This window comes from Gammaproteobacteria bacterium (genome assembly GCA_017999615.1).
GTDB lineage: Bacteria > Pseudomonadota > Gammaproteobacteria > JAABTG01 > JAABTG01 > JAGNLM01.
Window position 1 is genome coordinate 54547 of record JAGNLM010000007.1, and the last position, 51338, is coordinate 105884.

General features: G+C 72.2%; 60 protein-coding genes and 1 tRNA gene (1 of these 61 running past the window's edge). 31 read left to right on the top strand and 30 right to left on the bottom strand.

Translation table 11 applies throughout. The features are described 5' to 3' along the window. From KA217_07740 to polA, 3 genes are all read right to left on the bottom strand, one after another. Positions 1-14 carry the 5' portion of an SUMF1/EgtB/PvdO family nonheme iron enzyme gene (locus KA217_07740; GenBank protein ID MBP7712338.1) on the bottom strand. The gene continues 1966 nt to the left of window position 1, outside the view, so only the first 14 of its 1980 coding nucleotides appear in the window; its start codon is at positions 12-14; its stop codon lies off the left edge, out of view. A gap of 157 nt (positions 15-171) precedes the next feature. Further along, entirely contained in the window at positions 172-924 is a 753-nt protein-coding gene (gene hisA / locus KA217_07745) for a 1-(5-phosphoribosyl)-5-[(5-phosphoribosylamino)methylideneamino]imidazole-4-carboxamide isomerase (GenBank protein MBP7712339.1), read from the bottom strand. Between the two features lie 85 nt (positions 925-1009). After that, a complete protein-coding gene (gene polA, locus KA217_07750; GenBank protein ID MBP7712340.1) occupies positions 1010-3715 on the bottom strand; it encodes a DNA polymerase I in 2706 nt (901 codons plus the stop codon). 66 nt (positions 3716-3781) lie between these two features. On the opposite strand from polA, the gene KA217_07755 reads away from it, so the two are divergent. Beyond that, on the top strand, positions 3782-4132 hold the full coding sequence (locus tag KA217_07755; protein MBP7712341.1) for a DUF2782 domain-containing protein: 351 nt from the start codon (positions 3782-3784) through the stop codon (positions 4130-4132). A gap of 81 nt (positions 4133-4213) precedes the next feature. Here KA217_07755 and ptsP read toward each other — a convergent pair whose 3' ends face one another. Genes ptsP through hemC form a run of 5 tightly spaced genes read right to left on the bottom strand, consistent with a single transcriptional unit; the run spans position 4214 to position 8431 of the window. Beyond that, complete coding sequence (ptsP, locus tag KA217_07760; GenBank protein ID MBP7712342.1) at positions 4214-5980, bottom strand: phosphoenolpyruvate--protein phosphotransferase; 1767 nt, start codon at positions 5978-5980, stop codon at positions 4214-4216. Further along, complete coding sequence (locus tag KA217_07765; protein ID MBP7712343.1) at positions 5977-6255, bottom strand: HPr family phosphocarrier protein; 279 nt, start codon at positions 6253-6255, stop codon at positions 5977-5979. Before KA217_07765 ends, ptsP begins: the two co-directional genes overlap by 4 nt. Then, positions 6248-6649: a PTS sugar transporter subunit IIA gene (locus tag KA217_07770; protein ID MBP7712344.1), complete on the bottom strand. Its 402-nt coding sequence runs from the start codon at positions 6647-6649 to the stop codon at positions 6248-6250. Before KA217_07770 ends, KA217_07765 begins: the two co-directional genes overlap by 8 nt. Before the next feature lie 35 nt (positions 6650-6684). After that, positions 6685-7512 carry a uroporphyrinogen-III synthase gene (locus tag KA217_07775; GenBank protein ID MBP7712345.1) on the bottom strand — a complete coding sequence of 276 codons (828 nt, stop codon included), beginning with the start codon at positions 7510-7512 and terminating at the stop codon, positions 6685-6687. After that, positions 7505-8431 carry a hydroxymethylbilane synthase gene (hemC, locus tag KA217_07780; GenBank protein MBP7712346.1) on the bottom strand — a complete coding sequence of 309 codons (927 nt, stop codon included), beginning with the start codon at positions 8429-8431 and terminating at the stop codon, positions 7505-7507. The genes KA217_07775 and hemC overlap by 8 nt, the downstream gene beginning before the upstream one ends. Before the next feature lie 65 nt (positions 8432-8496). Between hemC and KA217_07785 the strand changes: the two genes are divergently transcribed. The 7 genes from KA217_07785 to KA217_07815 are packed head-to-tail and all read left to right on the top strand — an operon-like array spanning position 8497 to position 14225. After that, positions 8497-9471, top strand: a complete 975-nt coding sequence (locus KA217_07785) for an energy transducer TonB (protein MBP7712347.1) — start codon at positions 8497-8499, stop codon at positions 9469-9471. A gap of 55 nt (positions 9472-9526) precedes the next feature. After that, positions 9527-10090 carry a YqgE/AlgH family protein gene (locus tag KA217_07790; GenBank protein MBP7712348.1) on the top strand — a complete coding sequence of 188 codons (564 nt, stop codon included), beginning with the start codon at positions 9527-9529 and terminating at the stop codon, positions 10088-10090. Next, positions 10087-10509, top strand: coding sequence for a Holliday junction resolvase RuvX (ruvX, locus tag KA217_07795; protein ID MBP7712349.1), 423 nt, complete (start codon positions 10087-10089; stop codon positions 10507-10509). Before KA217_07790 ends, ruvX begins: the two co-directional genes overlap by 4 nt. Further along, positions 10506-11009, top strand: a complete 504-nt coding sequence (pyrR, locus tag KA217_07800; protein ID MBP7712350.1) for a bifunctional pyr operon transcriptional regulator/uracil phosphoribosyltransferase PyrR — start codon at positions 10506-10508, stop codon at positions 11007-11009. Before ruvX ends, pyrR begins: the two co-directional genes overlap by 4 nt. A 28-nt stretch (positions 11010-11037) precedes the next feature. Next, a complete protein-coding gene (locus KA217_07805) occupies positions 11038-12018 on the top strand; it encodes an aspartate carbamoyltransferase catalytic subunit (protein MBP7712351.1) in 981 nt (326 codons plus the stop codon). Further along, complete coding sequence (locus KA217_07810) at positions 12018-13310, top strand: dihydroorotase (GenBank protein MBP7712352.1); 1293 nt, start codon at positions 12018-12020, stop codon at positions 13308-13310. Before KA217_07805 ends, KA217_07810 begins: the two co-directional genes overlap by 1 nt. Positions 13311-13352: 42 nt before the next feature. Then, positions 13353-14225, top strand: coding sequence for a dihydroorotate dehydrogenase electron transfer subunit (locus KA217_07815; GenBank protein MBP7712353.1), 873 nt, complete (start codon positions 13353-13355; stop codon positions 14223-14225). 62 nt (positions 14226-14287) lie between these two features. On the opposite strand, the gene KA217_07820 is transcribed toward KA217_07815, so the two are convergent. The 3 genes from KA217_07820 to KA217_07830 all read right to left on the bottom strand — a co-directional run bounded on the left by KA217_07820 (position 14288) and on the right by KA217_07830 (position 17667). After that, on the bottom strand, positions 14288-15346 hold the full coding sequence (locus KA217_07820) for a PilT/PilU family type 4a pilus ATPase (protein MBP7712354.1): 1059 nt from the start codon (positions 15344-15346) through the stop codon (positions 14288-14290). 76 nt (positions 15347-15422) lie between these two features. Continuing rightward, entirely contained in the window at positions 15423-16619 is a 1197-nt protein-coding gene (locus KA217_07825; protein MBP7712355.1) for a PilT/PilU family type 4a pilus ATPase, read from the bottom strand. Positions 16620-16632: 13 nt separating this feature from the next. Beyond that, complete coding sequence (locus KA217_07830; GenBank protein ID MBP7712356.1) at positions 16633-17667, bottom strand: type IV pilus twitching motility protein PilT; 1035 nt, start codon at positions 17665-17667, stop codon at positions 16633-16635. A gap of 164 nt (positions 17668-17831) precedes the next feature. Here KA217_07830 and KA217_07835 point away from each other — a divergent pair, with 164 nt between their 5' ends. The 4 genes from KA217_07835 to KA217_07850 are packed head-to-tail and all read left to right on the top strand — an operon-like array spanning position 17832 to position 20261. After that, the gene (locus KA217_07835) at positions 17832-18512 is read left to right on the top strand and encodes a YggS family pyridoxal phosphate-dependent enzyme (protein MBP7712357.1); all 681 of its coding nucleotides are present in this window, start codon (positions 17832-17834) and stop codon (positions 18510-18512) included. A 44-nt stretch (positions 18513-18556) separates the two neighbouring features. Then, positions 18557-19387 (top strand): pyrroline-5-carboxylate reductase, encoded by an 831-nt coding sequence (locus KA217_07840; protein ID MBP7712358.1) that lies wholly within the window; start codon positions 18557-18559, stop codon positions 19385-19387. After that, complete coding sequence (locus KA217_07845; protein MBP7712359.1) at positions 19384-19959, top strand: YggT family protein; 576 nt, start codon at positions 19384-19386, stop codon at positions 19957-19959. Before KA217_07840 ends, KA217_07845 begins: the two co-directional genes overlap by 4 nt. After that, the gene (locus KA217_07850) at positions 19956-20261 is read left to right on the top strand and encodes a YggU family protein (protein MBP7712360.1); all 306 of its coding nucleotides are present in this window, start codon (positions 19956-19958) and stop codon (positions 20259-20261) included. Before KA217_07845 ends, KA217_07850 begins: the two co-directional genes overlap by 4 nt. Before the next feature lie 32 nt (positions 20262-20293). Here KA217_07850 and pyrE read toward each other — a convergent pair whose 3' ends face one another. Next, on the bottom strand, positions 20294-20935 hold the full coding sequence (gene pyrE / locus KA217_07855; protein MBP7712361.1) for an orotate phosphoribosyltransferase: 642 nt from the start codon (positions 20933-20935) through the stop codon (positions 20294-20296). 215 nt (positions 20936-21150) lie between these two features. Between pyrE and KA217_07860 the strand changes: the two genes are divergently transcribed. Then, complete coding sequence (locus tag KA217_07860) at positions 21151-21843, top strand: sulfite exporter TauE/SafE family protein (protein ID MBP7712362.1); 693 nt, start codon at positions 21151-21153, stop codon at positions 21841-21843. 104 nt (positions 21844-21947) lie between these two features. Beyond that, complete coding sequence (locus KA217_07865; protein MBP7712363.1) at positions 21948-22610, top strand: hypothetical protein; 663 nt, start codon at positions 21948-21950, stop codon at positions 22608-22610. A gap of 17 nt (positions 22611-22627) precedes the next feature. On the opposite strand, the gene KA217_07870 is transcribed toward KA217_07865, so the two are convergent. The 6 genes from KA217_07870 to coaBC form a co-directional block, all read right to left on the bottom strand. Further along, the gene (locus tag KA217_07870) at positions 22628-23119 is read right to left on the bottom strand and encodes a M48 family metallopeptidase (protein MBP7712364.1); all 492 of its coding nucleotides are present in this window, start codon (positions 23117-23119) and stop codon (positions 22628-22630) included. Then, positions 23116-23718, bottom strand: a complete 603-nt coding sequence (gene slmA, locus KA217_07875; protein MBP7712365.1) for a nucleoid occlusion factor SlmA — start codon at positions 23716-23718, stop codon at positions 23116-23118. Before slmA ends, KA217_07870 begins: the two co-directional genes overlap by 4 nt. Continuing rightward, positions 23718-24629, bottom strand: coding sequence for an acetylglutamate kinase (argB, locus tag KA217_07880; GenBank protein MBP7712366.1), 912 nt, complete (start codon positions 24627-24629; stop codon positions 23718-23720). Before argB ends, slmA begins: the two co-directional genes overlap by 1 nt. Before the next feature lie 25 nt (positions 24630-24654). Continuing rightward, positions 24655-26028 (bottom strand): phosphomannomutase/phosphoglucomutase, encoded by a 1374-nt coding sequence (locus tag KA217_07885; protein ID MBP7712367.1) that lies wholly within the window; start codon positions 26026-26028, stop codon positions 24655-24657. Between the two features lie 1050 nt (positions 26029-27078). Then, a complete protein-coding gene (gene dut, locus KA217_07890; protein MBP7712368.1) occupies positions 27079-27534 on the bottom strand; it encodes a dUTP diphosphatase in 456 nt (151 codons plus the stop codon). Then, positions 27515-28723, bottom strand: coding sequence for a bifunctional phosphopantothenoylcysteine decarboxylase/phosphopantothenate--cysteine ligase CoaBC (coaBC, locus tag KA217_07895; GenBank protein ID MBP7712369.1), 1209 nt, complete (start codon positions 28721-28723; stop codon positions 27515-27517). The genes dut and coaBC overlap by 20 nt, the downstream gene beginning before the upstream one ends. Before the next feature lie 108 nt (positions 28724-28831). Here coaBC and radC point away from each other — a divergent pair, with 108 nt between their 5' ends. The 8 genes from radC (at position 28832) to KA217_07935 (ending at position 34806) form a co-directional block, all read left to right on the top strand. Beyond that, complete coding sequence (radC, locus tag KA217_07900) at positions 28832-29506, top strand: DNA repair protein RadC (GenBank protein ID MBP7712370.1); 675 nt, start codon at positions 28832-28834, stop codon at positions 29504-29506. 173 nt (positions 29507-29679) lie between these two features. Then, on the top strand, positions 29680-29916 hold the full coding sequence (gene rpmB / locus KA217_07905) for a 50S ribosomal protein L28 (protein MBP7712371.1): 237 nt from the start codon (positions 29680-29682) through the stop codon (positions 29914-29916). Positions 29917-29926: 10 nt separating this feature from the next. Beyond that, the gene (gene rpmG, locus KA217_07910; protein ID MBP7712372.1) at positions 29927-30082 is read left to right on the top strand and encodes a 50S ribosomal protein L33; all 156 of its coding nucleotides are present in this window, start codon (positions 29927-29929) and stop codon (positions 30080-30082) included. Positions 30083-30152: 70 nt separating this feature from the next. Continuing rightward, positions 30153-30635 carry an NUDIX hydrolase gene (locus KA217_07915; GenBank protein MBP7712373.1) on the top strand — a complete coding sequence of 161 codons (483 nt, stop codon included), beginning with the start codon at positions 30153-30155 and terminating at the stop codon, positions 30633-30635. Next, on the top strand, positions 30632-31633 hold the full coding sequence (locus KA217_07920; GenBank protein MBP7712374.1) for an ATP-binding cassette domain-containing protein: 1002 nt from the start codon (positions 30632-30634) through the stop codon (positions 31631-31633). Before KA217_07915 ends, KA217_07920 begins: the two co-directional genes overlap by 4 nt. After that, positions 31630-32385, top strand: a complete 756-nt coding sequence (locus KA217_07925) for an ABC transporter permease subunit (GenBank protein ID MBP7712375.1) — start codon at positions 31630-31632, stop codon at positions 32383-32385. The genes KA217_07920 and KA217_07925 overlap by 4 nt, the downstream gene beginning before the upstream one ends. A gap of 28 nt (positions 32386-32413) precedes the next feature. Then, positions 32414-33802 (top strand): Gldg family protein, encoded by a 1389-nt coding sequence (locus KA217_07930; GenBank protein ID MBP7712376.1) that lies wholly within the window; start codon positions 32414-32416, stop codon positions 33800-33802. Positions 33803-33804: 2 nt separating this feature from the next. Next, a complete protein-coding gene (locus KA217_07935) occupies positions 33805-34806 on the top strand; it encodes a hypothetical protein (GenBank protein MBP7712377.1) in 1002 nt (333 codons plus the stop codon). Between the two features lie 16 nt (positions 34807-34822). On the opposite strand, the gene tatC is transcribed toward KA217_07935, so the two are convergent. From tatC to hisI, 5 genes are read right to left on the bottom strand one after another with little or no spacing between them, the layout of a single operon-like run. Then, a complete protein-coding gene (tatC, locus tag KA217_07940) occupies positions 34823-35815 on the bottom strand; it encodes a twin-arginine translocase subunit TatC (protein MBP7712378.1) in 993 nt (330 codons plus the stop codon). Continuing rightward, positions 35787-36308: a twin-arginine translocase subunit TatB gene (gene tatB, locus KA217_07945; GenBank protein ID MBP7712379.1), complete on the bottom strand. Its 522-nt coding sequence runs from the start codon at positions 36306-36308 to the stop codon at positions 35787-35789. Before tatB ends, tatC begins: the two co-directional genes overlap by 29 nt. Positions 36309-36354: 46 nt before the next feature. Beyond that, positions 36355-36606 (bottom strand): twin-arginine translocase TatA/TatE family subunit, encoded by a 252-nt coding sequence (gene tatA, locus KA217_07950; GenBank protein MBP7712380.1) that lies wholly within the window; start codon positions 36604-36606, stop codon positions 36355-36357. A 6-nt stretch (positions 36607-36612) separates the two neighbouring features. Next, on the bottom strand, positions 36613-36981 hold the full coding sequence (locus KA217_07955; GenBank protein ID MBP7712381.1) for a phosphoribosyl-ATP diphosphatase: 369 nt from the start codon (positions 36979-36981) through the stop codon (positions 36613-36615). Further along, complete coding sequence (gene hisI / locus KA217_07960; GenBank protein MBP7712382.1) at positions 36978-37382, bottom strand: phosphoribosyl-AMP cyclohydrolase; 405 nt, start codon at positions 37380-37382, stop codon at positions 36978-36980. The genes KA217_07955 and hisI overlap by 4 nt, the downstream gene beginning before the upstream one ends. Positions 37383-37540: 158 nt before the next feature. On the opposite strand from hisI, the gene KA217_07965 reads away from it, so the two are divergent. After that, positions 37541-38755 (top strand): multifunctional CCA addition/repair protein, encoded by a 1215-nt coding sequence (locus KA217_07965; GenBank protein ID MBP7712383.1) that lies wholly within the window; start codon positions 37541-37543, stop codon positions 38753-38755. Between the two features lie 73 nt (positions 38756-38828). On the opposite strand, the gene KA217_07970 is transcribed toward KA217_07965, so the two are convergent. Next, entirely contained in the window at positions 38829-39239 is a 411-nt protein-coding gene (locus KA217_07970) for a hypothetical protein (protein MBP7712384.1), read from the bottom strand. A gap of 193 nt (positions 39240-39432) precedes the next feature. Further along, complete coding sequence (locus KA217_07975; protein ID MBP7712385.1) at positions 39433-40614, bottom strand: SAM-dependent methyltransferase; 1182 nt, start codon at positions 40612-40614, stop codon at positions 39433-39435. A gap of 121 nt (positions 40615-40735) precedes the next feature. Between KA217_07975 and KA217_07980 the strand changes: the two genes are divergently transcribed. After that, positions 40736-41485: a pteridine reductase gene (locus KA217_07980; protein ID MBP7712386.1), complete on the top strand. Its 750-nt coding sequence runs from the start codon at positions 40736-40738 to the stop codon at positions 41483-41485. Positions 41486-41507: 22 nt separating this feature from the next. Here the strand turns inward: KA217_07980 and KA217_07985 are convergent, their stop codons facing one another. From KA217_07985 to folB, 3 genes are read right to left on the bottom strand one after another with little or no spacing between them, the layout of a single operon-like run. Then, positions 41508-42062: an NUDIX hydrolase gene (locus KA217_07985; protein MBP7712387.1), complete on the bottom strand. Its 555-nt coding sequence runs from the start codon at positions 42060-42062 to the stop codon at positions 41508-41510. 8 nt (positions 42063-42070) lie between these two features. Beyond that, positions 42071-42571 (bottom strand): 2-amino-4-hydroxy-6-hydroxymethyldihydropteridine diphosphokinase, encoded by a 501-nt coding sequence (gene folK, locus KA217_07990; protein MBP7712388.1) that lies wholly within the window; start codon positions 42569-42571, stop codon positions 42071-42073. Position 42572: 1 nt separating this feature from the next. Next, positions 42573-42929, bottom strand: a complete 357-nt coding sequence (folB, locus tag KA217_07995; GenBank protein ID MBP7712389.1) for a dihydroneopterin aldolase — start codon at positions 42927-42929, stop codon at positions 42573-42575. A gap of 113 nt (positions 42930-43042) precedes the next feature. Between folB and plsY the strand changes: the two genes are divergently transcribed. After that, positions 43043-43642, top strand: coding sequence for a glycerol-3-phosphate 1-O-acyltransferase PlsY (gene plsY, locus KA217_08000; protein MBP7712390.1), 600 nt, complete (start codon positions 43043-43045; stop codon positions 43640-43642). Between the two features lie 87 nt (positions 43643-43729). Here plsY and tsaD read toward each other — a convergent pair whose 3' ends face one another. Further along, positions 43730-44773, bottom strand: a complete 1044-nt coding sequence (tsaD, locus tag KA217_08005; GenBank protein ID MBP7712391.1) for a tRNA (adenosine(37)-N6)-threonylcarbamoyltransferase complex transferase subunit TsaD — start codon at positions 44771-44773, stop codon at positions 43730-43732. Positions 44774-44872: 99 nt separating this feature from the next. Here tsaD and rpsU point away from each other — a divergent pair, with 99 nt between their 5' ends. The 6 genes from rpsU to KA217_08035 all read left to right on the top strand — a co-directional run bounded on the left by rpsU (position 44873) and on the right by KA217_08035 (position 50172). Beyond that, positions 44873-45097 carry a 30S ribosomal protein S21 gene (gene rpsU / locus KA217_08010; GenBank protein ID MBP7712392.1) on the top strand — a complete coding sequence of 75 codons (225 nt, stop codon included), beginning with the start codon at positions 44873-44875 and terminating at the stop codon, positions 45095-45097. Between the two features lie 22 nt (positions 45098-45119). Continuing rightward, positions 45120-45572 (top strand): GatB/YqeY domain-containing protein, encoded by a 453-nt coding sequence (locus KA217_08015; protein MBP7712393.1) that lies wholly within the window; start codon positions 45120-45122, stop codon positions 45570-45572. 34 nt (positions 45573-45606) lie between these two features. Beyond that, on the top strand, positions 45607-47379 hold the full coding sequence (locus KA217_08020; GenBank protein ID MBP7712394.1) for a DNA primase: 1773 nt from the start codon (positions 45607-45609) through the stop codon (positions 47377-47379). Positions 47380-47456: 77 nt separating this feature from the next. Then, positions 47457-49298, top strand: coding sequence for an RNA polymerase sigma factor RpoD (rpoD, locus tag KA217_08025; protein ID MBP7712395.1), 1842 nt, complete (start codon positions 47457-47459; stop codon positions 49296-49298). Beyond that, positions 49299-49372, top strand: a tRNA-Ile gene (locus tag KA217_08030). 56 nt (positions 49373-49428) lie between these two features. Then, complete coding sequence (locus tag KA217_08035; GenBank protein MBP7712396.1) at positions 49429-50172, top strand: MFS transporter; 744 nt, start codon at positions 49429-49431, stop codon at positions 50170-50172. Here the strand turns inward: KA217_08035 and KA217_08040 are convergent. Beyond that, the gene (locus KA217_08040; GenBank protein MBP7712397.1) at positions 50063-51184 is read right to left on the bottom strand and encodes an esterase-like activity of phytase family protein; all 1122 of its coding nucleotides are present in this window, start codon (positions 51182-51184) and stop codon (positions 50063-50065) included. The two genes, KA217_08035 and KA217_08040, sit on opposite strands and share 110 nt — an antisense overlap. Positions 51185-51338: the final 154 nt, after the last annotated feature.

The following is a 51338-nucleotide window of genomic DNA, read 5'->3' on the forward strand; positions in this document are numbered from 1 at the left end:
AACTGGAGTTCCACTTGGCGCCTCACCTGCAGCCTGAGTTGGCCGGTCTTCCCCGCGAGGCAGGGGGCCGGCAACGGTTAGGATAGCGACCTTCTGCCCTGCCGCATTAGACGCGGGGCGGTCCCTGCGCCCCGGTCGAGCCCCGCGCCCGCCGCGACTGCGACGCGGTCCTCACGTCCTGCCTGTCTGTCCGGTCAGGGAGTCGGCCAGCGCCTGTCCCTCGGCGAAGTCGAGTGTCCCCTCGTAGATGGCCCGGCCGGTGATCGCGCCGGCGATGCCCTCGTCGGCGACGGCGCAGAGCGCCCGCACGTCCTCGAGGGTGCGGATCCCGCCCGAGGCGATGACGGGGACGTGGATGGCGCGCGCGAGCCTCACGGTGGCCTCCACGTTGACGCCGGAGAGCATGCCGTCCCGGTTGATGTCCGTGTAGACGATGGCCTCCACGCCGTCCTGCTCGAAATGGCGGGCGAGGTCCACCACGTCGTGGCTCGAGACCTTCGACCAGCCGTCGACCGCCACGCGCCCCTCCCGGGCGTCCAGCCCCACGATGACGTGCCCGGGAAACTGCGTGCACACGTCGGACACGAAGTGTGGTGTCGTCACCGCCCGGGTCCCGATGATGACGTAGCGCACCCCCGCGGCGAGGTAGGCCTCGATGGTCTCCGCGTCGCGGATGCCGCCGCCCACCTGGATGGGCAGATCGGGGAAGGCCTGGGCGATGGAGTGGACGACCGCGGCGTTCCGGGGCTGGCCGGCGAAGGCCCCGTTCAGGTCGACGATGTGCAGCCGGCGCGCCCCCGCGCTCACCCAGCGGCCCGCAACTGCCACGGGGTCGTCGGAGAACACCGTCTCGTCTTCCATGCGGCCCTGGCGCAGCCGTACGCACTTGCCGTCCTTCAGGTCGATGGCGGGTATCAGCAGCATGGGACAACCCTGGGTCTGGGGGGCTCTGGCCCCGGGGAGATCGGGCGACTCTTCCGGCAAACAGTAGCCAGACGGCCGCGTTCGTTCAATGCGCCTCGTCCCAGTTGGCGCCGGCGCCCACGTCCACCACCAGGGGCACGCGCAGCTCCGCGGCCCCGGCCATGTGGTCGCGCAGCGCGTCCACGGACTCGGCCACCGATCCCTCGGCGACCTCCAGCACCAATTCGTCGTGCACCTGCATGATCATGCGCGCCGGGAACCGGCTCTCCTCGAGCCACTGATCGACGGCCACCATCGCCCGCTTGATGATGTCGGCGGCGGTGCCCTGCATCGGGGCGTTGATCGCCGTGCGCTCCGCGTACTGGCGCCGCTGGCGGTTGCGCGAGCGGATCTCGGGCAGGTACAGCCGCCGCCCGAACACGGTCTCCACGTATCCCTGCTCGCGCGCCTGCTCGCGGATGGCGTCCATGAACCGGCGCACCCCGGGGTAGCGGGCGAAGTAGCGGTCCACGTAGTCCTGGGCGGCAGCGCGGTCGACGCCGATCTGGCGCGCGAGCCCGAAGGAGGACATGCCGTACATCAGCCCGAAATTGATGGCCTTGGCGGCGCGGCGCTGGTCCTGGGAGACCGCCTCGAGCGGGACCCCGAAGACCTCGGCGGCGGTCGCCCGGTGCACGTCCTCCCCGGCCTCGAAGGCCGCGAGCAGGCGGGCGTCGCCCGAGAGGTGGGCCATGATCCGCAGCTCGATCTGCGTGTAGTCGGCCGAGACCAGCCGATGGCCCGGGGGCGCCACGAAGGCCTGGCGGATGCGGCGCCCCTCGGGGGTGCGCACGGGGATGTTCTGGAGGTTCGGGTCGGAGGAGGAGAGCCGGCCGGTGACCGCGACCGCCTGGTGGTAGCTCGTGTGCACCCGCCCCGTCACCGGGCTCACCCGCTGGGGCAGGGCGTCCGTGTAGGTGGACTTCAGCTTGGTGAGCCCCCGGTGCTCCAGGATCACCTCCGGCAGGCGGTCGAGCGCCGCCAGCTCCTGGAGCACGGACTCCGCGGTGGAGGGTTGGCCGGTGGGGGTGCGCTCGCGCACCGGCAGCTGCAGCTTCTCGAAGAGCACGACCTGGAGCTGGCTCGGCGAGGCCAGATTGAACGACTGTCCGGCGAGCCGCCACGCCTCCTGCTCGAGCTCTGCGATCCGGGCCGCCAGCTCGCCGCTCTGGCGGGCGAGAGCCTCGAGGTCCACGCGCACGCCGTTGCGCTCCATGCGCGAGAGCACCGGCACGAGGGGCATCTCGACCTCGGCGAACAGGCGGGCGAGGGCCGGCTCGGCCTCGAGGCGCGGCCACAGCGTCCGGTGCAGGCGCAGCGTCACCTCGGCGTCCTCCGCCGCGTAGGGGGCGGCCTGGTCCAGGGGGACCCGGTCGAAGCTCAGCTGCGTGCTGCCCTTGCCGGCGACGTCCTCGTAGCGGATGGTGCGGTGCCCGAGGAACTTGAGTGCCATGGAGTCCATGTCGGGGCGGCTCGCGGTGCTGTCGAGCACGTAGGCCTCGAGCATGGTGTCGTAGCGGATGCCGCGCAGCGCCACGCCGTGGCGCGCCAGCACGCTCATGTCGTACTTCAGGTTGTGGCCGACCTTGGCCCGCTCCGCGTCCTCGAGCAGGGGACGGAGTTGCCCGAGGGCCCAGTCCCGCTCGAGCTGGGCGGGGGCACCGGGGTAGTCGTGGGCGAGGGGCACGTAGGCGGCCCGGCCCGGCTCGACCGCGAAGGACACGCCCACCACCTCCGCCTGGACGTAGTCGAGGCTCGTGGTCTCGGTGTCGAAGGCGAAGAGGTCGGCGGCGCGCAGGCGGGCGAGCCAGTTCTGGAAGTCCTCCCGGGTCAGCACGGTGTCGTATTCGGCGGGCGACCTCGGCGGGTCCCCGGCGGTCGCGGGGGCGTCCTTGCCCGGGGGGAGCAGCTCGGCGAGCCAGCCCTTGAACTCCATCCCCGAGAAGAGCTCGCGCAGCCGCCCGGTGTCCGGTGGCCCCATGTGCAGGTCCTCGGGGCCGACGGGGAGCTCCAGGTCGCAGCGCACCGTGACCAGGTCCCGGGACAGGGGCAGGAGGCCGAGGCTCGCCCGCAGGTTCTCGCCCACCTTGCCGGAGATCTCCCCGGCGTGGGCGACGACGCCGTCGAGCGAGCCGTGCTCCCCCAGCCACTTCGCGGCGGTCTTCGGCCCGACCTTGGGCACGCCGGGGACGTTGTCCACGGGGTCCCCCACGAGGGCCAGGAAGTCCACCATCCGCTCCGGCGGTACCCCGAACTTCGTCGCCACCCCGGCCGGGTCGAGCCGGGTGTTGTCCATCGTGTTGACGAGGGAGACCCGGTCGCTCACCAGCTGGGCCAGGTCCTTGTCGCCCGTCGAGATCACCACCCGGTAGCCGGCGGCCTCGGCGCGCCGGGCGAGGGTCCCGATGACGTCGTCGGCCTCCACGCCCGGCTCGCTGACGAGCGGGAATCCGAGCGCCCGCACCACGTCCTGGAGCGGTCCGACCTGGGCGACGAGCTCCTGCGGCATCGGCTCCCGGTGGGCCTTGTAGTCGGGGAACAGGTCCTCGCGAAAGGTGCGCCCCGGGGCGTCGAAGACCACCGCCGCGTGGGTCGGGTGGTACTCGCTCAGCAGGCGGCGCAGCATGCCGGTCATGCCGTAGACGGCCCCCGTGGGCTGCCCGCCGGAGGTCGTCAAAGAGGGCAGCGCGTGGAACGCCCGGTAGAGGTACGAGGAGCCGTCCACCAGGACCAGGAGGGGATTGTGGGTCATGGCCAGTGCGGGGGGCGGGGGCAGTGTGAGAACATACCATCACCCAGCCCCGAACGGTCATCTCCCATGCGCTCGCTCGCCCGGATCCTGCCCCTCGCCACCGCCGCCCTGCTGGTGTCCAGCCTCGCCGGTGCCCAGGACCCCGCGGCGCCGCCGGTCAGCGTCGAGGGGCCGCCCCTGCCGGAGCGGGTCGAGAGCGGGGAGCCCCTCGAGCCCGAGGTCCGCATCATCCGCCGGGAATACGACATCATCGAGGAATACCGCCAGGGGGGCCGGCTCTACATGGTCCGTGTGGTCCCCCGGGGGGCGCCGCCGTACTACCTCGTGGACTCCGACGGCGACGGCCGGCTCGACACCCACCTGCACGAGGCCGCGCCGGGGGTCCTGATCCCTGCCTGGGTGCTGTTCAGCTGGTGACGGGCGAGTCACCCGCCCTCAGGGTCCGCACGCCCGCCTGAGCCTGAAGTGCAGGGCGCGGGGAGTCAGGGGGGTGGCGAGTCAGGGCGCGGGGGCGGACGACTGGGGGACGCTCGCGTTGTTGATGGCCTCGGCGAGCTCCGCGCGGGCCTCGAGGGCCGAGGTGCGCATCAGGCGCCGCACCATGGCGGCGAGGCTCTGAGCGTCACTGGTCGCGATGACCTGCTTGACCTCCAGCAGGGCGTTCGGGGGGACGCTGAACTCCCTCAGCCCGAGCCCGAGCAGGAGCCGGGTGTAGCGGGGGTTGCCCGCCATCTCTCCGCACATCGCCACCGGAACGCCCGCGCGCCGGCCCGCCCGCAGGGTCTGCTGAACGAGGCGCAGGACCGCCGGGCTCAGCGGGTCGTACAGGTAGTTCACCTCGTCGTCCACGCGGTCGATCGCGAGCGTGTACTGGATCAGGTCGTTGGTGCCGATGGACAGGAAGTCCATGCGGCGCGCGAAGAGGTCTGCGCAGACGGCCGAGGCCGGGACCTCGATCATCGCGCCGATGGGCATGGCCGGGTCGAACGGTACCGACTCGCGCTGGAGCGAGCGCCGGACCTCGGCCAGCAGGGCCAGCACCTGCTGCAGTTCCTGCAGGCCGGAGATCATGGGCACCAGCAGCCGGACGGTGCCGTGGGCCGAGGCCCGCAGGATCGCGCGCAGCTGGTCCCGGAACATCGCCGGCTCCCGCAGGCAGAGGCGGATCGCCCGCAGGCCGAGGGCCGGGTTGGGCGACGGCCGGCCCTCCCGGGGCGAGAGGAAGCCCTTGTCCGCGCCCATGTCGAGGGTGCGGATGGTCACCGCGTCCCCGCGCATCGCCCGGGCCACCGAGGCGTAGGCCTCGTACTGCTCCTCCTCTCCGGGTGGCGTCTCCCGGTTCATGAAGAGGTACTCGGTGCGGTACAGGCCCACGCCCGCCGCGCCCGCGCGGCGCGCACTCTGCACGTCTTCCGGGAGCTCGATGTTGGCCTGCAGCGAGATGTCCTGCCCGTCGACGGTACGCGTCGGCGCCCCGGCGATTTTCTGGCGCGCGGCACGGTGGCGCTGGATGTCGCGCTGACGGCCCTGGTAGAAGCGAATCAGCCGGGGGTCCGGGTCTACCAACAGGACGCCCGCCCGGCCGTCGATGACGACGAGATCGTTCTCCCGCAGGTAGGACCGGGCCTGGTGGAGGCCGACCAGCGCGGGAAGGCGCAGGCTGCGGGCCAGGATCGCCGTATGGGAGGTGGGGCCGCCCAACTCGGTGACGAAGCCCAGGATCCCCTGCTGCTGCAGCAGCACGGCGTCCGCCGGCGTGAGGTCGCGGGCGAAGACGATGGTGCCCGCGAGCCCGCTGTCCCCCGCGTCTGGCCGGGGGCGGTCGTGGCGCAGCAGGATGCGCTGGATGCGCCCCACCACGTGGTCCACATCGTCCCTGCGCGTGCGCAGGTACGGGTCGTCCATCTCCTCGAAGACCGCGACCAGGCTGTCGCGCTGGACCTTCAGGGCCCACTCCGCGTTCCAGCGCCGCTCCCGGATCAGCTCCACCGGGGCCCGGGTCAGCGCGCTGTCCTCGAGCATCAGGAGGTGCGCCTCGAGAAAGGCGGCGATCTCGGCGGGGGTCCCCGGGGGAATGTGCTGACGGACCGACGAGAGCTCGGAACGCGCGGTATCCAGCGCCTGCCGGAAGCGCTCCACCTCGCCCTCGACCTCGAGGGCGTCCAGGGTGTACTCGCTCACCTCCACCTGGCCTTTGTCCGCCAGGTAGAGCCGGCCGATGGCGATCCCCTTGCCAGCGCAGAGACCTTGCAGGGCGAAGGTCACTCCTCCTCCCCGAAGCGGTCGTTGACGAGCCGGACCAGCTCCTCCACGGCGCTGGCGGCATCGGGGCCCCGGGCGAGGAGCTCGATCCGGGTACCCCTGGCCGCGGCCAGCATCATCACGCCCATGATGCTCTTGCCGTTCACGGCCCGCCGGCTGTTGCGCACCTGGATCTCGGCGTCGAAGCGCGAGGCGAGGGTGACGAACTTCGCGGCCGCCCGGGCGTGGATGCCGAGCCGGTTGACCACCGTCACCGTGCGCGTGACCTCCTCAGACATGCTCTTCCGCCTTGGTCTCGAGGATGCCCTTGCGCCCCCCGCTGATGGCCTTGGCCGCGAGCGCGGTGGCGTCGAGGTGGGGGTAGTTCAGCACACGGATGAGCATCGGCAGGTTGAGGCCCGCGATCACGTGCACCCGCCGGCCGTCGCAGAGGCTGCGCGCGATGTTGCTCGGGGTCCCGCCGTACATGTCCGTCAGCACCAGCACCCCCCGGCCCTGGTCGACGGCGTCGACGCGCTGGCGCGCCTGTTCCCGGAGCTCGTCCGGGTCCGCATCGGTGCCCACCCGGATGACCTCGACCGGCAGGGGGCACTTCCCGAGCATGCGCACCGCCACCTCGAGCAGCGACTCCCCGACCTGGCCGTGCGTCACCATGACCAGCCCCACGCTCAACCGGCCCGTATCTCCCGCCTTCGGTGCCTGTGCCGTCATGCCTGGCTCCTGGTCTGCTGCCAGCGGACGAGGGCCTGGACGAGCGCCTCGTCGCCGGCCTCGCTCGCGACCACGGGTTCCAAGGGGTGTCCGTGCCGCTGGGCCGCCTCCCCGATCCGGGCGCTCGGGACGACGAGTGCGACCCGGTCGCGCCAGTGGTGCGGCGGGCGGGGAAAGGCCTCGAAGAGGTGCTCCAGGGACTCGCCGCTGGTGAGGACGACGGCGTCGATCCGGCCGGCCTCGCCGAGCGTCCGCAGCGCCTCGACGTCCACCGGCGGGCGTACCCGGCGGTAAACCTCCGCGTACAGGACCTCCGCCCCCCGGGAGCGCAGGGTGCCGGAGAGCTTCTCCCGGCCCCCGTTGCCGCGGAAGATCACCACGCGCCGCCCCTGGACCCGCTCCGCATGGAGCTCCTCGAGCGCCAGCAGGGACTCGCTGTCGAAGCCGCCGGCCGGGACGAGGTCGGGGGCCCGTGCCTGGGCCTCGAGGGCCTGCGCCGTGGCCTGGCCGATGGCCGCGAGGCGCACGCCGGCGGGTACGCCGCCGCAGGTCTCGCGCAGGAGCGCGAGCCCGTGGTCGACGGCATTCGTGCTCACGAAGACCGCGAGGTCGCAGGTGGCGGCCGCGCGCACCCCGGCGCGGGCGGCGTCGAGGTCGAGGGGCGGCTCGATGGCGAGCAGCGGGAGCCGGACGACCCGGGCGCCGAGGGCTTCGAGCCGCTCGACCATCGGTTCGGCCTGGGCCGCGGGGCGGGTCACCACCACGCCGAGCCCCGCGAGCGGCAAAGGCTCCCGGGCGGCGCCCGCGGCGTTGGTCTCAGTCATCCCCTGCCAGTTCGTGCAGGACCTCCGCCGCACCCCGGGCGAGCAGGTCCTCGGCCAGCGTCTCGCCGAGGGCCCGGGCGGACGCCCAGGGTCCGTCGACGCTCCCACGCACCACGAAGGAGCCATCGGGCCGGCCCACCAGCCCGCGCAGGCGCACGCGCTCCCCGTCGAGCTCCGCGTGGCCGGCGATCGGCACCTGACAGCCACCGGCCAGGCGCGCGTTGAGGGCGCGCTCGGCCTGTACCCGCACCGCGGTCTGCGGGTCGTGCAGCACCGCGATCAGCGCCTCGACCCGGGCGTCGCCGCGCCGGCACTCCACCCCGATGGCGCCCTGGCCGATGGCCGGCAGCAGGACGTCGGGGGAGATGGCCTCGCGGATCCGCTCCGCCGCACCGAGGCGCTTCAGGCCCGCGCTCGCCAGCACGATGGCGTCGTAGACTCCCCGGTCCACCTTCTCCAGCCGGGTGCCCACGTTGCCCCGCAGCGACTCGATGCGCAGGTCCGGGCGCCGCTCCAGGAGCTGGACCTGGCGGCGCAGGCTGGAGGTGCCCACCACCGCCCCCTGGGGCAGGTCGTCCAGGCGCTGGTAGCGCACCGAGACGAAGGCATCGCGCGGGTCCTCGCGCGTCAGCACCACGGGCAGGTGCAGTCCCTCGGGCAGGTCCACCGGCACGTCCTTCATGGAGTGCACGGCGATGTCGACCGAGCCGTCCAGCAGGCCCTGCTCGAGCTCCTTGACAAAGAGCCCCTTGCCTCCCACTTTGGCGAGGGGAACGTCGAGGATTCGGTCGCCCCGGGTGGTCATGGGGACGACTTCTACGGTGAGGCCCGGGTGGGCCTGACGCAGCCGCTCGGCGGCGTGCTCGGCTTGCCAGAGCGCGAGCGGGCTCTTGCGGGTGGCGATGCGCAGGATGTCCATGGGCTGGTGGGCAATGGGGTGTCGAACCCCTCGAAGTGTATGCGCAAGCGTCGACGGAGCAAAGAATGGCCACGGCACCAGCCATGAGCAGGATGCTCGCCGCGGGCTCCCGCGCCCCCTTCGACACCGACCCCTCGCTCGAGCGCCTGGTGCGGGCGTTGCTCGTGGCCGCAGTGGTTCACGCGGCCGTCGTGTTCGGGGTGAGCTTCTCGCCTCCCCCGCGCCCCGCGCCCGGCCCCAGCACTCTGGACGTGATCCTGGTGGCGAGCAGGGCCGAGAAGGCCCCAGACAAGGCGGACTTCCTGGCCCAGGCGAATCAAGAGGGCGGCGGAGAGAGCGAGAAGCCGGAGCGGCCTTCGGTCCCGCTGCCGGCCCCCTTTGTCGGTCCTGAGGCGGTCATTCCGTCTGCCTCGCCACCCCCCCAGCCCACCCCGCCCGAGCCGGAGCCCACCGCGCCGGACCGTGCCGTCCTCACCCAGGCGGTGTCCGAGCACAAGGCGCCCCCGGAGGTCGCGGAGCGCAAGGAACCCCGCCCCGTCCCGCGGCCTCGCCCGGACCGCCGCCCCGAGCCGGCCGTGAAGCCGGCGCCCAACCTCTCCGCCGACCTGCTGGTGGCGCGTAGCCTGGAGATGGCCAGCCTGAACGCGGAGATCGACCGCAAGCTCAAGGCCTACGCCGAGCGCCCGGTGCGCAAGTTCATCAACGCTCGGACCCGGGAATTCAAGTACGCCGCTTACATGGACGCCTGGCGCGCGAAGGTCGAGCGGGTCGGAAACCTGAATTACCCCGACGAGGCGCGCCGCCAGAAGCTCTCGGGCAACCTGCTGCTCGACGTGGCGCTCAGCCCGGATGGGTCAGTGAACGACATCCAGCTGCGCCGTTCCTCCGGCCACAAGGTGCTCGACGACGCGGCGATCCGCATCGTGCGCCTGGCGTCCCCGTTTCCCCCGTTTCCGAAGGACATCGAGCAGGAGGTGGACATCCTGCACATCGAGCGGACCTGGCAGTTCATCGACGGCGGCCAGCTCGTCGCCCGCTGACCCCTCCCGAGGCGTCGGCTTGAGTCCCGCCCGCGGCCGGCCGGATACTATCCCCATGCTCGACCGGGCCGACCTCACCAATCACTTCCTCATCGCCATGCCGAGCCTGATGGACCCGAACTTCCATCAGACCGTGACCTACATCTGCGCCCACAACGAGGAGGGCGCGATGGGGCTGGTCATCAACCGGCCGATGGAGCTGCACCTCTCGGACGTCCTGGAGCAGCTCGACATCGAGGCCACCGCCGAGGCCGTCGCCCACATGCCCGTGTTCGAGGGCGGGCCGGTCCAGCGAGAGCGCGGCTTCGTCATCCACCGCCCCGCCGGGGTCTGGGACGCCGTGCTCCGGGTGACGGACGAGCTCGCGGTGGCCACCTCGCGGGACATCCTGGCCGCCATGGCGCGCGGCGAGGGCCCGCGCCAGACGTTCGTCGCGCTGGGGTATGCCGGCTGGGGCGCGGGGCAGCTCGAGCGCGAGCTGGCGGAGAACGCCTGGCTCAGCGGTCCCGCGGACGTGAGGATCCTGTTCGAGCTGCCGAGCGAGCAGCGCTGGGCGGCCGCCGCCGCCTCCCTCGGTGTGGACCTGACGCTGCTCTCCACCGAGGCGGGCCACGCGTGAGCCACGCGCCCTCCGTCCTCCTCGCCTTCGACTACGGGACGCGCCGCATTGGCGTCGCGGTCGGCGAGACCGTGACCCGCACCGCCCGCCCCCTGGGGCTGGTGTCCGTGCGCCGCAACCGGCCCGACTGGGCGGAGGTGGGGCGGCTCATCGCGGCCTGGCATCCGGCCCGGCTGGTCGTCGGGCTGCCGCTCACGATGGAGGGGGAGGAGCAGGAGGCGAGCGGCGGGGCGCGCCGCTTCGGGCGCCAGCTGGAGGGGCGCTACGGGCTGCCGGTGGACCTGGTGGACGAGCGTCTGACGACGCGCGTCGCACGCCAGGAGATGGCGGACGCGGGGCGCGGCGGGCACGAGCCGGCGGACCCCTTGGCAGCGCAGCTGATCCTGGCGGGATGGTTCGACGCGGGAGGGGAGGCGTGAGCACCTTCGACATCGAGCGTCTGCTCGACCAGATGGCGGTAGACCTGCGCCGCCTGCTGGCGGCCGAGGGGCGCGACCGGCCCCTGATGGTGGGGATCCGCACCGGCGGGGTCTGGGTGGCCGAGCGCCTGCACGAGCGCCTCGGCATCGAGGCGCCCCTCGGCGAGCTGAGCATCAACTTCTACCGGGACGACTTCACCCGGATCGGACTCCACCCCCGGGTCGAGCCCTCGAGCCTGCCCTTCGACGTGGACGACCGCCACATCCTGCTCGTGGACGACGTGCTCCAGACGGGGCGCACGATCCGGGCGGCGTTGAACGAGATCTTCGACTACGGACGGCCGGCCAGCGTGACGCTCGCGGTCCTGGCCGACCGCGGGGGGCACGAGTTGCCCGTGCGGGCGGACGTCACCGGCGCGACCGTGCGCCTGGGGCCGGGGGAGCACCTGAAGCTGACCGGCCCCGAGCCGCTCGCCCTGGAGATTCTGGGGCCCCGCTAGGCGGGTGGTATCCCCGGGAGAGGAGAGTATGCGGCCGAGTCTACAGGTCGACGAGAACGGGCGGCTGAAGCACTTCCTCTCCACCGAGGGGCTCTCCGCGCCCATCCTGACCCAGATCCTCGACACCGCCGAGTCCTTCGTCGGCGTGGGGGAGCGGGCGGTCAAGAAGGTCCCCCTGCTGCGCGGGAAGACCATCGTCAACCTCTTCTTCGAGCCGAGCACGCGCACCCGCACGACCTTCGAGCTCGCGGCCAAGCGGCTCTCCGCCGACCTCCTGAACATCAACATCGCCGCCTCCTCGGCGACCAAGGGCGAGAGCCTGCTCGACACCCTGCGCAACCTGGAGTCGATGCACTGCGACATGTTCGTGGTGCGCCACCCGGAGAGCGGCGCCGCCCACTTCATCGCCCAGCACGCCGCCCCCCACGTGAGCGTGCTCAACGCCGGCGACGGCTCGCACGCCCACCCGACCCAGGCGCTGCTGGACATGTTCACCATCCGACGGCTGCGCGGGGACTTCTCCAGGCTGCGGGTGGCCATCGTCGGCGACATCCTGCACTCGCGCGTCGCCCGCTCCGAGATCCACGCCCTCACCACGCTGGGGGCGGCGGAGATCCGGGTGGTGGCGCCCCGCACGCTCGTTCCGTCCCAGGTGGAGGGCCTCGGGGTGCGCGTGTTCCACGACATGCAGTCGGGGCTGAAGGACGTAGACGTCATCGTGATGCTGCGTCTGCAGAAGGAGCGGATGCAGGGCGGGCTGCTGCCGAGCGAGCACGAGTACTTCCGGTTCTACGGCCTGACCCGCGAGCGTCTGGCCCTCGCCCGCCCCGACGCACTGGTGATGCACCCGGGGCCCCTGAACCGGGGGGTGGAGATCGCCTCGGACGTGGCCGACGGGCCGAGCTCCGTCATCCTCCAGCAGGTGGGGTACGGGATCGCGGTCCGCATGGCGGTGATGTCCATCATCCTCGGGAGCCACGCGGCGGGGTCCGCGGGGGGGGGACACTGATGCGCCTGACCGTACGCGGGGGCCGGGTCGTCGACCCGGCGAGCGGCATCGACCGCGTGGCGGACCTCCACGTGGCCAAGGGCCGGGTGGTGGGGCTCGGCGAACTCCCGGAGGGATTTACCGCCGACCGGGTCGTCGATGCGGCGGGTCTCGTGGTGTGCCCTGGCCTGGTCGACCTGCGCGCGCGGCTGCGCGAGCCGGGTCTGGAGACCAAGACCACGATCGCCCAGGAGACCCGCGCTGCGGCGGCGGGCGGGATCACCACGCTCTGCTGCCCGCCGGACACCGAGCCGGTCGTGGACACGCGCGCGGTGGTGGAATTGATCCACCAGCGCGCGGCCCGCGCCGGTATGGCCCGGGTCGAGGTGGTGGGCGCGCTGACCCAGGGGTTGGGGGGGCAACGCCTGGCGGAGATGGGCGGGCTGCAGAAGGCGGGGTGCGTCGGGGTCGGCAACGCCAGCCAGCCGGTGACGAGCACCGAGGTGATGCGGCTCGCGATGCAGTACGCGGCGACCTTCGGCCTGACCGTCTTCCTCGAGCCCCAGGACCCCTGGCTGTCCGCGGGACGCAACGCCCACGACGGCGCCATGGCGACCCGCCTCGGGCTTTCCGGGGCACCGGAGTGCGCCGAGACCGTCGCCCTGGCGCGGGATCTCCTCCTGGTGGAGGCGACCGGCGTGCGGGCGCACTTCGGGCACCTCTCCACCGCGCGGGGAGTCCAGATGGTCGCCGAGGCCCAGGCCCGCGGCCTGCCGGTGACCGCCGACGTGGGCGTCCACCACCTGTACCTGACCGACGCGGACCTCTCCGGTTTCGACGCCCGCTGCCACGTCTGCCCGCCGCTGCGCACCGGGGCGGACCGGGAGGGACTGCGGGCGGGGGTGGCCCGCGGGACCCTCGGGGCCGTCACCTCCGACCACCAGCCGCACGAAGTGGACGCCAAGCAGAACCCCTTCGGCGCGACCGAGGTGGGGATCTCGGGTCTCGAGACCCTGCTCCCGCTGGTGCTGAGGCTGGTGGCGGAGGGGGTCACCGACCTGAGCGGCGCCCTCGCGACGGTAACCTCGGGGCCGGCCCGCATCCTGGGTCTCGACCGGGGCACCCTGGCGCCCGGCCGGATCGCGGACATCTGCGTCTTCGACCCGGAAGGTCAGTGGGTGGTGACGGAGGAGTCCCTCGTCAGCCGGGGCCACAACACCCCGTTCCTCGGGTGGGAGATGAAGGGCCGGGTCGTCTGCACGCTGCTCGCCGGCCGCGCAGTCTTCGAGCGTCCCCGCGTGCGCGGGACCTGAGCATCCACCGGGTACCTGCATGACCCGCCGGCGGACACCCGTATGACCCACCGCGCCAGCATCGCTGTCGAGGCGGCGGAGGTCCTGACCCACACGGCCTGGCCGGGTGGCCAGTACGTGCTGACGGTGCGGGCCCCGCGCGCCGCGAGCCGTGCCCGGCCCGGGCAGTTCGCCCACATCGCCGTGGGTGACGGCATCGCGATGCGCCGCCCCATCTCGATCCTGTCCGCCGACCGCGAGGCGGGAACCCTGGGGTTCCTCTACAAGGCCGTGGGCACGGGCACCGCGGCCCTCGCGCGCCGCCAGCCCGGTGAGCGGCTGAGCCTGATGGCGCCCATCGGTACGCCCTTCGCGCCGCACCCGGGGCGCCCCCGCCCCCTGATGCTGGGCGGAGGGGTGGGTATCCCACCGATGCTGTTCCTCGCCACGCAGTTGCGGGCAGAGGCCTCGCCAGGCGTCCGTCCCCTGGTGCTGATGGGCTCCGAGGTGCCGTTCCCCTTCGCGACCGTCGCCTCGCGCCTGCCGGTCCCCGGCGTCGCCCCGCAGATCCAGGAGGCCCTGGGCGAACTCGAGGCCATCGGGGTTGCGAGCCGTCTCGCGAGCCTGCAGGGCTACCCCGGCTGCCACCGCGGTTACGTCACCGAGATTGCCCGGTCCTGGATCGAAGCCCTCACGCCTGCGGAGCGCACGGAGGTCGAGGTCTTCGCCTGCGGCCCCCACCCCATGCTCGTGGCGGCTGCGCGCCTCGCCCGGGAGCACGGCCTGCCCTGCCAAGTCTCGCTGGAGGAGTACATGGCCTGTGGGGTGGGCGCCTGCGCCGGCTGCGTCGTGCGCATCGAGACACCCGAAGGCCCCGCGATGAAGCGGGTCTGTGTCGACGGCCCCGTCTTCGACGCCCGGGTGGTCTTCGGCTGAGGCCCTGTCCGGGACCGCACGCCGACGTGCAGCGTGCACGCCGATGGCCCGTGCCCTGCAGGCTATCCGAAGTTGATCTTCGCCTCGAGGTTCGCGCGCGAGTCGGCGTTGTTCAGCGCCTCCTCGAGCGAGATCCGCCCCTCCCGGTACAGGCGGAAGAGCGACTCGTCGAAGGTCTGCATCCCCTTGGCCCCGCTCGCGGCCATCGCCTCGCGCAGCTCGTCGATGTTGCCCTTGAGGATCAGTTCGGCAATGTGCGGCGTGTTGATCATCACCTCGATCGCCGCCACCCGCCGGTTGTCGACCCCCATCACCAGGCGCTGGGAGATCACCGCGCGCAGGTTGAGGGAGAGGTCCATGAACAGCTGCTTGTGCAGGGACTGGGGGAACAGATTGATCACGCGCTCCATCGCCTGGTGGGCGTTGTTCGCGTGAAGCGTCGAGAGCGCCAGGTGCCCCGTGTTGCACAGCTCGAGGGCCGCTTCCATGGTGGGCTGGTCGCGGATCTCGCCGACGAGGATCACGTCGGGCGCCTCCCGCAGGGAGCTGCGCAGGGCGCTGCGGTAGGAGAGGGTGTCGACGCCGATCTCACGCTGGTTGACGATGGCCTGCTTGTTCGAGTGCACGAACTCGATGGGGTCCTCGATCGTGAGGATGTGGCAGGACTGGCTGGCGTTGCGCTGGTCCAGCATCGCGGCGAGGGTGGTCGACTTGCCCGATCCGGTGGCCCCCACCATGAGGATCAGGCCGCGCTTGTGCATGACGATGTCGCCGAGCACGGGCGGCAGCTTCAGCTCCTCGATCGTCGGGATCTTCGACGGGACCAACCGCAGCACCATCGAGACCTCCCCGCGCTGGCGGAACACGTTCACGCGATAGCGGGCCGAGCCGTCCGGGAGGGAGATGGCGAAGTCGCACTCGAGCTCGCGCTCGAAGTCCTGGATCTGTGCGTCGGTCATGATCCCGTAGGCCGCGGCCCGGGTCATCTCTCCGGACAGGACCGTCTTGCCGACCGGGCGGGACTGGCCCTCGATCTTGATCTTGACCGGAGCGCCTGCGGAGAAGAACACGTCCGAGGCGCTCTTCTCGACCATCAGCTTGAGATAGGGTGTGATGTCCATGGGAAATGTGCGCCCCGCTCAGGCCGCGGGGGGTGTCCCGCGCGGCCCGGCCCGGCCCGGCGCCTGCAGTGCGTCCTCAGAGGAGCGTCCGCGAGGCCGCGGAGCGCTGGTGGATGATGCCGCTCTCCTCGGTCTTCACCTCGAGGGAGAGGCTGCCCAGCTCGCCGAGCATGTCCCGCCCCTTGGCCTCCTTGCCCTCGAGCTTGATCCGCAGGCGCAGCTCGTTCGCGGAGTCGGCGTTGCGCAGCGCCTCTTCCAGCGTGATCTTGTCCGCCTCGTAGAGGTCGAAGAGGGCCATGTCGAACGTCTGCATGCCGAGCTCCTTCGAGCGCTGCATGATTGCCTTCAGCTCGTGGATCTCGCCCTTCAGGATCAGGTCCGAGATGAGCGGGGTGTTCAGCATGATCTCGAAGGCGGCGACGCGGCCCTGGCCGTCCACCGTGCGCAGGAGGCGCTGGGACACGACGGCCTTCAGGTTGAGCGAGAGGTCCATCAGGAGCTGGGCCCGGCGCTCGTCCGGGAAGAAGTTGATGATGCGGTCCAGCGCCTGGTTGGCGCTGTTGGCGTGCAGGGTCGCCATGGCCAAGTGCCCGGTCTCGGCGAACTGGATGGCGAACTCCATGGTCCGGCGGTCCCGGATCTCGCCAAGCAGGATGACGTCCGGCGCCTGACGCAGGGTGTTCTTGAGCGCGATGCCCCAGTCTTCCGTGTCCACCCCCACCTCGCGCTGCGTGACGATGCAGTTGCGGTGCGGGTGCACGAACTCGATCGGATCCTCGATGGTGATGATGTGGCCGTGGGAGTTCTCGTTGCGGTAGTCGATCATCGCCGCGAGGCTGGTCGACTTGCCGGTGCCGGTTCCGCCGACCATGATGACGAGGCCGCGCTTCGTCATCACGATGTCCTTCAGGATTTCGGGCAGGCCGAACTTCTCGAACGTCGGCGGCGTGGTCTCGATGGTGCGCAGCACCAGCCCGGCGGACCCGCGCTGCACCATGGCGTTGACGCGGAAGCGCCCGATCCCCTGGGGGGCGATGGCGAAGTTGGACTCCTTGGTCGCCTCGAACTCCTTCAGCTGGCGGTCGTTCATGATGGCGTGCGCCATCGTGCGGGTGTTCTCCGCCGTGAGGGGCTTCTTCGAGACCGGCTGCACCTTGCCGTGCACCTTGATCGCGGGGGGGAAGCCCTCGGTGATGAAGAGATCGGAGCCCTGCTTCTGGACCATGAGCCGGAGCAGGTCCAGCATGAACTTGATTGCCTGGTCGCGTTCCATGGGCGCCTCGGTCTCAGAAGTTGTCTTTGTTGGCCGCGCGCTTGCGCGCCTCTTCGCGGCTCACCAGACCCTTGCGCGAGAGCTCCTGCAGGTTCTGGTCGAGGGTCTGCATCCCGAACTGCTGGCCGGTCTGGATCGCCGAGTACATCTGGGCAATCTTGTTCTCGCGGATGAGGTTCCGGATGGCCGGCGTGCCGATCATGATCTCGTGGGCCGCGATGCGACCCCCGCCGATCTTCTTCAGCAGCGTCTGGGAGATGACCGCGCGCAGGGACTCCGACAGCATCGCCCGGATCATGTCCTTCTCGGCCGCAGGGAACACGTCGACGATGCGGTCGATGGTCTTGGCCGCGGAGCTGGTGTGCAGGGTTCCGAAGACCAGGTGGCCGGTTTCCGCCGCGGTGAGCGCGAGCCGGATGGTCTCCAGGTCGCGCATCTCGCCCACCAGGACGATGTCCGGGTCCTCGCGCAGGGCCGAGCGCAGCGCTTCGTTGAAGCCGAGCGTGTCGCGGTGCACCTCACGCTGGTTGATGAGGCACTTCTTGCTCTCGTGCACGAACTCGATCGGGTCCTCGATGGTGAGGATGTGCCCGTACTCCGAGTTGTTCTTGTAGTCGATCATCGCCGCGAGCGTGGTCGACTTGCCGGAGCCGGTGGGGCCGGTGACGAGCACGACGCCCCGGGGGTTGTCGGAGATCTGCTTGAAGATCGAGGGGGCGTTCAGGTCCTCGAGGGTCAGGATCTTCGACGGAATCGTGCGGAAGACCGCGGCCGAACCGCGGTTCTGGTTGAATGCGTTGACGCGGAAGCGGGCGAGCCCCGGGATCTCGAAGGAGAAGTCCGTCTCCAGGAACTCCTCGTAGTCCTTGCGCTGCTTGTCGTTCATGATGTCGTACACGAGGTCGTGCACGACTTTGTGCTCGAGGGCCGGGACGTTGATGCGGCGGATGTCCCCGTCGACGCGGATCATGGGGGGCAGGCCGGCCGACAGGTGCAGGTCCGAGGCCCCGTTCTTCACCGAAAATGCGAGCAGCTCACCGATATCCATGGACAGTCGACACCCCGTTGCGGGCCTCGCGCCGGCAGGCGCAACCGAAGGACGGTATCGGCCAGGCGCGGTCGAAGTATAGTCCCAACGGTCCGCGGGCAGGGTCTTGCGCCCGGGCCCGCGGCGGGTCGATTCCGGGCGCTGGGGCCCTGGGAGGTGGCGTGATGCAGGACGTAGCAGCGGCGTTGCAGGCGGTGCACACACGGGTCCGGGCGGCGGAGGAGCGCTTCGGGCGCGTGCCCGGCTCGGTGGCGCTCCTCGCGGTCAGCAAGACCCGCCCCCCGGAGGACCTCCGGGCGGCCTTCGTCGAGGGGCAGCGGGCCTTCGGCGAGAACTACGTGAGCGAGGCCCTCGGGAAGATGGCATCCCTCGGGGACCTGGCGATCGAGTGGCATTTCATCGGCCCGGTCCAGTCCAACAAGACCCGCCCCATCGCCGAGCGCTTCGCGTGGGTCCACAGCGTGGACCGGGAGAAGGTCGCCCGGCGGCTGGCGGAGCATCGCCCCGCGGGGCTGCCTCCCCTCCAGGTTTGCGTGGAGGTGAACGTGAGCGGGGAGGAGAGCAAGTCCGGGGTGGCGCCGGGCGAGCTGCCGGCGCTGGCGCGCACGGTGGCTGCACTCCCGCGGCTGCGCCTGCGGGGGCTGATGGCCGTGCCCGCGCCCGAGGAGGACTTCGAGCTCCAGCGCCGGGCGTTCCGGCGCCTGCGGGAGCTCTTCGAGGGGCTCCGGGGCGAGGGCCTCCCGCTCGACACCCTGTCCATGGGCATGAGCGGCGACCTGGAGGCGGCGGTGGCCGAGGGCGCGACCCTGGTGCGGGTGGGCACGGCGATCTTCGGTCCGAGGTGAGCCGGACTCCGTGCTATGCTCGCGCACTCGCGCGGGAGGGCGCCATGAGCAGGCAGGTCATCGCGTTCATCGGTGGCGGCAACATGGCCGCCAGCCTAGTCGGGGGGTTGGCCGCCGGAGGGTGGCCGCCATCGGACATCCGCGTCGCGGAGCCGCGGGCCGAGCGGCGCGCGGAGCTGACGGGGCGCTACCCTATCGACGTCCTCAGCGACAACGGGGACGCGGTCGCGGGGGCCTCCGTGGTGGTGCTGGCGGTCAAGCCCCAGGTGCTGCGCGCGGTGACGGCCGCGCTCGGGCCCCGGCTGCGGGAGCAGGGGGCGCTCGTCATCTCCATCGCCGCGGGTGTGCGCGAGCCTGACATCCGCCGCTGGCTCGGCTACGACGCGCCGGTCGTGCGCACCATGCCCAACACGCCCGCGCTGGTGCGCAGCGGGGCGACCGCACTCTTCGCCAACCCCTTCGTCAGCCCCGCCCAGCGCGACCTCGCCGAGTCGGTCCTGCGCGCCGTGGGCATGACCCTGTGGGTCGAGGACGAGGCCCTGATGGACGTCGTGACGGCGCTCTCCGGGAGCGGGCCCGCCTACTTCTTCCTGGTGATGGAGATGCTGGAGGAGGCGGGGGTGAGCCTCGGGCTGGAGCGGGAGACGGCCCGGCTGCTGACGCTCGAGACCGCGCTCGGCGCGGCCCGCATGGCGATCGAGTCGAGCGAGGACCCGGCCACCCTGCGGGCGCGGGTGACCTCTCCCGGGGGCACCACGGAGCGCGCCGTGGCGCGCCTGGAGGCCGCCGGCGTGCGGGCCGCCTTCCGGGAGGCGGTCGCGGCCGCCCGGGCGCGGTCGGCGGAGCTCGGTGAGAGCCTGGGGGCGGACCGGTGAGGGACTCCTACCTGACGGACGCCCTGGCGTTCCTCGTCACCACCGTCTTCGACCTCTACATCCTGGTGGTGATGCTGCGCTTCCTGTTCCAGTGGGTGCGCGCGGACTTCTACAACCCGGTCTCGCAGTTCGTGGTGCAGCTCACCAACCCGCCGCTGCGCTTCCTGCGGCGCTTCGTCCCGGGGCTCGGGGGCGTGGACCTGGCGGCGCTGGTGCTGATGCTCGCGCTCAAGTTCCTGGAGCGCTGGGTCGTGCTGGGCATCCAGGGGGTGGGGGCGGGCCCCGCGGCGGCCCTGGTCCTGGCCGTCGCGGACCTGGTCGACCTGGCCATCAGCGTCTTCATGGTGTCGGTCCTGGTCCAGGTGCTCCTCAGTTGGGTGGCGCCGAACACCTACAACCCGGCGGTCGGGCTCATCCGTGACCTGAACGCCCCGCTCAACCGGGTGACGCGGCGCATCCTGCCGCCCGTCTCGGGCTGGGACCTGTCGCCCATCCTCATCCTGGTCGTCCTGCAGCTCGCCTCCCTGCTCGTGGTGGCCCCGGTCCGCGACCTGGGCCGCTCCCTGCTGTGACGGTTCCTGCCTGGTGCCGGCACGAGGGCGGGGCCCTCGTGCTGGCGCTGCGCGTCCAGCCGCGGGCGAGCCGGGACGAGGTGATGCCCCCCCTCGGTGACCGCCTGAAGGTGCGGATCACCGCGCCGCCCGTCGAGGGCGCGGCCAACGCCCACCTGACGAGGTTCCTCGCCGAAGAGTTCGGGGTCCCGGCCTCCCGGGTCGAGGTCATCGCCGGGCACGCGGGCCGGGAGAAGCGGGTGCGCGTCACCGGCCCCCGCCGCCGCCCCCCCTGGCTCCCGGAGCCCTGCCTCCCCGGCTAGGGCGCTGGGGGAAGGTGCCCCGCCGCGCCGCCTCAGGTCCCGTACCGCTCCCGGTAGGCCCGGACGTCCGCGAGGACCTGGCTCATGCCGGGCTGACCCTCCAGCCACGTGATCAGCTGGTCCAGCGCCACGATGCTGCGCACGGGGATGCCGAAGCGCTGCTCGACCTCGGCGACCGCCGACTGCGGGCCGGTGCCTCGCTCCTGCCGGTCGAGGGCGATGCAGACACCGGCGACGCGCGCCCCGGACGACTCGATCAGGTCGACCGATTCCCGCACGGAGGTGCCCGCGGAGATGACGTCGTCCAGGACCAGCACGCGCCCGGACAGCGGGGCGCCGACCACCCGGCCGCCCTCGCCGTGGTCTTTCGCCTCCTTGCGGTTGAAGGCGAAGGGCACGTCGCGCTCGTGCTGCTCGGCGAGCGCCACCGCGGTGGCCGCGACCAGGGGGATGCCCTTGTAGGCGGGGCCGAACAGCATGTCGAACCCGATGCCCCAGTCGACGACCGCCTGGGCATAGGCCCGGCCGAGCTGCGCCAGGGCCGCGCCGGTGTTGAACAGACCGGTGTTGAAGAAGTAGGGGCTCTCGCGCCCCGACTTCAGGGTGAATCGCCCGAACCGCAGCACCTCGCGGCGCAGGGCGAGCTCGACGAACGCGCTCTGGTAGCTCTTCATCGCGACCTCGGGGGTGGTGACCGCGGGAGTCTAGCCGATGTGCCCGCGGGCGGTCCCGCGCGGCGCCGGGCGCCGGAACGGGCCCGTTGGGCCGAGGCGGGTCGAACCGCTAGACTGGTACCCCGTGCCCCCGAGGCACTGCCCCGAACCGTTGCCCGTACCCGAGCCAGCACCCGAGCCAGCACCCCACCCGGCACGCCAGCCCTGAGTCCCCGATGCCCGAGCCCCTGCAATTGATCTCCGCCGCCCTCGTGGGCCTCCTGGGCGGCGTGCATTGCGTGGGCATGTGCGGCGGGGTCGTCGGGGCGCTCGCGTTCACGCTTCCGCCCGAGCGCCGGGCGTCCCTGGGGCGGACGCTGCCGTACCTGCTCGCCTACAACGCCGGGCGGATCACGAGTTACGTCCTGGCCGGTGCCGCTTTCGGGGCCCTCGGGGCGGCGGCGGTCTCCGGTCTGGGGGGGCTCAAGCTCGCCGAGGCGGCGCTCTCGGTGCTGGCCGGGGCGTTCATGGTCGTACTCGGCCTGTACCTCGCGGGGTGGTGGCAGGGCCTCGCCCGTCTGGAGCAGGCCGGGAGCCACCTCTGGCGGCGGCTGCAACCCCTCGGGCGGCGGCTGGTGCCCGTGCGCTCGGCCCGGGACGCCTGGCTGCTCGGGGTGGTCTGGGGCTGGCTCCCCTGCGGCCTGGTCTACAGCGTGCTGGTGTGGGCGCTCTCCGCCGGCTCGGCGGCCGGGGGCGCGCTCCTGATGGCGAGCTTCGGCCTGGGCACGCTGCCGACGCTGCTCGCCCTGGGGGCTGCGGCGGCGCGGCTCACGCCGCTCCTCCAGCGTCCTGCGGTGCGCGCCTTGGCCGGGGCGCTGGTGGCGGCTTTTGGGGTGGTGCAACTCTGGCGGGGCCTCGCGGGCCTCTGACGGGGAAGGGGACCGCCCGGGGCGGGGCAGGCTCAAAGGACGCCGGGGCCTGCCGACTAAGGGGCCTGCCGACTAACTGAGGTCACGCGTGTGAGGATCCTCCCATGAATCGGACGCCTGCGTGGGCCCGCTGGATCGGCCTCTCGGTGATGGTCTGCCTGGGCCTGCCCGTCGTCGCCGCGGGCCCCCGCGCCCCCGGCCCCGCCATCAAGTGCTGGGTCAACAAGGACGGCCTGCGGGAGTGCGGCAACGTGGTGCCCCCCGAGTACACCCAGGGCGGCCACTCGCAGGTCACGCGCGCCGGCACGGTCCGGGAGGTGGAGGGCGCGAAGACCCCCGAAGAGGTGGCGGCCGAGCGCCAGCGCGCCGAGGCCGAGCAGGCGGACCGCCAGCGTGCCTCCGAGCGGGCGGCCCAGGACCGGGTCTTGCTGCACACCTTCACCACGGAGGAGGACCTGGTGCTCACCCGTGACGGCAAGCTTGCGGTGATGGAGTCCCGGGTTCGTCTCCTGGAGGGGCGCATCGCCGACCTCGAGAAGAATCATCACCAGCTGCAGGAGCAGGCGGCCCTGGAGGAGCGGGCCGGCAAGTCGATGTCCGCCAGTCTGCGCGAGGACCTGCTCCAGGTAGACCGCCAGATCGCCGACCACCGCCAGTTCGTCGCGGACCAGCGGCGCGAGCAGGGCGAGATCCGGTCGAAGTTCGAATCCGACGTGCAGCGCTTCCGGGCCCTGAAGAGCGGCGCCGTCAAGCCGGGCGACCCCTAGGGGGGCCACCGCGGGCCCTACAGGGCGAGCCTCCCCTGCAGGGCGCGCAGGCGCGCCCTGCGCACGGCCCAGTCCGGCATGTGGGCCGCCACCAGCCCCCAGAAGGCGCGCGAGTGGTTCAGGTGGCGCAGGTGGCAGAGCTCGTGGAGCAGCACGTAGTCCACCAGGGCGGAGGGCACCAGCAGCAGCCGCCAGTTCAGGCTGATGGTCCCGAGGCTCGAGCAGCTGCCCCAGCGCGTGCGCTGGCCGCGGACGACGACCCGGGATGGCCGCAGGCCGAGGGGCTGTCCGATGGCCGCCAGCCGGGCCGGCAGCTCCCGGCGCGCCTCGCCCCGCAGCCAGTGCTCGAGGGCGGCCCGCAGCGTCGTCTCGCCGGCGTCCGGCGCCGAGAGTTGGAGCTCGGCGCCTGCGCGGCGCACCACGGTCCGCGCCCCCGTCCTCACCCGCAGGGTCAGCGTCTCGTCGAGCAGCGGCAGCGGGGCCCCGTCGACCAGGGGGGTGCGGCTCACGGGGGAAAGAGCGCCGTGGAGAGCACGCGCCACTGATCGTCCCAGGTCTCGAGGGGCGAGCGCTGGAAGCGGCTGCGCGCGAACTGGACCAGGCGGCCCTCCACGACCGCCACGAGCAGCCCCGCGACCGCGGGCACCGGCGCGGGCCAACGTCTCCCCGTCGCGGCCTCCGCCTCGCGCAGGACCTGCTTCACCTGGGTCTCGATCCGGTTGAAGAACTGCACCGAGCGCTGCTGCAGGCGCTCGTGCTCGCCCACCAGGGCGTCGCCGAGCAGGACCCGGGTGATCCCGGGGTTGCGCTCGGAGAAGCCCAGCACGAGGCGGAGCACGCGGTCGCAACGGGCCTTCGGGTCCGGCTCCTCGGCCAGGATCCGCGTGACCAGGCTGAACACCGAGTCCTCGGCGAAGGCGATCAGGGCCTCGAACATCTTGGCCTTGCTCGCAAAGTGCCGGTACAGTGCCGCCTCCGAGACACCCACCACGGCGGCGAGGCGTGCGGTGGTGATGCGGTCGCCCGGGCTCGTCTCCAGCTCCCGGGCGAGCGCCTCGAGGATCTGCTGGCGCCGGGGCGGGTGCCCTTCCGGGTGCCCCTCGAGGATCACCCGGCGGGCCCCCGGGACCCGCGGATGATGGTGCCGACGCCTTCGTGGGTGAAGATTTCGAGCAGCACGGCGTGCTCGACCCGCCCGTCGATGATATGGGCGGCGCGCACGCCCGCGCGGATGGCCTCGAGCGCGCAGCGCACCTTGGGCAGCATGCCGCCCGAGATGGTGCCCTCGGCGATGAGGGCGTCCACCTGGGGACCGTCGAGGCCGGTCAGCACGTTGCCCTCGGCGTCGAGCACGCCCCGCGTGTTCGTGAGCAGGATGAGCTTCTCCGCGCTCAGGGTCTCGGCGAGCTTGCCCGCCACGAGGTCGGCGTTGATGTTGTAGGCGTGCCCCTCCTCGCCGACCCCGATGGGCGCGATCACCGGGATGAAGTTCCCCCGCACCAGCATGTCCACCACGGCCGTGTCGATGCTCGCGACCTCGCCCACGTGCCCGATGTCGATGATCTCGGGTGCCTGCATCTCGGGGGTCTTGCGGGTGACCCGCAGCTTGCGGGCGTGGATGAGCCCGCCGTCCTTGCCGGTGAGCCCCACCGCCGCCCCGCCGTGGCGGTTGATGAGGCTCACGATCTCCTTGTTCACCAGCCCGCCGAGGACCATCTCCACCACGTCCATGGTCTCGCTGTCGGTGACGCGCATCCCGTCGACGAACTGGCTCTGCTTGCCGATGCGTGCGAGCAGCTGTCCGATCTGCGGACCGCCCCCGTGGACCACGACGGGGTTGATGCCCACCAGCTTCATCAGCACCACGTCCCGGGCGAAACCGCTCTTCAGGGCCTCGTCGACCATGGCGTTGCCGCCGTACTTGATGACGATGGTCTTGCCGGTGAAGCGCTGGATGTAGGGCAGGGCCTCGGTGAGGACCCGGGCGATCTGCATCGCGTCGGCCTGGCTGAGGGACATGGGGTGGCTCCGTCCTGTGGTCGGATCAGAAGGGCAGCTGCAGCTCCGGGTCGACCGCCCGCAGCGCGGCCGCGAAGCGGCCCTGGATGCGCCGCAGGGCCGCGTCGTCGTCGCCCTCGAAGCGCAGCACCAGGGCCGGCGTGGTGTTGGAGGCCCGCACCAGGCCCCAGCCGTCGGGCCAGTCGGCCCGCAGGCCGTCCAGGGTGGTGAGCCGGGCCCCCTCGAAGGCGTCGCCCCTGAGCCGGGAGAGCAGCTCGAGGGCCGCGCGGGGGCTCATGGGGACCCGCAACTCCGGGGTCGCCGACCCGGTGGGCAGCTTGGCGAACACGGCGGCGGGGGGCGCGCCGCGTCCCCGCAGGATCTCCATCAGGCGCGCGCCGGCGTAGAGGGCGTCGTCGAAGCCGTACCAGCGGTCCCGGATGTAGACGTGCCCGCTCAGCTCGCCGCCGAGGGGAGCGCCGGTCTCGCGCATCTTGGCCTTCATGTACGCGTGCCCGGACCTGCAGACGACCGGCTTGCCGCCGAGCTTGGCGATGACCTTGCCCAGGCGCGCGCTCGACTTGACGTCGTAGACCACGGGCGCGCCGGGGTTGCGGGAGAGCACGTCGAAGGCGTAGAGCATGAGCAGGCGGTCCGGCCACACGACCGAGCCCTGCCCGTCGACCACGACCAGCCGGTCGCCGTCTCCGTCGAAGGCGATCCCGAGGTCCGCCCGGCTCTCGCGCACGACGCGGACGAGCTCCCCCAGGTTCTCCGGCTGGGTCGGGTCGGGCGCGCCGTACGGGAGCGCCCCGTCCACCTGGCAGCGCACCTCGACGACGTCGTGCCCGAGCGCCCGGTAGAGCCGCGCAGCCAGCTCCCCGGCGACCCCGCCCGCCCCGTCGACCGCCACCCGGTAGGCGCCGCCGAGCGCCGCGGGGATGTCCTCGGTCACCCGGCGGATGTACTCCGCGTCCATCTCGAGGGACTGCACGGAGCCGACGCCCGTGACCAGGTCGCCCGCCTCGAGCCGCTGGCGCAGGGCCGCGACCGCCGGACCGGCGAGGGTCTCGTCGCCGAGCACGACCTTGAAGCCGTTGTAGGCGGGCGGGTTGTGGCTGCCGGTCACCATCACCCCGCTGTGGGTGTCCAGGTACTCGGCGGCGAAGTACAGGACCGGGGTCGGGACCTGGCCCACGTCGATGACGTCGCGCCCGCTCTCCACCAGTCCCTCGATCAGGGCCTGCGCGAGCTCGAAGCTCGAGGCCCGGCCGTCGCGCCCCACCACGAGGGCCTGCTGACCGCGGTCGTAGGCCTCGCTCCCGACGGCCCGGCCGATGGCCCTCGCCGCGGCGGCGTCGAGGGTGTCACCGACCACCCCGCGGATGTCGTAGGCGAGGAAGATCGAGGCGTCCGGCAGGCCCTTCTTCTCCGTGGGGCCGGGCGGGGTCTGCGGTTCGAGCCGCTCCGCGGAGGAGATTTCCTCCACGGTGAGGAGCGGGGGCGGTCCCTCGGGCTGGTGCTGCGAGGACGGCCGGTCCGCCTCGAATGGCGCGCCGGTGTCGGCGGGCTCCAGGTGCGCCTGCTCCGCGGCTTGCGCCAGCCGGCGCCGGCGGACCTCCCAGGCGATGACGGCCCCCGTTAACAGCGACAGGGCAACGGCCCCCGCCACCCAGACCCAGGGCCCCGTCGCGCCGGACTCCCCCGTCTCCGGGGCGCGGACGGCCCCCGGGACGCGGTAGGCAACCCGCCAGGCGGTGCCCGGGATCTCCCGGGCCAGCGCGGGCGCCGTGGAGGGGTTCCCCCGCCGCGCCACGACGACCGGGGCGGCCCGGTCCACCGGCTGGATGACCTCCACCGAGCCGCCGGTCCAGGGTGCCGTGTCCAGCAGGCGCTGGACCCAGACGGGGCGCAGGCTGAAGAGGGCGTGGCCGGTGAGCGCCCCGTCGGCCCCGCTGAGGCGCACCACGTAGACGAGCTGTTCCTGCTCGCTGCCGAGGAGCTGGCCCTCGAGCGCAGGGGCCTTGCCCTCCGCCTCCGACCGGCGCAGGAGGCTCAGCGAGGCGTAGGTGAGCGGAGGCTGACTGTCGTAGTCGGGCTGGCTGTGGCCGCGCGGCAGCAGCCAGACCCGCAGGACGTCCGGGTGGCTCTTCGCCAGGCGCTGCTCCGCGGCCCTCGTGGCCGTCGCGTCGGGCCCTGCCAGGGGTGCCGTCGCCTCGCGCTCGACGGCCGCGCGCAGCGGCCCGAGCTCTCCGGTGAGGGCTCCCCCGAGCCAGGCGGCCAACTCGGTCGCCTTCTTCTCGGCCCCGGCATCGGCACGGGCGGCCCCGGGGGCGACGGCCAGGCAGCCGGCAGCGAGGAACAGGAGCGCGGCCCGGGTGGTGCTCAGCGCGCCGTGCCGCGCTCTCGGTCTGGAAAGTGGGCTGTCCATGGCACCTCCCGGCGCCGGCGGTCTCTCCATCGTGCGGTCCTAGCCCCGTCCGGAGGAGCCGAACCCCCCCTCGCCGCGCTGGCTGGGCTCGAAGCCCTCGACGACCTCGAAGTCCACCCGCAGCACCGGCAGGAAGACGAGCTGCGCGATGCGCTCGCCGGGCTGGATCGAGTAGGCCTCGCGGCCGCGGTTCCAGCACGAGACGTATACTTGTCCCTGATAATCCGAGTCAATCAGGCCCACCAGGTTCCCGAGCACGATGCCGTGGCGGTGTCCGAGGCCCGAGCGCGGCAGGACGACGGCGGCGACGCCTGGGTCACCGATGTGGACCGCGAGTCCGGTGGAGATCAGGTGGGTCTCTCCGGGCGCGATCGTCAGGGGCGCGTCCAGGCAGGCACGCAGGTCGACCCCCGCGGAGCCGTCCGTCGCGTACTCCGGCAGGGGAAATTCGCGCCCCAGGCGGGGGTCGACGAGCTTAAGTGCGACCCTGGGCACCGAGCCGTTCCCCGATGAGCGCCACGAGCTCCCGGCCGAGCACCGTCTTGGGGGCCCGGCCGAGCCGCCGGGCCCCGCCCTCCCAGTAGACGTCGAGCTCGTTCTCGTCGGCGTCGAAGCCGGACCCGGGCACGCCGACCCGGTTGGCCGCGATGAGGTCGAGCCCCTTGCGCTCGAGCTTGTGCCGGGCGTTGGCCTCCAGCTCCTCGGTCTCGGCCGCGAAGCCCACCAGGAAAGGGCGCCGGGGCAGCCCGGCCACCCAGCCCAGCACGTCGGGCGCGGGCTCGAGCGTCAGGGTGAGGGGCGCTGCGCTGCGCTTGACCTTCTGGGGGGAGGGCTCGCGGGGGCGGTAGTCGGCGACCGCGGCTGCCGCGACGAAGACGTCGGCCCCGCCCGCGTGGGCCTGGACGGCGCGCAGCATCTCCTGCGCCGTCTCCACGCTCACCCGCTCGGTCCCCTCGGGGGCGGCGAGCCCCACCGGGCCGCTCACCAGGACGACGCGGGCGCCGGCCCGCGCCGCGGCTGCGGCGATGGCGTAGCCCATCTTCCCCGAGCTGCGGTTGGACAAGTAACGCACCGGGTCGAGCGGCTCCCTCGTGGGTCCCGCGGTGACGAGGACCGTGCGCCCGGCAAGCGGGCGCGGGGCCTGGCGGTCGGCGACCCAGGCGGCGATCGCCTCCGGCTCCAGCATGCGCCCGGCCCCGCTCTCCCCGCAGGCCTGGTCTCCCTCGGCGGGGCCGAGCACGTGAACGCCGCGCCCGCGCAGAACCTCGACGTTGGCGCGCGTGGCCGGGGCCTCCCACATCCGGTGGTTCATCGCGGGGGCCACGGCGATGGGCGCCGTCGTGGCGAGGCACAGGGTGGACAGCAGGTCGCCGGCCAGGCCCGCGCCGAGCCGGGCGAGGAAGTCCGCGGTCGCCGGCGCGACCAGCACCAGCTCGGCCCAGCGGGCGAGACCGATGTGGTCCAGGCCGGATTCCTCCGCCGGGTCCAGCAGCGCGTGGCGGACCGGGCGGCCGCTGAGGGCCTGGAAGGTGAGGGGGGTGACGAAGGCGCGGGCCGCGTCCGTCATCACCACCTGGACGTCGGCGCCGGCCTTCTTCAGCGCGCGCACGAGCGCGGCGGCCTTGTACGCGGCGATGCCGCCGGTCACTCCGAGCAGGATGCGCTGGCCGCCGAGGGAAACCATGCTGACGCTAGTCTAAACGTTCCTGCGCAGAGGGAGGGAATCGACGATGGCGCCGGGTGCGCTCCTGGCCGAGGCTTGAGGGCAAACCGCCACGGACGGGAGGTCCCCGTGCCCATCACGGATTGGCCGGAAGGGGAGAGGCCCCGGGAGAAGCTGCTCGAGCGCGGGCCGGCCGCGCTCTCGGACGCGGAACTGCTGGCGCTGTTCCTGCACACCGGGGTGCGGGGCAAGACCGCCGTCGACCTGGCACGGGAGCTCCTCGCCGACCTCGGGGGTCTGCGGGGCCTGCTCGAGGCCGAGGCCAGCGAGCTCTGCGCGCGCCCCGGGGTCGGCCGGGCCAAGTACGCGCTGCTGCGCGCGGCGCTCGAGGTGGGGCAGCGCCACCTCGAGGCCCGTCTCGCCCGGGGTGACGCCCTGGCGAGTCCCGAGGACGCCCGGCGGTTCGTGACCCGGCGCCTGCGCCACCAGCCGCGCGAGGTCTTCGCCTGCCTGTTCCTCGACAACCGCCATCGGGTGATCGTCTTCGAGGAGCTGTTCTTCGGCACCATCGACGGGGCGACCGTGCACCCCCGGGAGGTGGTGCGCCGCGCGCTGGCCCACAACGCCGCGGCCCTCATCCTCGCCCACAATCACCCCTCGGGGGTCGCCGAGCCGAGCCGGGCGGACGAGCTCGTGACCCGGCGCCTGCGGGACGCCCTCGCGCTGGTCGACGTCCGGGTCCTCGACCATCTGGTGGTCGGAGACGGGGAGGTGGCCTCCTTCGCGGAGCGCGGGCTGCTGTAGGCTTCGCGTTCGCGTTCGCGTTCGCGTTCGCGGTCCGGGCCGCCGCCGCGGGGGCGCCCTCACCGCCGCCGGGCCCGGCCCTTGCTCGACGAGGTTGAACACCCGCCGGGCCGGTGGTATAAAACGCGGCTCCCGGTAGGCCGTGATGGCGGCCCCCCCAAGAGGAAATGGTCATGTCGAGAGTCTGCCAGGTCACCGGCAAGGGCCCCACGGCGGGAAACAACGTCTCCCACGCGAACAATCGGACCCGCCGGCGCTTCCTCCCGAACCTGCACACCCACCGGTTCTGGGTCGAGAGCGAGAAGCGGTGGGTCAAGCTGCGCCTCAGCCGTTCCGGCCTTCGGCTGATCGACAAGCGCGGTATCGACGAGGTCCTCGCCGACCTGCGCAAGCGCGGCGAGAAGGTCTGAGGGTCCAGCCATGCGCGACAAGATCAAGCTCGTGTCCAGCGCCGGAACGGGGCACTTCTACACGACGACCAAGAACAAGAAGACCACCCCCGACAAGTTGGAGATGAAGAAGTTCGACCCCGTCGTGCGCAAGCACGTGGCCTACAAAGAGGCGAAGATCAAGTAGGCACTGGTGGTCCGAGACACAAGAAGCCCGCTTCGAGCGGGTTTTTTGTTGGGCGCCCTGGAGGAACCCCATGCCCGCCCCCCGCACGCCCGCCGTGACCGTCGACGTGGTGATCGAGCTCCGGGACCGGCCTGACCGTCCGGTCGTCCTCGTCCGCCGCAGGAACCCGCCCCCGGGCTGGGCCTTACCGGGGGGCTTCGTCGACCTCGGGGAGACCCTCGAGCAGGCCGCGGTGCGCGAGGCCCGCGAGGAGACGGGACTGGAGGTGCGGCTCGAGGCCCTGCTCGGCTGCTACTCGGACCCCCTGCGCGACCCCCGCGGGCACACGGTGAGCGCGGTCTACGTGGGGAGCGCGACGGGCGACCCGGTGGCGGCCGACGACGCGGCGCTGGCCGAGGCCTTCGCCATCGACCGGCCGCCCTCCGAGCTCGCCTTCGACCACGGACTCATCCTGCAGGACTATCGGGTCTACCGGGAGACCGGGCGTCCTGCGCCCCTGCGCTCTGCCGGCTTGGCAGGGAAGCCCCGGGCCGAAATAATACCGACCCCATGAGCGACGACATCCTGGTCCGGGTCGAGGGGCTGGAGCGCTACTACGGCGAGCGCCCGGCGGTGGGCGGCGTCACCTTCCAGGTCCGCCGCGGCGAGGTTCTGGGCTTCCTCGGGCCGAACGGCGCAGGCAAGTCCACGACCATGCAGATCATCGCCGGCGCCCTGGCGCCGAGCGCGGGGCTGGTCCTGGTCGACGGGGTCGACATCCTGGACGAGCCCCTGAAGGCCAAGGCCCAGGTCGGCTATCTGCCCGAGCAGCCGCCGCTCTACCGGGAGCTCACGGTCGACGAGTACCTCGGCTACTGCGCCCGGCTGCACCGGGTGCCGCGGGGCCGGGTCGCCGAGGTGCGCGAGCGTGTCAAGGCGCGCTGCGGGCTGACCGACGTGGGCCGGCGGCTCATCGGCAACCTGTCCAAGGGCTACCAGCAGCGCGTCGGGATCGCCCAGGCGGTGATTCACTCGCCCGCGGTGGTGATTCTCGACGAGCCCACGGTGGGCCTCGACCCGATCCAGATCCGGGAGATCCGCGCCCTCATCCGCGAGCTGGGGGGGGAGCACAGCGTCATCCTTTCCACCCACGTCCTGCCCGAGGTCCAGAGCGTCTGCGACCGGGTCCTCATCATCCACCAGGGCCGCCTCGTGCTCGACGAGCGGGTCGACCGGCTGGCGCTCGGGCTCGCGGAGCCGGCCCTGCGGGCGACCCTTCGCCGCCCACCGGCGGAGGCGGAGCTGCTGGACCTGCCGGGCGTGCTCGAGGCCGAGGTGGGGGAGGGGGGGCGGGTGACGCTGCGCTTTCGCGAGGGGGAGGACCCCACGCAGTCCCTGGTGGCCCGCGCGGTCGCGAACGGCTGGGGGCTGGTGGAGCTCGCGCCCCAGCGGCGCTCGCTCGAGGAGGTTTTCGTGCAGCTGACCTGCGGTGAGGACGGCGCCCACGCCCCTGCGGCGGGAGGGCGCGGCGTGAACGCGGCCGTTGCCCCGGTGCGGGAGGGCGCCCCATGATCGGCGCCATCGCCGCCCGCGAGCTCCGCGGGCTGTTCCTGTCCCCCCTGGCCTGGGCCATCCTCGCGGCGATCCAGCTGGTCCTCGGCTACGTCTTCCTCATTCAGGTGGAGGTCTTCCTGCAGTGGCAGGGGCGGCTGGCCGCCATCGAGGGCGCGCCGGGCCTGACGGAGATCGTCGCGGCGCCGCTCTTTCGCACCGCCGCCGTCGTCCTGCTGCTCGTCGTCCCGCTCCTCACCATGCGCCTGCTGAGCGAGGAGCGCCGGACCCGCACGGTGGTGCTCCTGCTCTCCGCGCCCGTCTCGATGACCGAGATCGTGCTCGGCAAGTACCTGGGGCTGATGGGGTTCCTGCTGGTGGTGCTGGGGCTCGTCGGGCTGATGCCGCTCTCGCTGCTCGCCGGGGGGAGCCTGGACCCCGGCCTGTTCGCCTCTGGCCTGCTCGGGCTGCTCCTGGTGGTCGCGAGCTTCGCCGCCGCGGGGCTCTTCCTGTCCTCCGTCACCGACCAGCCGACCGTCGCCGCCATCGCCACCTTCGGCTTCCTGCTCCTGCTCTGGATCCTGGACTGGGCCGGCAGCGGCGGCACGGAGACGCAGAGCGCCCTGCTCGGCTACCTGTCCCTGCTGACGCACTACGACTCGCTCCTGCGGGGCGTCTTCGACACCCGGGACGTGGCGTACTACCTGCTCTTCACCTTTGCCTTCCTGGCCCTGACCGTGCGGCGCCTGGACGCCGACCGGCTGCAACCGTGAGCTACCGACCGCGAGGGGTGCACCGCCCATGCGCGTGACCCGCAAGTCCCGTCTTCGCCTGAGGCTGGAGAACCTGGTCTTCTACGGCCTGTTCCTCGGCGCGATCGGCCTGCTGGCCTTCCTGAGCACCCGCTACCACGTCCAGCGGGACTGGACGGTGAGCGGGCGCAACACCCTGTCCGAGGCGAGCCAGGCCCTCCTCGGGCGCCTGGAGGGGCCGGTCGCCATCACCGCCTACGCGCGCGAGGACGAGGTGCTCCGGGGCCGCGTCCGGGACCTCGTCGACCGCTACCGGCGCCACAAGCGGGACCTCACGCTCTCCTTCGTGAACCCCGACACCGCCCCCGACCGGGTGCGCGAGCTCGGGATCGCGGTGGACGGCGAGCTGGTGGTGGAGCTCGGGAGGCGCAAGGAGCACGTGCAGACGCTCTCCGAGCAGGCCCTCACCAACGCCCTGCAGCGGGTGGCCCGGGGCGGCGACCGCCACGTGGTTTTCCTCACTGGCCACGGGGAGCGCGACCCCAGCGGCCAGGCCAACCACGACCTGCGGGACTGGGCCCGTCAGCTGGAGCAGCGGGGCCTCAAGGTGGAGACGGTCCACCTGGCCGAGACCGGTGCGGTGCCCGAGCACACCAGCGTGCTCGTGATCGCGGGTCCCCAGGTGAAGCTGCTGCCGGGCGAGGCCGTGCTCCTGCTCGGCTACCTCGAGCACGGCGGCAACCTGCTGTGGCTCGCGGACCCGGGTGGTCTGCAGGGCCTCGAGGCCCTGGCCCAGCAGCTCGGGGTCGAGCTGCAGCCGGGGACCATCGTGGACCCCACCACCCAGCTCTTCGGGATCGACAACCCCGCGATGACCCTGGTCACCCAGTACCCGTTGCACGCGGTGACCGAGCAGTTCGACCTGGTGACGGTGTTCCCGATGGCGGCCGGCCTGACGGCCCGCCCGGTTGCCCCCTGGCAGTCCGAGCCCCTGCTGACGACGGCGGGGCGCGCCTGGTCAGAGACGGGCGAGCTCGCCGGCGAGGTCCGCCTCGATCCCGGCAAGGACGTGGAGGGGCCGCTCGACGTGGGCATCGCGCTCACCCGGTCCCGGGAGTCGGCGCAGTCTGCCGACGCCTCGCCGGGGGCGGTGGCGCAGTCCAGCGCGACCCAGCGGGTGGTGGTCCTGGGCGACGGTGACTTCCTCTCGAATGCGTTCCTCGGGAACGGCGGCAACCTCGACCTGGGGCTCAACCTGATCAACTGGCTCTCGAGCGACGACGAGCTCATCGCCATCCCCGCGCGGACCTCGCCGGACACCCAGCTGGTCCTCTCCGAGGTCGCGGTGGCGGCCATCGGCCTCGCGTTCCTCGCCGTGCTGCCCCTCGGGCTCGCGGCGGCCGGCTTCGTGATCTGGTACCGCCGACGGAGGCGCTGAACGTGTCGCGCCGGGCCGCCCTGAACCTCCTGCTGCTGGGTGCTGTGGCGGCCCTCGCCGCACTCGTGTTCCTGCAGCCCGGCATCGAGACACCGCCCCCGGTGCCCACGCTCACCGACCGGGCCCCAGAGTCGGTCGCCCGGCTGCGCATCGAGCGCCCGGGGCAGACGGCAGTCGTCCTGGAGAAGCGCGAGGGCGGCTGGCTCATGCTCGAGCCCCTGTCCCTCCCGGCCAACGGCTTCCGCATCCAGACCCTGCTCGAGGTGCTGGGGGCCGCGACGGAGCGCAGTTACGCGGCGCAGGACCTGGAGCTCGCCCGCTTCGGCCTCGATCCGCCGCGGGCCTCGCTCGTCCTCGACGACCTGCGCCTGGACTTCGGGGACACCGAGTCGCTGAGCGGCCGGCGGTACCTGCGGGTCGGGGACCGGGTGCACCTCGTCACCGACCGGTTCTATCACCCGACCGTCTCCGGTGCCCCGGGCTTCGTCCACCTGGGGCCCCTCGGCCCCGAGCCCGAGCCCGTCGCCATCGAGGTTCCGGAGCTGACGCTGCGCCTTCAGGAGGGACGCTGGGTGGCGGAGCCGGAGCACCCCGAGGCCGGCGCCGACGCGGTCCAGGGGCTGGTGGACGCCTGGCGCACGGCCCAGGCCATCACCGTGCGTGCCCTCGAGCCCCCCGGGGCCGGACGCCCCGCCGCCGTCACGCTGAAGGGGAAGGAGGCGCCGCTGCGCTTCCTGGTGAGTGAGACCCCCCACGCCCTGGTGCTGGCGCGCCCCGATGCCGGGGTCCAGTACCACCTCCCTGTGGAGTCGGGGGACCGCCTGCTGCGCCTGCGCGCGCCCGCACCGCCGGGGGATGCCGCCGTGATCGACGGTGCCGAAGGTCCGGAGGGCCCCGGGGAAAGCCCCGGTGGCTCCGAGGGCGGCTCTGGTGTCCCGGGCGAAGGTCCAGGAGGGCCCGACGAGGCGAGGGAGAGGGCGGAGGAGAGCGCGAGACCCCGCTGAAACGCCGGGTCCCGCTTCACGCTGGGTCGGCAGGTCTCGGGGGCTGTCGGTTGAGCGCGGTCTCCTCGGCGATCGCCTGGTCGAGCTCCGACTCGATGTCGTCTTCGACGACCGGCGGCTCGCCCGGCCCGCTGCTCGTGCCGGTGCCCTCGCCCGTGTCCGTGGTCTCGCTCTCGGCGCCAGTCGCAGGCCCGGTGATCGCCGGGATGCGGGAGACGGGGTGCGCCCCCGCCCTGGCCTCTGCTTCCGCTTCCCGCTTCGCCTGTGCCCGGGCGGTGACGCGCGCCAGGAAGATCCCCGCCTCGAACAGCACCACCATGGGCAGGGCCACGAAGGTCTGGGAGAAGACGTCCGGCGGCGTGATGACCATGCCGACGACGAAGGCCCCGACGATGAAGTAGGGGCGGATCCGGGTCAGGGTCTCCACGGTGGTGAACCCGGTCCAGATCAGCAGGAGCACCGCGATCGGGACCTCGAACGCGACCCCGAACGCGAAGAAGAGGGTCAGGACGAAGTCCAGGTACTTGCTGATGTCGGTCATCACCGTGACCCCCTCGGGGGCGGTCGCGGTGAAGAAGCCGAAGATGATCGGGAAGACCACGTAGTAGGCGAAGGCCATCCCCAGGTAGAAGAGCAGGATGCTGCTGACCAGGAGCGGCAGGGCGAAGCGGCGCTCCTTCTGGTAGAGGCCCGGTGCGATGAAGGCCCAGGCCTGGTAGAGGATCACCGGCATCGCCAGGAACACGGCGGCGACCAGGGCGAGCTTGAACGGGGCCAGGAAGGGTGAGGCGACCTCGGTCGCGATCATCGTCGCGCCGGCCGGCATGTGCCGGAGCAGCGGCTCGGCGAGATAGGAATAGAGGCGGTTCGCGAACGGCAACAGGATGACCACCCCGCCGAGCACGGCGAGGACCATCCGCAGCAGCCGGTCCCGGAGCTCCAGCAGGTGCCCCAGGAACGGCATCTCGCCGACGGTCTGGTCAGGCGCGGGCGGGTCCGTCGGGGCCATCGGCGGCGGACTGGGTGGGGGACTGGGTTGGGCTCTCCCCGGTGTCACTGGGCGCCGGTACGGGTGCCGGAGCAGGCTGCTCGTCGGCCAGGGCAGGCGGCGCGGGGAGTGTCGGGGATGGCTCGGCGGCAGCCGCCGGGCCGGGGATCGCCGGGGCCGCCGGCGTTGTTCCCGCAGCGTCCGTCTCGGGCAGGGAGATGGTGGGGATGTCGACCGAGGCGTTCAGCTTGTCGGCGGTCGCCTGGAGCTCCTTCTTCGTCTGCTCCAGGACGTCGTAGGCCCCGCGGAACTCGGGCCGTTGGTCCAGCATCTTCTTCAGCTCGCCGGCGCGCATCTCCCGCTCGAGGTCGGACTTGAAGGTGCTCGCCATGCGCCGCGCGGCGCCGAGCCAGCGCCCCGCGGTGCGGGCGAGCTCGGGGAGCCGTTCCGGCCCCACGACGACCAGGGCCACGACCCCCACCAGGACGAGCTCCCAGAAGCCTACTTCGAACACGAGGCGTTACCCGATGAGCAGGAGAGGTGGCCCCAGGGGCCGCCCGTCAGACCCGCTCCTTCGCCCGGGTCTCCGCCGAGGCCGACTTCTGCGCCTCGTTGGGGGGCAGCCGTCCGGGCTCACCCGGCTCGGCAGGCTTGGCTTCCTCTTCCTCTCCGCTGCGCATCGAATCGCGGAAGTTCTTCAGCGCCGCGCCCACGTCACCGCCGAGGTTGCGCAGCTTGCTGGTGCCGAACAACAGCACGATGATCACCAGCACGATCAGGAGCTGCCAGATACTGATTCCGCCGAGTCCCATGTCTCTCTATCCTCGCACTGAATCGAGCCCGGCCGCCCGCGTGTGGGCGGACGCCGGCCCCTGTGACCGGGCGGCCTTCTCCGCCAGCCCGGACAATCCGAATCGCCGCTCGAGCTCGGAGAGGACCGCTTCCGGTCCGAGGCCGAGGTGAGCGAGCATCACCAGGGTGTGAAACCAGAGGTCGGCCGTCTCGCGCACGACCGCCTCCCGTTCGCCACCCTTGGCGGCAATCACCGTTTCGGTGGCCTCTTCGCCGACCTTCTTCAGGATCGCGTCGAGCCCCCGCGCGTACAGGCTGGCCACGTAGGATGCCGACGGGTCCGCGCCCTTGCGGGCTTCGAGGGTCTGGGCCAGGCGCGCGAGCACCTCGCTCAAGACGGCCCCGGCCCCTTGCCGTAGATCGCCTCCGGCGCCTTGCGCACCGGATCCACCGCAACCCAGGCGTCCGCCTGCAATTGCCGGTAGAAGCAGCTCTCGCGCCCGGTGTGGCAGGCAATCCCGCCGACCTGTTCCACCGCCAGCAGGACCGTGTCCCCGTCGCAGTCGAGTCGGATGTCCCGGACCCGCTGCACGTGGCCGGACTCCTCGCCCTTGCGCCAGAGCGCGCGGCGAGAGCGCGACCAGTATACGGCGAGACCCTCGCGGGCCGTGAGGGCCAGCGATTCCCGGCTCATCCAGGCCATCATGAGCACCCGCCCGCTCTCGGCGTCCTGGGCGATGGCGGGCACCAGTCCGTCCGCCGTCCAGCGGACCTGATCCAACCAGTCTTCGTTCACGGCCTCGATGCCTGTTGCAGTATTAGCGAACCATCATACCGCAAACGAATCCGGGGGAAGGGGGCGGGCCGTCCCTCGGGCTTGACCCCCGGTGGTGCCGGTCGGGAGAATCCGGGCCCTCCAGCCACTCGGTCGGTGCCGGCATGACAGGGCAGGGGATGAGGGTCTACCAGGTCGGCGGCTCGGTGCGGGACCGGCTGCTCGGGCTCCCGGTCCAGGACCGGGACTGGGTGGTGGTCGGCTCCACCCCCGAGGCCCTGCGCGCCCTCGGTTACCGCCAGGTGGGCCGGGATTTCCCCGTCTTCCTGCACCCCGAGACCGGCGAGGAGTACGCGCTCGCGCGCACCGAGCGCAAGACCGCCCCCGGCTACCGCGGCTTCGCCGTCCACGCCGACCCCGGCGTCACCCTCGAGGAGGACCTCCGGCGCCGGGACGTGACCGTCAACGCGATGGCCCTCGACGAGGGGGGCGAGCTGATCGACCCCTTCGGCGGCCGCGAGGACCTGCGGCTGCGGCGGCTGCGCCACGTCTCGCCCGCGTTCGTGGAGGACCCCGTGCGCATCCTGCGCGTGGCCCGGTTCGCCGCTCGGCTGGGCTTTTCGGTCGCGGCCGAGACGTTCGCGCTGATGCGCGCGATGGTCGAAGCGGGGGAGGTGGACGCCCTCACCCCCGAGCGGGTCTGGACCGAGCTCGAGCGGGCGCTCGCCGAGGCCGACCCGGGGCGCTTCGTCGACGTGCTGCGCGAGTGCGGCGCCCTCGCGCGCCTCTTTCCAGAGCTGCAAGCGCTCTTCGGAGTGCCCCAGCGGGCGGAGTACCACCCGGAGGTGGACACGGGGGCGCACGTCCTCCTGGTGCTCGCCCAGGCGGCCAGGCTCTCGCCCGACCCGCTCGTGCGCTTCGCTGCTCTGGTCCACGACCTCGGCAAGGGAACCACGCCGAGCGGGGAGTGGCCGCGCCACGTGGGCCACGAGGACCGGGGCGCGGCGCTGGTGGGGGCCCTCTGCGAGCGCTATCGCGCGCCGGTGGAGTTCCGGGAGCTGGGGGTGCTGACCGCGCGCCTGCACGGTCTCTGCCATCGGGCGCTGGAGCTGCGCCCCGAGACCGTGCTGCGGCTCCTGGAGTCGGCCGACGCGTTCCGGCGGCCCGAGCGCTTCGAGCGGATGCTGCTCGCGTGCGAGGCGGATTTCCGCGGCCGGGCGGGGTGGGCGGACCGGCCCTACCCCCAGGGCGACGCGCTGCGCTCGGCGCGCACCGCAGCGGCGGCGGTACAGGCGCGGCCGCTCGTCGACCAGGGCCTCTCCGGCCTGACCCTCGCGAGCGCCCTGAGGGGGCTGCGGGTCGCCGCGATCCGGGGGGCAAGACCCGCGGCGTAGGGAGCGCCGAGGGACCCTCCCCGCGCGGGCTCGCCGGCGCGGGTGGGGGCGGGCGCCCCCACCCCGTTTCCCGCTACAGGTCGACGTTCTCGCCCACGGCGAGGTCGCGGCGCGCGGTGAAGATGGTCACCGAGAAGCCGGCGATCACGTCCAGCAGCGCCATCACCATCAGGATGAAGAACACGGAGTTCCCGGCGCGCTCGACGGTGATGAACTCCACCAGGAAGGCCACGAAGACCAGGGTCGAGAGGATGTGGTTCAGGACCGAGGAGGTGGAGGTGCGCGTCGACCGGAAGACCTCGACGAAGAGGGCCATCAGCCCGACGATGATCAGCAGCTCGCCCACGTTGATGGTCCAGACGGCCCCGGAGGTGAGCGTGAAGCTGAAGACCTGGTGGCCCATCGTGGCGACCCCGAAGAAGGCCACCACGTTGTAGAGGATCCAGATCAGTGCAAGCAGGGGAATGGAGCGCAGGACGGCCATACGGGTTGACTCCTCTCGAGAAGGCTCGGTTGACAGGTTGTTCGGGTGCGGGGTGAGCCCCCCACCTTGACCCACGGCAGTCCGCCGCGGCCGGGGCCGCAGCGGGGGTTCCGGGTCCGTTGCCCGGGGCGGCCGGGCGTGCCCGGGAGCGCGCTCCCGGGGCGTCGCGGTTCTCGGCGGGGGCCGCGCGGGCTCACAGGCGACCCCGTCGGTCGCGCAGCCTGAAGCCCACGAGGTCCAGGTCCAGCCCGCGGGTCAGTCCCAGGACCTTGAACGTCTCCCCCATCTGACCGGGGAGCGTGAGCCGCCAGACCTCGCTCGCTCGCGCCGCACGCTCCCAGTCGCCGCCGGCCGCCGCCACCTCGTCCAGGATCCCCGTGGCGAGCAGGAAGTCGGCCTGGCTGACGAAACCCGCCGTTCTCAGCCCCGCCCGCTCCGCGGCGCGCGCCGCTCCGGTGAAGTCCACGTGGGCGGTGACGTCCTGCAGACCAGTGAGCGCCAGCGGGTCGCCGTGGGCGCGGTGGCGATAGTGGCACATCAGCGTACCGTCCGCGCGTTGCGGGTGGTAGTACTCCCGGCGCGGGTAGCCGTAGTCGGTCAACAAGGCCAGCCCCGCCCGGAGCGCGTCCCCGACCGAGCTCACCCAGGCGTCCCGCTCGGGGGAGACCTCGGCCACGTAACCCGGCGGGAGGGCCGCGCCGAGGTCCGCCTCGACTTCGGCGATGGCGCGGCGCACCGCCTGCGAGGACGGAGGACCCCAGCGGCCGGCGAGCCGCCCCCCCTGCGCCGTCACGTAGAGCTCGCCGAGCTCGCCGTGGCCCGCGGGCCCCCGCCGGACGCGGTGAAACGGGACGGCGTCCAGGACCTCGTTCGCCAGGATGACCCCGTCGATGGGGGCCTCGGGCCAGCGCTCCAGCCAGCTCACGCGTCCGGCCAGGGCCGGCGCGCGGCGTGCAAGGGTCTCTGCCTGGCGTTGGGCGAGCTCGCCCGAGACCTCGAGGATGAGATAGCGGCGGGGCAGGCGGCCGAGCCCGGCCAGGGTGGTGAGGACCTCCGCGGCGAGGGCCCCGGAGCCGGCGCCGAGCTCGAGCACCGTGGCCCCCGGCCGCGCGTCCAGGACCTCGGCGGCCTGGCGCGCGAGGCAGCGGCCGAAGAGGGGGGAGACCTCGGGGGCGGTGACGAAATCACCCGGGCCTCCGAGCTTCGGGAGCGGGCCGCTGTAGTAGCCGAGCCCCGGCGCGTAGAGGGCCAGCTCCAGGTAGCGGGAGAAGGGGATGGCCCCCCCGCCGCGCTCGATCTCCTCGCCGATGAGCGCGAGCAGCCGCCCGGCGTGGGCCCTCGCCTCCGGTCCCGGATCGGGTAGGCCCTCGGGCAGCACCAGCGAGAGGGGCGGCAAGGGCCTCGCCGGGGCGTCCGGGTGCCGACTGAGCGTCACGGCTGCGCCCGGTGTAGAGTGACGGCGGTCACGGGAGGAGACGGGGAGAACGGGTCGGGAGATGGATGATTATACGCAGGGGCTGGAGGGCCGCGTCGCGCTCGTCACGGGAGGGGCCCGGCGCATCGGGGCCGCCATCGTGCGCGTCCTGCATGGGGCCGGGATGGACGTGGCGCTGCACTACCGCCGCTCGCGCGGGGCGGCCGAGGCCCTCGCGGCCGAGCTGAACGCCGTGCGTCCGCGCTCGGTCGCGCTGCATCGCGCAGACCTGCTCGCCGCCGGTGCGGTGGACCGCCTCATCGAGGAGGTCGTGGACGGGGCCGGGCGCCTGGACGTGCTGGTGAACAACGCGTCGAACTTCTACGCGACCCCGGTCGGCTGCGCGACGGACGAGGTCTGGGACGACCTCGTCGGCGCCAACCTGAAGGTTCCGTTCTTTCTCGCCCAGGCGGCCGCCCCGTACCTGCGCCTGGGGCACGGCTGCATCGTCAACCTGGCCGATGTCCACGGGCTCTCCCCCCTGCGCGACCACGCGGTGTACTCGATCACCAAGGCCGGGGTCGTGATGCTGACGCGGGCCCTGGCCCGGGACCTCGGACCCGACGTGCGGGTGAACGCCGTGGCGCCCGGGGCGATCCTCTGGCCCGAGCAGGGTCTCGACGAGGTCACCCAGCGCCGGGTCATCTCGCGCACCAGTCTCAAACGGCAGGGGCGCCCGGAGGACGTCGCCCGCACCGTGCTCTTCCTGGTGCGGGACGCGGACTACATCACGGGACAGGTGATCCGGGTCGACGGCGGCCGCCAGGCCTGACAGGCAGGGCCTCCAGCGGCCGTCAGACCGGACAGGCGGGGTGGACGGTGCCCCGGTGCATCCGGAACTGGCCGGAGCGCCGGTCTTCGAAGTAGTGCTGGAGGGCGAAGGTGACGGAGGCGAACCCCAGCGAGCGCCAGGGGATCTCCTCCTCGCGGAACAGGCGGACCTCCAGGCTCTCCACGCCCGGCGAGAAGCCCGTGTCGAGCAGCCGGCTGCGGAACATGCAGTGGACCTGCTCCAGGTGCGGGATGTCGAACAGGGTGTAGAGCTCGAGGATCTCCACCCGCGCGTTCGCCTCCTCGCGCGCCTCGCGCTCCGCGGCCTCCTCGATGGTCTCGCCGTTCTCCATGAATCCCGCGGGAAAGACCCAGAACCCCCTGCGGGGCTCGATGGCCCTGCGGCAGAGCAGCACCCGGTCGTCCCACTCGATCACGCAGCCGGCCACCACCCTCGGATTCTGGTAGTGGATCGTCCCGCAAGCGTCGCACACGTGCCGTGGCCGGTCTTCGCCCTCCGGCACCCGAACGGTGACTGGTGCCCCGCAGTGGCTACAGTAGTGGAGAGGTTCCGCCATGCCGGCTCCTAATCCTGGGTGTCGATGTCGAGGGCTGCCCGCCGCAGGCCCTGGGGAGGTTGGCCGAGCTCGGCCCAGAGGGCCCGGAAGGTCCGCCCGAGAGAGGGGTGCAGCCGGTCCCCCGCGAGGTCGCAGAGCGGGCCGAGGACGTGGGCGTGCTCCAGGATCTCGGGGCGCGGCAGGCGCAGCCCCTCCTCCTCGAGGACCTCGTCGCCGTACAGCAGCAGGTCCAGGTCGAGGGTCCGGTTGGCGAAGCGGGGCCCGTCGCGCCGCCGGCCTTCCGCCTCTTCGAGCGCCTTGAGCGCCTGGGCCAGCGGGCGGGGCGGCTCGTCGGTGTCGAAGGCTACCACGAGGTTCAGGAACTCCGGGCCCTCGAACCCCACGGGGGGGCAGGCGTAGACGGGCGACGCGGCCAGGGGCCCGAAGCGGGCCCGCAGGGCCCGCACGGCGGCGCGCACGTGCCGTTCCGGCTCGAGGTTGCTGCCGATGGCGACGTAGACCCTCGGCATCTCAGTTCGGCCGCCCCCGCTCGATGAGGATGCCCACTTCCCGGACGCCCCGCAGGGCGCCCTCCTTGCAGACGCGCAGCCGCACCCACGGGACCCCGAACTCGTCGAGGACCCTCTCCGCCACGCGCTCGGCGAGCGTTTCCACCAGCTGAAAGCGGGTGCCCTCCACGAATGCGGCCACGCGCTTCGCGACCGCCTTGTAGTTCAGGGCGTCGGCGATGTTGTCGGTGGCGGCTGCCCGGGCGACGTCGGTGGCGATCTCCAGGTCGAGCAGGACCACCTGGCGGATGTGCCGTTCCCACTCGTAGACGCCGATGACCGTCTCGACGCGCAGTTGGCTGATGTAGAGGATGTCCATGGTCCGTGCCGGGCGTGGGCGTGACGTCCACCGGGGCCATGGTAAAACAAGCGCCGGGGCTTTGTGCCCCCGTATTGACCTGCCGGGTCTCCCGCCCGAACAATTGGCCCGTGATGCAGGCAATCCTCCTGGTCTTGGCCGCCTACCTCCTCGGGTCCGTCTCGAGCGCGGTGCTCACCACGCGCGTCCTCGGATTGCCGGACCCCCGCACGACGGGATCGGGGAACCCCGGGGCGACGAACGTCCTGCGTTACGGCGGGAAGGCCGCCGCGGTGGTCACCCTGCTGGGTGACGGGCTGAAGGGATACCTTCCGGTGCTCGCCGGCCACTGGCTCGGCGCGGCGCCCGCGGTGCTGGGTGCGGCGGGATTCGCCGCCTTCCTCGGGCACCTGTTCCCGGTGTTCTTCGGCTTCAAGGGGGGTAAGGGCGTGGCCACCACTCTCGGTGTCCTCCTGGGCCTCGGCTGGCCCATCGGCGTGGCGACCGCGGCGACCTGGCTCGCCCTCGCGGCCGCGTTCCGCTACTCCTCGCTGGCGGCCCTCGGGGCCGTCCTTCTCGCCCCCGTCTACACGGTCTGGTTCAGCCGCGAGGGCGTGCTGGTGGCGGCGGTGGGAGCCATGACCCTGGTGCTGCTCTGGCGGCACCGGGCCAACATCCGCCGCCTGCTCGCGGGCGAGGAGCCGAAGATCGGCGCCAGCCGGCCCTCCGCCTGAGCCCGGCTCTGCCCGACCCCGGCCCGGTCTGACCCCACCCCGGTCTGACCCCGGCTCCCTCCGACCCCCGCCCGGCCTGACCTCGATTCAGTCCGGCCCCGGCTCCGCCGGACCGCCCGCGGCGCGGGCGAGGGAGTCCAACACCCAGCGCGGGTGCGCGGCGAAGCCGAGGCCGGCCCGCTCCCCGGCGAGCAGACGCTGGTAGCCGGCGAAGGCCACCATCGCCCCGTTGTCGGTGCAGAGCTCCGGGCGCGGGTAGTGCACGCGCGCGCCGACCGCTTCGCCCAACTGGAGCAGCGCCTCGCGCAGCCTGCGGTTGGCGCCCACTCCGCCGGCAATCACGAGCCGCCGGTGCCCGGTCTGGGCCAGGGCTCGGCGGCACTTGATCACCAGGGTCTCCACGACCGCGTCCTCGAAGGCCCGGGCGATGTCGGCGCGCGCGCCCGCATCCCCTCCCGCGTCGCGCAGGGCGTGCAGAGCGGCGGTCTTCAACCCGCTGAAACTGAAGTCCAGCCCGGGACGGGCGGTCATCGGCCGGGGAAACTCGAAGCGGCCGGGGTGGCCCTGCTCCGCCAGCCGGGCCAGCGCGGGGCCCCCGGGGTAGCCGAGACCGAGGAGCTTGGCGGTCTTGTCGAAGGCCTCTCCCGCGGCGTCGTCCACGGACTCCCCGAGCAGGCGGTAGGCGCCGACGGCGGTGACGTCGACCAGCAGCGTGTGGCCGCCGGAGACGAGGAGGGCGACGAAGGGGAAGGCCGGCGGGTCGGGCTCCAGCATGGGGGCGAGGAGGTGCGCCTCCATGTGGTGCACGGGCACGGCCGGCAGCGACCAGGCCCAGGCCAGGCTGCGGGCGAAGGCGACCCCGACCAGCAGCGCCCCGACGAGGCCCGGTCCCGCGGTGTAGGCGACGCCACTCAGGTCGTCCCGGCCGGTCCCCGCTTCCTCGAGCACCTGCGTGAGGAGGGGGGTGAGCCGGCGGATGTGGTCCCGGGAGGCCAGCTCGGGGACCACGCCCCCGAACCGGGCGTGCAGCTCGACCTGGCTGTGGATGGCGTGGGCGAGCAGGCCTCGCTCCCCGTCGTACACGGCCACCCCGGTCTCGTCACAGGAGGTCTCGATCCCGACTACCCGCACCCGTTCCTCCCCCCCGGCTTTACAGTGCCCGGTCCTGAACCTACAATTCACCGCTTCCATCCACGCAACGGCCCTCACGACGGCCCAGAGCAACCGAGTATGCCGACTGTCCGCGTCCGAGAGAACGAGCCTTTCGATTTCGCCCTGCGGCGCTTCAAGCGCTCCTGTGAGAAGGCGGGGATCCTGACGGAGATCCGGCGTCGCGAGTTCTACGAAAAGCCGACCTCGGTGCGCAAGCGCAAGATGGCCGCCGCTATCAAACGCCATCAGAAGCGCCGGCAGCGCGGCATGCTGGGCATGCGGACCGCGAGCCCCCGGGCCTGAGCCCCTCGGGGCCCCGCCGCCCATGAGCCTCAAGGCGCGGATCCAGGACGACGTGAAGGCCGCCATGCGGGCGCAGGACAAGCGCCGGCTGGGGGCCTTGCGGCTCGTCAGTGCCGCCATCAAGCAGCGGGAGGTGGACGAGCGCATCGAGCTCGACGACTCCCAGGTGGTGGCCGTGCTGCGCAAGATGTTGAAGCAGCGCCAGGACTCCCTCACCCAGTTCCGGGCCGGCGGACGTGACGACTTGGCCGACCAGGAGGCGTTCGAGATCGCGCTGATCGAGGGCTATCTGCCCCAGGCCCTCGGCGCCGGGGAGGTCGATGCCCTCGTCGCGCGGTGCGTGGCCGAGGTCGGGGCGACCTCCGCCCGGGACATGGGCAAGGTGATGGCGCGGATGAAGGAGCTCGTCGAGGGCCGCGCCGACATGGGCGTGGTCAGTGCCCGCGTGAAGGAGCACCTCGCCCGGCTCGGCTAGCGGCGCGGTGCGGCGTGATGCCGTCGGGCGAACGATGGCCGGTCGCATCCCCCAGTCCTTCGTCGATGACCTCCTCGGCCGGGTCGATATCGTCGAGCTGATCGGCGAGTCCGTCCCCCTGAAGCGGGCCGGGCACGACTACCAGGCCCGCTGCCCGTTCCACGACGAGAAGAGCCCGTCCTTCACCGTCAGCCCGCGCAAGCAGTTCTATCACTGCTTCGGCTGTGGCGCCCACGGCACCGCCATCGGCTTCCTGATGCAGTACGCCCGGATGGACTTTCCGGAGGCTGTGCGCGCGCTCGCCCAGCGGGCCGGGGTGCCGGTCCCGGAGGAGGGCGGACTGGCCCGTCCGGCCGACGCGGGGCTCGCCTCCCTCTACGTCCTGCTCGACCGGGCCCGGCAGTACTTCCAGCGTCAGTTACGCGAGCACCCCCAGGCGCGCAGGGCGCAGGAGTACCTGCAGAACCGCGGCCTCGACGCGGCCACGCTCGACGCCTTCCAGCTCGGCTACGCCCCTGCAGGGTGGGACGGCCTGGTGGGGGCCCTCGGCGGCGACGAGAAGGCCCGCGACGACCTCGTGCAGGCCGGCCTGGCGATCGCCCGCAGCGGCGCGCGCCCCTACGACCGCTTCCGCGACCGGGTGATGTACCCCATCCTGGACCGCCGCGGGCGCACCGTCGGCTTCGGCGGCCGCGTGTTGGACGACAGCAAGCCGAAGTATCTGAATTCGCCGGAGACCCCGGTCTTCCACAAGGGACGTGAGCTCTACGGGCTCTACCAGGCCCAGCGCGTGAGCCGGGAGCTCGACTGGGTCGTCGTCGTGGAGGGCTACATGGACGTGCTGGCCCTCGCCCAGTCCGGCCTCACCAGCACGGTGGCCACGCTCGGGACCGCTGCCACGGCCCAGCACCTGGAACAGGTCTTTCGCGTCGCGCCGCGGGTCGTGTTCTGTTTCGACGGCGACGCGGCGGGCCGCAAAGCGGCCTGGCGAGCGCTCGAGACCTCGCTGCCGCTCCTTCGCGAAGGGCGCCAGGCGAGCTTCGCGTTCCTCCCCGAAGGAGAAGACCCGGACACGCGGGTGCGCCGTGTTGGGCCCGAGGGGTTCCGTGGGGAGTTGGCCCGGGGCACGCCTCTGTCGAGCTTTCTCTTCGACCAGCTGGTGGCCCGGGTCGACCTGGGCACGCTGGACGGCCGGGCGCGCCTGGTGGACCTCGCGCGCCCGTTCCTCACGCGTATTCCCCAGGGGGCGTTCCGGCAGCTGGTGGAGAAGCGCCTGGCGGAGCTGAGCCGTCTCGACCCCGCCGAGCTGGCGCACCTCCTCGACCCGGCCGGCCACGCCCGGGTGTCCCCCCGGCCTGCCCCCGCGGCGCCGGTGCGCCAGGCCCCCTCCCTGGTGCGGCGCACGGTCACCCTGCTGCTCCACCACCCGGAAGTCGTCGCCGGGGCGGGCGAGCTGCCCCCTCTCGGCGAGACCGGCCTGCCGGGGGTGGCGGTGCTGCGCGAGATGATCGAGCTCCTGCGGGCGCGGCCCGACCTCAGCATGGCGGGCCTTCTGGAGCACTTCCGCGATAGCGAGACCGGGCGCCACCTCAGCAAGCTTGCGGCCGTCGAGGACCCGGCCGTGCCGGAGGCCGATCTGGTCCAGGAATTCCGCGACGCGCTGGAGCGGATTGCACGCCAGGGACCCCAGCAGCGCTTCCAGGACCTCGCCGCGCGCGCCCGGGCGGGCCAGCTCTCGGAGGCGGAGACGCGCGAGTACGCGGAACTTTGCGTGCGTCTCGGCGGTCATGGGGGAAGGAGTGGTTGAGCGAAATGGCGAATATTAGCGTCTCGTGCTATAGTTGACGACTACGTTCTGGTAACCGAATTCCGATTCATCCCCCTATGGACCTCGACCAGCAGCAGTCGCAGCTCAAGTTATTGATCGCAAAAGGTAAGGAGCAGGGATACCTGACTTACCACGAGGTGAACGACCACCTCCCCGACGGTATCGTCGATCCCGAGCAGATCGAAGATATCATCAGCATGATCAATGACATGGGCATCGCCGTCCACGAGACGGCCCCGGACGAGGAGGCCCTGCTGCTCAACGAGACCACGGCCGCCGTCGACGACGACGAGGACGCGGCCGAGGAGGCAGCGGCCGCCCTGGCGACCCTGGACGCCGAGTTCGGGCGCACGACCGACCCGGTCCGGATGTACATGCGCGAGATGGGCACCGTGGACCTGCTGACCCGCGAGGGCGAGATCCAGATCGCCAAGCGGATCGAGGAGGGCCTCAACCAGGTCCTGACGGCGCTCGCGACGTACCCGGAGACGACCGGCCACCTGCTCAGAGAATTCGACCTCTTCCAGGCCGGCGAGGTCAAGCTGACCGAGGTCATCAGCGGTTTCGCCGACGAGGTGGAGCCCGCCCCGGCCCCCGTGCCGGAGGTGGACACGGCTGCGCCGGTCGATGGGGACGAGGAGGTCGACGAGGGGGCCCCCGAAGAGGGGCTCACGGAGATCGTCGACACCGGTCCCGACCCCGAGGAGGCCCGCGCGCGCTTCGAGAGGATCCGGGCGCTCTACGAGAAGTCGGTCAAGCTCGCACAGAAGAACAGCCCGGACTCGCCCCGGTGCAGCAGGGTCCGCCAGGAGATGGCGGACGCCTTCCTGCAGTTGCGCGTGGTGCCGAAGCTGATCGACCGGCTCACCAACCACCTGCGGCGGGTGGTCGAGGAGATCCGCGAGGTCGAGCGCAGCGTCATGGCACTCTGCGTCGACCAGGGCGGCATGCCCCGCAAGGCCTTCGTCGCCTCTTTCCCGGACCACGAGACGCGCCAGGACTGGCTGCCCGGCTATCTCGCCGAGCGCGCCGGCCAGAGCGAAGACCTGCCGGCGTACGTGGCGGAGGTCCAGCGGCTCCAGAAGAAGCTCCTCGCGGTGGAGCAGGGCACGCGCCTGCGCATCGGCGACATCAAGGAGATCAACCGCCGGATGTCCATCGGCGAGGCCAAGGCCCGGCGCGCGAAGAAGGAGATGGTGGAGGCGAACCTGCGCCTCGTGATCTCCATCGCGAAGAAGTACACCAACCGCGGCCTGCAGTTCCTGGACCTGATCCAGGAGGGCAACATCGGCCTGATGAAGGCGGTGGACAAGTTCGAGTACCGGCGCGGGTACAAGTTCTCGACCTACGCGACCTGGTGGATCCGGCAGGCCATCACGCGCTCCATCGCCGACCAGGCGCGCACCATCCGCATCCCGGTGCACATGATCGAGACGATCAACAAGCTGAACCGGATCTCTCGCCAGATCCTGCAGGAGAAGGGCCGCGAGCCCACGCCGGACGAGCTCGCCGTGCGCATGGAGATGCCGGAGGACAAGGTGCGCAAGGTGCTCAAGATCGCCAAGGAGCCCATCTCCATGGAGACCCCGATCGGGGACGACGAGGATTCGCACCTCGGCGACTTCATCGAGGACATGACCATCCCGGCGCCGGTGGACGTGGCCACCTTCGAGGGCCTGCGGGAGACGACGCAGAGCGTGCTCGCGAGTCTCACCCCGCGCGAGGCCAAGGTGCTGCGGATGCGCTTCGGCATCGACATGAACACCGACCACACCCTGGAGGAGGTCGGCAAACAGTTCGACGTGACCCGCGAGCGCATCCGGCAGATCGAGGCGAAGGCCCTGCGCAAGCTGCGCCACCCGAGCCGCAGCGAGCAGCTCCGGAGCTTCCTGGACTGAGGGCCTGTAGCTCAGCCGGTCAGAGCGGGGGACTCATAATCCCTTGGTCGCAGGTTCGAATCCTGCCGGGCCCACGCGCACTTACGAAAACCTGAACCTATCCGCGGCACACTGGCGGCACACGACCACGATGACGCCCGCACGCCCCCCACGCGAAAACCCCTGGGTCAACCTCGGCTTCAACGTCGTGCTGCCCGCGCTCGTGCTCATGCAGGGCAAGAACTGGCTGCGCGGACACTGGGGTGGCAGCGAGGATGGGTTGACGCTGCTCGTCTTCCTCGCCGCGCTGTCTCTTCCGCTCTCCTACGGGCTCTACGACTTGGCCCGCCGGCGCCGTTGGAACTTCTGGTCTGCCCTCGGCCTCGTGGGCGTCGTGATGACCGGCGGGATCGGGCTGCTGAAGCTGCCTCCGGAGTGGGTGGCGGTGAAGGAGGCGACGGTGCCGGGCCTGCTGGGGCTCGCGGTCCTGGTCAGCCACTGGACGCGCCGGCCTCTCGTGAGGATGCTGTTGCTGCGCGAGGAGTTCTTCGATCTCGATCGCATCGAGGCGCGCGTCGAGGAGCGCAACGCCCGGCCGGCCCTCGAGCGGCTGGTGCGCCAGGCGAACGGGCTGTTCGCGCTGTCGTTCGCGTTGAGCGCGGTGCTCAACTACGCGCTGGCCAAGTGGATCGTGGTGAGCCCCGCCGGGACCGACGCCTTCAATGACGAGTTGGGCCGCATGACCCTCCTCAGCTACCCCGTCATCGCCCTGCCGACGCTCGCGATCACCATGGCCGCGCTGTGGCTGCTGTTCTCCGGCCTGGGGCGGCTGACCGGCCTCGAGCTGGAAGAGATGGTGGTGCAGCCCGGCGGGGAGTCGCCCCCGCGCCCGTGATCGGCCCTATCCGCAGCGCGTAGAGTCCCTGCCCGAGCCCGTTTCCGTCGTCCGCGAGGAGCAGCAGGCTGCGCTCGCCGCCGGCGAGGGGTGGACCCAGGGCCATCCCCTCGAAGTTGAGCCCCGGGAACGTGGCCTCCCAGAGCAGCGTCTTGCGCACCGCCGCCACGCTCGGGGGGAGGCTGGCGAGGTGCGAGGTGTCCGCCGCCCCCTGCAGGTCCACGGCGTACAGGCGGCTGCGAAAGCCCACCTGGGCGCTCGGCATCTCGCTCCCCATCCCGACGATGCCGGCCGCGCGCTCGAGCGCGAGCAGCGTGCCGTCGGGCAGGACGGCGAGGTCCACGAGCCCGCTCGGCGCCCGCCCGAAGAAGGGCGCCACGCCGTCGACCCGATATGCCCACTGCCCGTCCGGCCGCCAGCCGCCCCGCCCGTCTCCGCGCAGGCGCTGCAGGCGCACGAGCGTGCCCTGGCCGTCCGCGCCGCGGTTGGTCGCCCCGTCGCCCTTCAGGGCCTCCTCGTTCGCCGTCCACAGGGTGCGGGCGTCGGGGGAGAGGGCGAGGGACTCGAGGCTGAGGTTCCTGCGGGCGTTCGCATACACCCGGGGAGGCCGCACGACGCCCCGCGCGGCGCCCGTCTCGGCGTCGTACCGGCGGATTGCGGGCCCCACCTCGTCGCTCACGTAGACGCTGCCGTCAGGGGCCCGGGCGACAGCCTCCAGGTCCGTGCCCTGACCGAGGGCGACCCTTCCCGTGACCTCCGCCCCCAGCACGGTCCCCGCGCGGTGGTCGAGCTGCACACTCAGGCGGTAGAGGGCGGCGTCCTTGTCGGACACGGCCAGGTAGCGCTCCCCGCCGGCCCAGGTGACCCCGCTCAGCTCCCGAGCCCCCGCAGAGCCGGCGGGCAGCGTGACGGGGCCCTGCCCCGGGTCGGTGACCTCGAGCCCGAAGGCGCAACGGGGGAGCAGGCTTCCCAGGAGTGCGAGAACGGCGGCGACAGCCGCCCCTGTCCTCAGCCCGGAAGGAGGGGGATTGGAGCGGGCGAAGGGAACAGCACCCGGTCGCTAACTCGTTTATTACGAACGTTTTTTCCGATCCAAGCGTCACGGAATGGACTCGATTGTGGACTCAAGTCTTCGGCCTGGTCAACGCAGGCCGTTGCGGGTGATC

Coding starts and splice junctions, on each gene's coding strand:
- hisA (MBP7712339.1), bottom strand. CDS start 924: ATGCTGCTGATACCCGCCATCGACCTGAAGGACGGCAAGTGCGTACGG.
- polA (MBP7712340.1), bottom strand. CDS start 3,715: ATGACCCACAATCCCCTCCTGGTCCTGGTGGACGGCTCCTCGTACCTC.
- KA217_07755 (MBP7712341.1), top strand. CDS start 3,782: ATGCGCTCGCTCGCCCGGATCCTGCCCCTCGCCACCGCCGCCCTGCTG.
- KA217_07765 (MBP7712343.1), bottom strand. CDS start 6,255: ATGTCTGAGGAGGTCACGCGCACGGTGACGGTGGTCAACCGGCTCGGC.
- KA217_07775 (MBP7712345.1), bottom strand. CDS start 7,512: ATGACTGAGACCAACGCCGCGGGCGCCGCCCGGGAGCCTTTGCCGCTC.
- hemC (MBP7712346.1), bottom strand. CDS start 8,431: ATGGACATCCTGCGCATCGCCACCCGCAAGAGCCCGCTCGCGCTCTGG.
- KA217_07785 (MBP7712347.1), top strand. CDS start 8,497: ATGGCCACGGCACCAGCCATGAGCAGGATGCTCGCCGCGGGCTCCCGC.
- KA217_07790 (MBP7712348.1), top strand. CDS start 9,527: ATGCTCGACCGGGCCGACCTCACCAATCACTTCCTCATCGCCATGCCG.
- KA217_07805 (MBP7712351.1), top strand. CDS start 11,038: ATGCGGCCGAGTCTACAGGTCGACGAGAACGGGCGGCTGAAGCACTTC.
- KA217_07810 (MBP7712352.1), top strand. CDS start 12,018: ATGCGCCTGACCGTACGCGGGGGCCGGGTCGTCGACCCGGCGAGCGGC.
- KA217_07815 (MBP7712353.1), top strand. CDS start 13,353: ATGACCCACCGCGCCAGCATCGCTGTCGAGGCGGCGGAGGTCCTGACC.
- KA217_07820 (MBP7712354.1), bottom strand. CDS start 15,346: ATGGACATCACACCCTATCTCAAGCTGATGGTCGAGAAGAGCGCCTCG.
- KA217_07825 (MBP7712355.1), bottom strand. CDS start 16,619: ATGGAACGCGACCAGGCAATCAAGTTCATGCTGGACCTGCTCCGGCTC.
- KA217_07830 (MBP7712356.1), bottom strand. CDS start 17,667: ATGGATATCGGTGAGCTGCTCGCATTTTCGGTGAAGAACGGGGCCTCG.
- KA217_07835 (MBP7712357.1), top strand. CDS start 17,832: ATGCAGGACGTAGCAGCGGCGTTGCAGGCGGTGCACACACGGGTCCGG.
- KA217_07840 (MBP7712358.1), top strand. CDS start 18,557: ATGAGCAGGCAGGTCATCGCGTTCATCGGTGGCGGCAACATGGCCGCC.
- pyrE (MBP7712361.1), bottom strand. CDS start 20,935: ATGAAGAGCTACCAGAGCGCGTTCGTCGAGCTCGCCCTGCGCCGCGAG.
- KA217_07860 (MBP7712362.1), top strand. CDS start 21,151: ATGCCCGAGCCCCTGCAATTGATCTCCGCCGCCCTCGTGGGCCTCCTG.
- KA217_07865 (MBP7712363.1), top strand. CDS start 21,948: ATGAATCGGACGCCTGCGTGGGCCCGCTGGATCGGCCTCTCGGTGATG.
- argB (MBP7712366.1), bottom strand. CDS start 24,629: ATGTCCCTCAGCCAGGCCGACGCGATGCAGATCGCCCGGGTCCTCACC.
- coaBC (MBP7712369.1), bottom strand. CDS start 28,723: ATGGTTTCCCTCGGCGGCCAGCGCATCCTGCTCGGAGTGACCGGCGGC.
- rpmB (MBP7712371.1), top strand. CDS start 29,680: ATGTCGAGAGTCTGCCAGGTCACCGGCAAGGGCCCCACGGCGGGAAAC.
- rpmG (MBP7712372.1), top strand. CDS start 29,927: ATGCGCGACAAGATCAAGCTCGTGTCCAGCGCCGGAACGGGGCACTTC.
- KA217_07915 (MBP7712373.1), top strand. CDS start 30,153: ATGCCCGCCCCCCGCACGCCCGCCGTGACCGTCGACGTGGTGATCGAG.
- KA217_07920 (MBP7712374.1), top strand. CDS start 30,632: ATGAGCGACGACATCCTGGTCCGGGTCGAGGGGCTGGAGCGCTACTAC.
- KA217_07925 (MBP7712375.1), top strand. CDS start 31,630: ATGATCGGCGCCATCGCCGCCCGCGAGCTCCGCGGGCTGTTCCTGTCC.
- KA217_07930 (MBP7712376.1), top strand. CDS start 32,414: ATGCGCGTGACCCGCAAGTCCCGTCTTCGCCTGAGGCTGGAGAACCTG.
- tatC (MBP7712378.1), bottom strand. CDS start 35,815: ATGGCCCCGACGGACCCGCCCGCGCCTGACCAGACCGTCGGCGAGATG.
- tatA (MBP7712380.1), bottom strand. CDS start 36,606: ATGGGACTCGGCGGAATCAGTATCTGGCAGCTCCTGATCGTGCTGGTG.
- KA217_07965 (MBP7712383.1), top strand. CDS start 37,541: ATGAGGGTCTACCAGGTCGGCGGCTCGGTGCGGGACCGGCTGCTCGGG.
- KA217_07970 (MBP7712384.1), bottom strand. CDS start 39,239: ATGGCCGTCCTGCGCTCCATTCCCCTGCTTGCACTGATCTGGATCCTC.
- KA217_07980 (MBP7712386.1), top strand. CDS start 40,736: ATGGATGATTATACGCAGGGGCTGGAGGGCCGCGTCGCGCTCGTCACG.
- KA217_07985 (MBP7712387.1), bottom strand. CDS start 42,062: ATGGCGGAACCTCTCCACTACTGTAGCCACTGCGGGGCACCAGTCACC.
- folK (MBP7712388.1), bottom strand. CDS start 42,571: ATGCCGAGGGTCTACGTCGCCATCGGCAGCAACCTCGAGCCGGAACGG.
- folB (MBP7712389.1), bottom strand. CDS start 42,929: ATGGACATCCTCTACATCAGCCAACTGCGCGTCGAGACGGTCATCGGC.
- plsY (MBP7712390.1), top strand. CDS start 43,043: ATGCAGGCAATCCTCCTGGTCTTGGCCGCCTACCTCCTCGGGTCCGTC.
- rpsU (MBP7712392.1), top strand. CDS start 44,873: ATGCCGACTGTCCGCGTCCGAGAGAACGAGCCTTTCGATTTCGCCCTG.
- KA217_08015 (MBP7712393.1), top strand. CDS start 45,120: ATGAGCCTCAAGGCGCGGATCCAGGACGACGTGAAGGCCGCCATGCGG.
- KA217_08020 (MBP7712394.1), top strand. CDS start 45,607: ATGGCCGGTCGCATCCCCCAGTCCTTCGTCGATGACCTCCTCGGCCGG.
- rpoD (MBP7712395.1), top strand. CDS start 47,457: ATGGACCTCGACCAGCAGCAGTCGCAGCTCAAGTTATTGATCGCAAAA.
- KA217_08035 (MBP7712396.1), top strand. CDS start 49,429: ATGACGCCCGCACGCCCCCCACGCGAAAACCCCTGGGTCAACCTCGGC.